45 protein-coding genes, 2 tRNA genes and 1 pseudogene are annotated in these 51,594 nt (G+C 64.9%); 15 read left to right on the top strand and 33 right to left on the bottom strand.

The genetic code is table 11. From position 1 onward, the window contains the following. The 9 genes and pseudogenes from D769_RS21985 to D769_RS21945 all read right to left on the bottom strand — a co-directional run. Positions 1 to 412: pseudogene (locus D769_RS21985) on the bottom strand (spermidine synthase); the annotation flags it as partial. A gap of 177 nt (positions 413 to 589) precedes the next feature. After that, complete coding sequence (locus D769_RS21980; protein WP_008649586.1) at positions 590 to 1,666, bottom strand: HAD family hydrolase; 1,077 nt, start codon at positions 1,664 to 1,666, stop codon at positions 590 to 592. 63 nt (positions 1,667 to 1,729) lie between these two features. Next, positions 1,730 to 2,956 (bottom strand): formylglycine-generating enzyme family protein, encoded by a 1,227-nt coding sequence (locus D769_RS21975; protein ID WP_052018142.1) that lies wholly within the window; start codon positions 2,954 to 2,956, stop codon positions 1,730 to 1,732. A gap of 128 nt (positions 2,957 to 3,084) precedes the next feature. After that, a complete protein-coding gene (locus tag D769_RS21970; RefSeq protein WP_008649583.1) occupies positions 3,085 to 4,176 on the bottom strand; it encodes a BatD family protein in 1,092 nt (363 codons plus the stop codon). Continuing rightward, the gene (locus tag D769_RS21965; protein WP_008649582.1) at positions 4,173 to 5,768 is read right to left on the bottom strand and encodes a VWA domain-containing protein; all 1,596 of its coding nucleotides are present in this window, start codon (positions 5,766 to 5,768) and stop codon (positions 4,173 to 4,175) included. Before D769_RS21965 ends, D769_RS21970 begins: the two co-directional genes overlap by 4 nt. Next, positions 5,765 to 6,769 carry a VWA domain-containing protein gene (locus tag D769_RS21960; RefSeq protein WP_008649581.1) on the bottom strand — a complete coding sequence of 335 codons (1,005 nt, stop codon included), beginning with the start codon at positions 6,767 to 6,769 and terminating at the stop codon, positions 5,765 to 5,767. Before D769_RS21960 ends, D769_RS21965 begins: the two co-directional genes overlap by 4 nt. Then, the gene (locus D769_RS21955; protein WP_008649580.1) at positions 6,756 to 7,253 is read right to left on the bottom strand and encodes a DUF4381 domain-containing protein; all 498 of its coding nucleotides are present in this window, start codon (positions 7,251 to 7,253) and stop codon (positions 6,756 to 6,758) included. Before D769_RS21955 ends, D769_RS21960 begins: the two co-directional genes overlap by 14 nt. 176 nt (positions 7,254 to 7,429) lie before the next feature. Then, positions 7,430 to 9,070, bottom strand: a complete 1,641-nt coding sequence (locus D769_RS21950; protein WP_008649579.1) for a phage integrase family protein — start codon at positions 9,068 to 9,070, stop codon at positions 7,430 to 7,432. A gap of 119 nt (positions 9,071 to 9,189) precedes the next feature. Beyond that, positions 9,190 to 10,146: a transporter gene (locus tag D769_RS21945; RefSeq protein ID WP_008649578.1), complete on the bottom strand. Its 957-nt coding sequence runs from the start codon at positions 10,144 to 10,146 to the stop codon at positions 9,190 to 9,192. A gap of 298 nt (positions 10,147 to 10,444) precedes the next feature. Here D769_RS21945 and serA point away from each other — a divergent pair, with 298 nt between their 5' ends. After that, positions 10,445 to 11,650, top strand: coding sequence for a phosphoglycerate dehydrogenase (gene serA, locus D769_RS21940; RefSeq protein ID WP_040011191.1), 1,206 nt, complete (start codon positions 10,445 to 10,447; stop codon positions 11,648 to 11,650). Between the two features lie 24 nt (positions 11,651 to 11,674). On the opposite strand, the gene soxR is transcribed toward serA, so the two are convergent. Continuing rightward, positions 11,675 to 12,184: a redox-sensitive transcriptional activator SoxR gene (gene soxR, locus D769_RS21935; protein WP_011518994.1), complete on the bottom strand. Its 510-nt coding sequence runs from the start codon at positions 12,182 to 12,184 to the stop codon at positions 11,675 to 11,677. Between the two features lie 122 nt (positions 12,185 to 12,306). Here soxR and D769_RS21930 point away from each other — a divergent pair, with 122 nt between their 5' ends. Together D769_RS21930 and D769_RS21925 are read left to right on the top strand one after the other, a co-directional pair. After that, positions 12,307 to 12,735 (top strand): RidA family protein, encoded by a 429-nt coding sequence (locus D769_RS21930; RefSeq protein WP_008649559.1) that lies wholly within the window; start codon positions 12,307 to 12,309, stop codon positions 12,733 to 12,735. Positions 12,736 to 12,837: 102 nt separating this feature from the next. Further along, positions 12,838 to 13,302, top strand: a complete 465-nt coding sequence (locus tag D769_RS21925) for a hypothetical protein (protein WP_008649557.1) — start codon at positions 12,838 to 12,840, stop codon at positions 13,300 to 13,302. Here D769_RS21925 and D769_RS21920 read toward each other — a convergent pair. The 3 genes from D769_RS21920 to D769_RS21910 all read right to left on the bottom strand — a co-directional run bounded on the left by D769_RS21920 (position 13,291) and on the right by D769_RS21910 (position 16,520). Further along, positions 13,291 to 13,848 carry a hypothetical protein gene (locus D769_RS21920; RefSeq protein ID WP_008649555.1) on the bottom strand — a complete coding sequence of 186 codons (558 nt, stop codon included), beginning with the start codon at positions 13,846 to 13,848 and terminating at the stop codon, positions 13,291 to 13,293. The two genes, D769_RS21925 and D769_RS21920, sit on opposite strands and share 12 nt — an antisense overlap. A gap of 191 nt (positions 13,849 to 14,039) precedes the next feature. Beyond that, a complete protein-coding gene (locus tag D769_RS21915) occupies positions 14,040 to 15,407 on the bottom strand; it encodes an MFS transporter (RefSeq protein ID WP_040011190.1) in 1,368 nt (455 codons plus the stop codon). 198 nt (positions 15,408 to 15,605) lie between these two features. Continuing rightward, positions 15,606 to 16,520, bottom strand: a complete 915-nt coding sequence (locus D769_RS21910; protein WP_008649551.1) for a LysR family transcriptional regulator — start codon at positions 16,518 to 16,520, stop codon at positions 15,606 to 15,608. A gap of 103 nt (positions 16,521 to 16,623) precedes the next feature. Here D769_RS21910 and D769_RS21905 point away from each other — a divergent pair, with 103 nt between their 5' ends. After that, a complete protein-coding gene (locus D769_RS21905; protein ID WP_008649549.1) occupies positions 16,624 to 17,388 on the top strand; it encodes an SDR family oxidoreductase in 765 nt (254 codons plus the stop codon). A 34-nt stretch (positions 17,389 to 17,422) separates the two neighbouring features. On the opposite strand, the gene D769_RS21900 is transcribed toward D769_RS21905, so the two are convergent. The 3 genes from D769_RS21900 to D769_RS21890 form a co-directional block, all read right to left on the bottom strand. Then, a complete protein-coding gene (locus tag D769_RS21900) occupies positions 17,423 to 17,836 on the bottom strand; it encodes a hypothetical protein (RefSeq protein ID WP_011519001.1) in 414 nt (137 codons plus the stop codon). 105 nt (positions 17,837 to 17,941) lie between these two features. Then, positions 17,942 to 18,523: a helix-turn-helix domain-containing protein gene (locus tag D769_RS21895; RefSeq protein WP_035883583.1), complete on the bottom strand. Its 582-nt coding sequence runs from the start codon at positions 18,521 to 18,523 to the stop codon at positions 17,942 to 17,944. A gap of 189 nt (positions 18,524 to 18,712) precedes the next feature. Beyond that, on the bottom strand, positions 18,713 to 19,870 hold the full coding sequence (locus D769_RS21890) for a porin (protein ID WP_008649543.1): 1,158 nt from the start codon (positions 19,868 to 19,870) through the stop codon (positions 18,713 to 18,715). A 291-nt stretch (positions 19,871 to 20,161) separates the two neighbouring features. On the opposite strand from D769_RS21890, the gene D769_RS21885 reads away from it, so the two are divergent. Next, positions 20,162 to 20,905 carry a TetR/AcrR family transcriptional regulator gene (locus D769_RS21885; protein ID WP_008649542.1) on the top strand — a complete coding sequence of 248 codons (744 nt, stop codon included), beginning with the start codon at positions 20,162 to 20,164 and terminating at the stop codon, positions 20,903 to 20,905. 40 nt (positions 20,906 to 20,945) lie between these two features. On the opposite strand, the gene uvrA is transcribed toward D769_RS21885, so the two are convergent. Both uvrA and msrA read right to left on the bottom strand, forming a co-directional pair. Continuing rightward, positions 20,946 to 26,807, bottom strand: coding sequence for an excinuclease ABC subunit UvrA (gene uvrA, locus D769_RS21880; RefSeq protein WP_008649540.1), 5,862 nt, complete (start codon positions 26,805 to 26,807; stop codon positions 20,946 to 20,948). 179 nt (positions 26,808 to 26,986) lie between these two features. Next, positions 26,987 to 27,493, bottom strand: coding sequence for a peptide-methionine (S)-S-oxide reductase MsrA (msrA, locus tag D769_RS21875; RefSeq protein WP_008649539.1), 507 nt, complete (start codon positions 27,491 to 27,493; stop codon positions 26,987 to 26,989). Positions 27,494 to 27,559: 66 nt separating this feature from the next. On the opposite strand from msrA, the gene D769_RS21870 reads away from it, so the two are divergent. Further along, complete coding sequence (locus D769_RS21870; RefSeq protein WP_008649537.1) at positions 27,560 to 28,165, top strand: uracil-DNA glycosylase family protein; 606 nt, start codon at positions 27,560 to 27,562, stop codon at positions 28,163 to 28,165. Between the two features lie 16 nt (positions 28,166 to 28,181). On the opposite strand, the gene D769_RS21865 is transcribed toward D769_RS21870, so the two are convergent. Next, positions 28,182 to 28,652: an Lrp/AsnC family transcriptional regulator gene (locus D769_RS21865; RefSeq protein WP_008649536.1), complete on the bottom strand. Its 471-nt coding sequence runs from the start codon at positions 28,650 to 28,652 to the stop codon at positions 28,182 to 28,184. A 126-nt stretch (positions 28,653 to 28,778) separates the two neighbouring features. Between D769_RS21865 and D769_RS21860 the strand changes: the two genes are divergently transcribed. Next, entirely contained in the window at positions 28,779 to 29,717 is a 939-nt protein-coding gene (locus D769_RS21860) for a DMT family transporter (RefSeq protein WP_051705449.1), read from the top strand. 13 nt (positions 29,718 to 29,730) lie between these two features. Here the strand turns inward: D769_RS21860 and D769_RS21855 are convergent, their stop codons facing one another. Then, complete coding sequence (locus D769_RS21855) at positions 29,731 to 30,201, bottom strand: Lrp/AsnC family transcriptional regulator (protein WP_008649534.1); 471 nt, start codon at positions 30,199 to 30,201, stop codon at positions 29,731 to 29,733. A gap of 168 nt (positions 30,202 to 30,369) precedes the next feature. Between D769_RS21855 and D769_RS21850 the strand changes: the two genes are divergently transcribed. Further along, positions 30,370 to 30,678, top strand: coding sequence for a hypothetical protein (locus D769_RS21850; protein WP_008649533.1), 309 nt, complete (start codon positions 30,370 to 30,372; stop codon positions 30,676 to 30,678). Positions 30,679 to 31,008: 330 nt separating this feature from the next. After that, positions 31,009 to 33,108 carry a TonB-dependent receptor gene (locus D769_RS21845; protein ID WP_035883549.1) on the top strand — a complete coding sequence of 700 codons (2,100 nt, stop codon included), beginning with the start codon at positions 31,009 to 31,011 and terminating at the stop codon, positions 33,106 to 33,108. Between the two features lie 85 nt (positions 33,109 to 33,193). On the opposite strand, the gene D769_RS21840 is transcribed toward D769_RS21845, so the two are convergent. The 5 genes from D769_RS21840 to D769_RS21820 all read right to left on the bottom strand — a co-directional run bounded on the left by D769_RS21840 (position 33,194) and on the right by D769_RS21820 (position 38,480). Continuing rightward, the gene (locus tag D769_RS21840; RefSeq protein ID WP_008649531.1) at positions 33,194 to 34,606 is read right to left on the bottom strand and encodes a DUF1254 domain-containing protein; all 1,413 of its coding nucleotides are present in this window, start codon (positions 34,604 to 34,606) and stop codon (positions 33,194 to 33,196) included. 652 nt (positions 34,607 to 35,258) lie between these two features. Then, positions 35,259 to 35,335, bottom strand: a tRNA-Arg gene (locus D769_RS21835). 118 nt (positions 35,336 to 35,453) lie between these two features. Then, on the bottom strand, positions 35,454 to 36,344 hold the full coding sequence (locus D769_RS21830; RefSeq protein WP_035883546.1) for a hypothetical protein: 891 nt from the start codon (positions 36,342 to 36,344) through the stop codon (positions 35,454 to 35,456). 380 nt (positions 36,345 to 36,724) lie between these two features. Then, positions 36,725 to 36,811 (bottom strand) — tRNA-Leu (locus tag D769_RS21825). 76 nt (positions 36,812 to 36,887) lie between these two features. Further along, the gene (locus tag D769_RS21820; RefSeq protein ID WP_008649526.1) at positions 36,888 to 38,480 is read right to left on the bottom strand and encodes a diguanylate cyclase; all 1,593 of its coding nucleotides are present in this window, start codon (positions 38,478 to 38,480) and stop codon (positions 36,888 to 36,890) included. Between the two features lie 130 nt (positions 38,481 to 38,610). On the opposite strand from D769_RS21820, the gene D769_RS21815 reads away from it, so the two are divergent. Beyond that, a complete protein-coding gene (locus D769_RS21815) occupies positions 38,611 to 39,078 on the top strand; it encodes a hypothetical protein (RefSeq protein WP_008649524.1) in 468 nt (155 codons plus the stop codon). 32 nt (positions 39,079 to 39,110) lie between these two features. Further along, the gene (locus D769_RS21810) at positions 39,111 to 39,452 is read left to right on the top strand and encodes a hypothetical protein (protein ID WP_008649522.1); all 342 of its coding nucleotides are present in this window, start codon (positions 39,111 to 39,113) and stop codon (positions 39,450 to 39,452) included. 99 nt (positions 39,453 to 39,551) lie between these two features. On the opposite strand, the gene D769_RS21805 is transcribed toward D769_RS21810, so the two are convergent. After that, positions 39,552 to 40,064, bottom strand: a complete 513-nt coding sequence (locus tag D769_RS21805; protein WP_008649521.1) for a hypothetical protein — start codon at positions 40,062 to 40,064, stop codon at positions 39,552 to 39,554. 125 nt (positions 40,065 to 40,189) lie between these two features. Then, entirely contained in the window at positions 40,190 to 41,359 is a 1,170-nt protein-coding gene (locus D769_RS21800; protein ID WP_241227893.1) for an MFS transporter, read from the bottom strand. 271 nt (positions 41,360 to 41,630) lie between these two features. On the opposite strand from D769_RS21800, the gene D769_RS21795 reads away from it, so the two are divergent. Beyond that, on the top strand, positions 41,631 to 42,632 hold the full coding sequence (locus D769_RS21795; protein WP_008649517.1) for a LysR substrate-binding domain-containing protein: 1,002 nt from the start codon (positions 41,631 to 41,633) through the stop codon (positions 42,630 to 42,632). A gap of 50 nt (positions 42,633 to 42,682) precedes the next feature. Then, a complete protein-coding gene (locus D769_RS21790; RefSeq protein WP_008649516.1) occupies positions 42,683 to 43,069 on the top strand; it encodes a hypothetical protein in 387 nt (128 codons plus the stop codon). Between the two features lie 20 nt (positions 43,070 to 43,089). Here D769_RS21790 and D769_RS21785 read toward each other — a convergent pair whose 3' ends face one another. From D769_RS21785 to D769_RS21760, 6 genes are all read right to left on the bottom strand, one after another. Continuing rightward, the gene (locus tag D769_RS21785; RefSeq protein ID WP_008649515.1) at positions 43,090 to 44,706 is read right to left on the bottom strand and encodes a phospholipase D family protein; all 1,617 of its coding nucleotides are present in this window, start codon (positions 44,704 to 44,706) and stop codon (positions 43,090 to 43,092) included. A 21-nt stretch (positions 44,707 to 44,727) separates the two neighbouring features. Next, a complete protein-coding gene (locus D769_RS21780) occupies positions 44,728 to 45,555 on the bottom strand; it encodes a mechanosensitive ion channel family protein (protein ID WP_040011188.1) in 828 nt (275 codons plus the stop codon). An 86-nt stretch (positions 45,556 to 45,641) separates the two neighbouring features. After that, on the bottom strand, positions 45,642 to 45,821 hold the full coding sequence (locus tag D769_RS21775; RefSeq protein WP_040011187.1) for a hypothetical protein: 180 nt from the start codon (positions 45,819 to 45,821) through the stop codon (positions 45,642 to 45,644). Between the two features lie 37 nt (positions 45,822 to 45,858). Further along, positions 45,859 to 47,316 (bottom strand): efflux transporter outer membrane subunit, encoded by a 1,458-nt coding sequence (locus D769_RS21770; protein WP_008649513.1) that lies wholly within the window; start codon positions 47,314 to 47,316, stop codon positions 45,859 to 45,861. A gap of 2 nt (positions 47,317 to 47,318) precedes the next feature. Further along, positions 47,319 to 48,893, bottom strand: a complete 1,575-nt coding sequence (locus D769_RS21765) for an MDR family MFS transporter (protein ID WP_008649512.1) — start codon at positions 48,891 to 48,893, stop codon at positions 47,319 to 47,321. After that, on the bottom strand, positions 48,886 to 50,031 hold the full coding sequence (locus D769_RS21760; RefSeq protein WP_008649511.1) for an HlyD family secretion protein: 1,146 nt from the start codon (positions 50,029 to 50,031) through the stop codon (positions 48,886 to 48,888). The genes D769_RS21765 and D769_RS21760 overlap by 8 nt, the downstream gene beginning before the upstream one ends. Positions 50,032 to 50,138: 107 nt before the next feature. Here D769_RS21760 and D769_RS21755 point away from each other — a divergent pair, with 107 nt between their 5' ends. Further along, positions 50,139 to 50,840, top strand: a complete 702-nt coding sequence (locus tag D769_RS21755) for a CerR family C-terminal domain-containing protein (RefSeq protein WP_008649510.1) — start codon at positions 50,139 to 50,141, stop codon at positions 50,838 to 50,840. Between the two features lie 423 nt (positions 50,841 to 51,263). Further along, positions 51,264 to 51,594, top strand: a 331-nt coding sequence (locus tag D769_RS21750) for a hypothetical protein (protein ID WP_008649508.1), incomplete at its 3' end; no start/stop codon positions are given.

Below are 51,594 nucleotides of genomic sequence, written 5' to 3'. Positions count from 1 at the left end.
CGGGCAGGCCGACCAGTAGCACCGGAAGCGCCCACGCCACGGCCCCCGCGCGCAACTGCAGCCATGCGAACGGCGCCGCCGCATGAGCCAGCGCCAGCGTCGCGCCAATACCCAGCAGGGCGATGGCGACTTCGAGCCAGAGGTATAGCCGCCAGGCCGAGGTACTGCGATCGGCGTGACGGCCAACCAGCCAGCCGCCAAGCGCCAGGCCTGCGAAGAACGCGCTGACACCGGTGGTCACCGCCTGTACCTCGACGCCGACCACCAGCGAAAGTTGCTTGATCCACAGCACCTGATAAACCAGGCCTGCAGCGCCGGACAGGATCAGCAGCAACGCGGGCCATCGCCACGCGGTCGACCGCGGCAGGACAGCAGGCTCGGATGCTTGGGCTGGCCGCCGTTTCGCACGCATCCCCTGCCCCAGCTTACGGTCGGCTGCCGTCACGTTTCTTGCCGCGCTTGTTGCCTGTGAAGTCTGCCAATCGAGGGCTCCGCTATTGTTGGTGTTGGTGTTGTGGTTTGTACTGTTCCGTCCGCACTGGCAAGGCAACCCCAAGGGTCAACCGAGGGGGCAGCCTGAAGCGGCATTTCACGGCTTCGCGGCGGGATAGATCTGGGCCCAGTCCTTCTGCATGCTGATGACGGTCCAGCCACGCGTCGTCGCTTCGTCAAGCGCCTTGTCGAGCTTGCCGATCTTCGACTGGCGATCGTAGGCGAACTCGCGCTGGGCGTCGTCGTGGTGGACCAGCATGGCCAGGCGCGCGCCGGTGCCGGCCATCGTGTATTGCAGCATCTGCAGGTCGCCGTCGGAGTTGCCCACCGCCAGGATCGGCTGGCGGCCAATCTGGCGATAGATGCCGACCGGCTTGCCCGGGCCATCGTCGATGAAGTCGAGTTTCGGACCACGCATCAGCACCGGCTTGCCGTCGCGGACGTCATAGGTGATGGTCTGGGTCGAGCCAACCACCTGTTCGGGCGGAATCCCGTACACGCGCTCGGTCCAGGGACGCATGAACTCGATCGTGCCGCCGGACACGATATAGGTCTTGAAGCCGTTGGCCCGCAGGTACGACAGCAGTTCCAACTGCGGCTGGTAGACGAGGTCCGTGTAGCGTCGGTTGAACTTGGGATGCCGCGCCGTATCGATCCATGCGCGAATCGTGCGGTCATACTCGTCGACGGTCATGCCGCTGTTCGCCGCCGTGATCAGGGGCAACAACCGCTTTTCCTCGCGCATAAGCCCGGCCATGTCATTGGCCATCAGCGCCTTGAACGCCGGATTGTTCTTCCATTCCGGATGTGAAGGCGCTGCCGCCTTGACCTGATCGAGCAGGAAGAAGAACTGGAAATACAGCGGCTGTTCGCTCCACAGCGTGCCGTCGTTGTCGAACACGGCGATCCGTTCAGCCGGGGGCACGTAGGTCGGCGAGCCCTGCTGCGTCACGTCGGCCACGAACTTGATGATCGTCTTGCGCGTGGCGCCATCGCGCCAGGACGGCAGCGCCGCCTCGGCATTGACGGCGGTCTGCGCCGAGTCCTGCGTGCCGCCAGCCTGCGGCGCGCTGGATGCGCATCCGCCCAGCGTGGTGGCGGTGGCGCCAATGACAAGGGCCGCGACCGCGGTATTGATCCAGCGTCGCAACCACGGTGCGCGGGCATGTTCCATCGGGTTCTCTCCGGTTCGGTGCGTCTCTTGTCTGTCTGCTTTGCGGCTTGCCGCTTCGATGCGCTATTTCTGCACGCTCTGCGGCCCGCCTGCGGCCATTGCCACGGATGGCTGCTTGCGAACTTCCGCCCAACGGGCGTCATCCATCACGAGCCGGAAGCCGAGGTGCGACATGCTGGTGTACGGGTCGGTACCGCGCCGCGCGCTCGGGCGGTAACTGAGGCAGAAGTCCTCGTTGCAGAGGAACGAGCCACCGCGCGTGACCCGCTTGGGCGCCGACACCGGCACGCCCGGTTCGGTCGGGTCCCATGAATCGGTCGGACCGGTCGGGTTCTGCAGCACTGCAGCCACCGTGGCTTCGCGGCGGAACTGGTCCGCGCGATACCAGTCGGCCACCCACTGCCAGGCGTTGCCGGTCATGTCATAGAGCCCGTAGCCATTGGCCGGAAACGTGCCGATGGCGCTGGTGCCAGCCGCGCCGCCCGCCTTGGCGCTGACCACCGGGAACGGCTGCACCTGCTGGCCCTGCCAGACATTGGCCATCTGCCGGCCATCCGGCGCGAACTTGTCGCCCCAGGCATAGGTGGCCTGCTCCAGGCCGCCACGGGCGGCAAACTCCCACTCGGCCTCGGTGGGCAGACGCTTGCCGGCCCACTTGGCATACGCCTGCGCGTCTTCATACGAGACCTGCACGACGGGATGGTTGTCCTTGCCTTCAATGGAGCTGCCCGGGCCGGTCGGGTGACGCCAGTCCGCGCCCGGTACGAAGCGCCACCAGCGCCAGTATTCGCGCAGCGGCACCGGGCTGTTGGTGCCGACGAAGACCATCCCGCCCGCGACCATCGCGCTGTCAGGCGGGCGTGGCGTGCCGGCCGGAAGCTGAACCCTCAGCGTCTCCCAGTCTGGCTTGCGCTCCGCCGTGGTCAGGTAGCCCGTGGCCTCGACGAACTTGCGGAATTCGGCATTGGTGACGTGGTGCTGATCCATCCAAAAGGCTTTGACCTGCACCTTGTGCGCCGGGCGCTCGTTGGCCTGGGACATCTTGTGGTCGCTACCCATCAGGAATTCGCCGCCCGGGATATGCACCATGCCGGCCGGGCCGTTGACGCCATCGCCCGCGCGAATCGACGCGGGGTCCGCGCCCTGCCCATTGTGCCGGCTATACCAGACCGTGGCGGCAGCGCCTGCCCCGGCCATCCCTACGACCAGCGCGCCCAGCCACATCCGCCGCCGCCACGATGACGGCGCCGCGCTTGCGGCCACCGCCCTTGCCTGCTGTTTACGTGCCATCAGTGTCCCTTGCCCGGTGCAGTCCGGAACACGGGCAGTATGCGCATCCTGGCTCGGCGAAGGAATGCAATATTTTATTGACTGATCTGAATGATTTTTTACGAGATTCTTAATGGCGCCCAGACCACTCATGGGTTAAGCGGTGGCAGCGGGCCACGCAGCTCGCGCCAGGCGGCCTTCCAGGCCTTCAATTGTGCGTGCCACCAGACCGGCAACCGCCTGCGCAGCCCGAACGCCGCCAGGGCAATCACTGCCAGTCCCACCAATCCGGCGAAGACCCTGCCGTCGAGCCAGGCCGGCCACCAGTCCTCCGCACCGAACGCGTCGCCGGTCGGCGCAAGGCCCAGGCCCGGCCCAGCTCGGCCCACCTCCACGGTAATGGCCGGGGCCACCGACTCGGAAGGCTTGCCACTGGCGGGGTCATACCATTTCACGGTCACCGCCGGCAGCGTGTGACTGCCGCTGGACTCGAACACATAGGTCACGCGCTCCACGCGCCGCCCGCCCGGGGTCTCGCCGGCACCGGCCGCGCCATCGGATAGCTGCGGATCCGCCTTGAACAGCTTCACCCCACCTGGCGCCTCGAACACGGGCGGCTGGATCATCATGGCCGGCGCATTGGGCGCGACGATCGTAATCGTCCGTACTACGGCATCCCCTGCGCGCAAGTGGGCATCCTTGCCCGTGACCGGGCGATCGAACTGTTGCGTGATCTGGAGCGGCCCGGCCGGAAGCGTGCCGACAATTGCCTGCACGCCGGATGCCGCGCCCGGCGCACCGCTGCCGCCCTGCCCGCCGGCATGAATCACCGTGGGCGGCAACGTGACGCTGCCGGAGAGCGGCTTGCCGTCACCACCCGCGTACGTAAACGTGATCTCCGGCTGCGGCAGCGTGAAATCGCCGGCGCTTTGCGGGGTCAGCACATAGGTCTTGGTGATCGCCGCATAGCTGACGCCGCCCACCGTCTCGGTCGAGTTGACGGCGCGATCGTCCGGCATCGTGATCACGGCGCCAGCCACCTGCAGTGGCGGGAACACCGGCGCCGACATGAAGAAGTTCGGTGCCAGGATCGTCACCGAGATCTGGACGGACTGTCCAACCACGGCGGGACGCTGGGCACCGTTGCCGCCAACGTCGACGCGAACGATCGGCGCCGGCTCGGCCGCATGGGCCAGTGCAGCCATGCAGAACGTGATCAGGGCAAGCAGCCGCGCGATCATGGCTTCCCCTGCTGGCGCTGCAGCGCAAACTTGCGCGCCAGCAATTCCGTCGGAGACGTCTGGATCGCGCGCATCCACATCTCCGCGTTCTGCTGCGCGAGGCCCTGCTGCATCTTGTCACCACCGGGAGGGGGCGGTGGCGCCGAGGCGTCGTACTGGATCTGATCCGGCTTGACGTCTGGCGCCTCCTCATCGTGCTTCTCGTTCTGCTTCTGGCGCTCGATCAACTCCTGCATCAGCGCCAGGTTGCGCTGCGCTGGCGCCCAGCCGGGCCGCTGCTGCAGTACCAGCCGGTACTGCGGGATGGCGTCCTGATACTTGCCCTGCTTCGCCAGCGCGTTACCCAGATTGAAATGCCCGTCCGGACTGCTGATGTGCTCGAACTCGCGCGCGGCCTCGGCAAATTTGCCTGCGCGGTACCACGACACGCCGCGCCACATCGGATCGTCGAATTGCGTCGCGGCCTCCGCGAACTTGCCCTGTTCGAATGCCCTCCGCCCCTGCTGGTCGTGCGTGAGCCAGAGATCGGCCATGCGCCATGCTCGCGGGGCGGCGGTGGATTGCGCCCGCAGATCGGCCTGCGGCGCAGCCAGCACCATGGCCGCGCCGATGCCGACGATCCAGCGGATCGTCCAGCCCTTGCGGAACCAGAGCAGCGCCAGCAGCGCGATCGGAATCGTCAGGGGCCAGCCCACGTCGTGCCAGCGCACCGTGTCGGGCGACGCGGCCTGTTCCACGTGCTGCCGCACATGGCGCTGCACCCACGCCACGTCGGCATCGCCATCGGGGGTCAGCGTCGCAACGTCGATGTCCGCTGCGCGCAGCGCGTGAAGCGTGGCTGAGTCCAGCCCCGGCGCGGTGCCATCACGACCGCGCAGCGGGCCACCATCCACCGTCCCGATGGCAAGCACCACCACCTGCGTCGGCGCAGAGCGGGCGTAGGCGTGAAGCGGCTCGACCGCAGCAGGCTCCACGCCATCGGTCAGCAACAGGATCGTTCCGGGAACGGTCTCCTTCTTCAGCGCTGCGTCGATGGTCCGCACGGCCAGCACGGTGTCCTTGCCGGGCACCGGCATGATACGGGTCTGCAGCGCATCGGCGAACGTCTGCAGCAGCGTTGGGTCATCGGTCAGCGGCAGTACCAGATGGGTCGAGCCTGCATACGCATAGATTGCCGTGCGCCCGCCGTCGCGCCGGGCCAGCAATGCCTTGATCTTGAGTTTGGCCCGCTCGAGCCGGGTCGGGGTCACGTCGATGGCGTCCATCGTCGGCGACAGGTCGACGGCAATGACCAGCGGTGCCTTGTCCGACGGAAACGGCGGCCGTTCGCGCTCCCAGGTCGGCCCCGCCAGCGCGATGGCGCCCAACGCCAGCAGCAAGGCCGACAGATGTACCGGGCGCAGCGCGCGCTTGCGGGTCTCTCCAACCACCAACGCATTGAGCAGGTGGGGCGCGATGACACCCCGCCAGCGTCGACGAATATCGCCACGGCGTCGCACAGCCCAAGGCAGCCAGATCGCCGCCAGCAGCACCAGCAGCCACCAGGGGCGCAGAAAATGAAACTCGGCCAGGGCCTCGACGTACGCGCTCATGCGGTCGATTCCAACGCAGCCGCCCGCGCCAGCCAGCGCGCGTAGAGCGCCATCGCCAACTGGTAGAACAGCATCAGCAACACGGCGGCGCCAAGCGGCCACATGAACAACTCGCGGCGCGGCTGCCATGTCAGTGTCTTCTCCCTGTGCGGCGTGACGCGGTCCAGCGTGGCGTAGATAGAGGCCAGGCTGGTTTGGTCAGCGCCAAAGAAGTACCGGCCTCCGGTGGTGCTGGCAATGTGCTTCAGCGCGTCCAGATCGACCTTCTGCTCGCCGGTCGTGGCCGGGTCCCCGATGCCGACGGTATGGACCACCACGCCGCGCGTCTTCGCGATGTCGGCCGCCTGAGCCGGCGGCATCCGGCTGGCGGTGTCATTGCCGTCGGTCAGCAGAATCATCACCTTCTCCTGCGCGTGACTCTGGTCGAACATCTTGATACCGAGGCCGATGGCGTCACCGAGCGACGTGCTAGCCCCGGCCATGCCGGGCACCATGTCGGTCAGCAGTTCACGCACCAGTGCGTGGTCGAGCGTGAAAGGGGCCAGCGGATACGGGGCATCGCCAAAAACGATCAGCCCGATGCGATCACCGGTCCTGCGCGCCACGAAATCGGCCACCACCTGCCGCACGGCATCGACGCGCGGCTCCAGGGCGCCCGACGGGGTCTTGAAGTCGCGCGTGTCCATCGACTGGGACAGGTCGAGCGCCAGCAGCAGATCGCGCACGGGCTGGGTCCGTTGCAGCGGCGGCTCCAGGTACTGCGGACGGGCCAGCGCGACGACTACCAGGCCCCATGCAATCGGCCCCAACAGCAACTGGACAAGATTGCGCCGCGGCACGTGCGCCCCGAGCGCAGGCTTCAGGCCAGCGGCACTGGCCACCTCCCCGAAAAACGGCAGGCGCACCGACGCGCTTTCCTCGCGATATGGCGGCAGCCACCACCAGAGCAGCAACGGCAGCGGCAGGAGCGCGAACAGCCAGGGATACTCAAACGTGATCATCGTGCGCATCGTGCCGATAGCCGGCGATCCAGATCCGGCATGCGCCAAGGGTTGCCCGAAGCTGCGCCTCGGGCCACTGGGCCAGGGTAGCCGCGCCGCGATACTCGGCATCGTCGATCAGCGCCGCGAGAGCCGGTACCGCATCGCCCGCGCTACCTGCATGGGTGTGCAGAAAATCGCGCCACGCCGGGCCAGACAAAGCCGCCACGGTATGCCGGGGCCACTGGGCCAGTGCCAGCCGCTTGAGCAGTTCGGCCAGCGACAAGAGCAGCTTGGCCCGTTCGGCGCTATCCGCCGCCTGCTGCAAGGCAGTCAATTCCCTGAGCGCCGCCCGGCGGAAACGATTGGCGTACCAGCGTCGCACGGCCGTCCAGGCCAGCCAGAGCACCCCGGCAAACAGCACGACGCCAACCACGAGCCAGCCTACCGTCTGCGGCATCCACGACGGCGGCGTTGGCGTGACGATATCGATCAGTTCGTTCACGGCCCCACCCGTGTCATGCGAATGCTCCCTCTCGTGCGGATCGCCCGGAATTCGGGCAGGTTACGCTGAGTCGGGGGCTGACCGAAGTAAGATTTTTCGAGCGCCGGGCTAAAGGAAATCGACGAAGGCCGGGTAGCCGGCCATCACGTGACCATCATGTGGCCATCAGGTGGCCATCACGCGGCCAGCACGTACATTGACGTCGTGTCCAGGCTCGCATGACCAAGCTGCTGCTGCACGACCTCGAGCGCAACGCCTCGCGCCACTGCGTGCGCACCCGCCGTGTGCCGCATCCAGTGCGCGCTGGCCTGGGCCAGTTGCGCCGCGTCATCCTCGGCCCCCGCCAAGGTGGCGGCCTGGGCGAAGTACCGCTTCCAGATCGCGCCGATCTGCGCGACCGACAGCGCGCCACCCTCGTCACCAGTCTTGACGCGGCCGATCAGCGGCGTGGCGGCCGGCAGGCTTTCGACTCCGCGCCCCAGCCCACGCGCTGCCAGATGCCCACGCAGGGCATCGATCACTGCCTCGGGAAGTGGAATCTGGCGCGGCTTGGGGCCCGGCACCGCAAGCGTCCAGTGTCCGTTCCACGTCAGATGCCCGACCGTAGCCGCCGCCTGCTCCGAGATACGCAGCCCCGAGGCATGTGCCAGGTGCAGCATAAAGGTCAACCGCGCGGCACGCGGGTCGTCGGCGGGCAGACTCGACACATGACGCAGCAGGAAGCGCCACTGCGGCTCAGTGAAGCTGCGGGCAACCTGGATGCGAGGGGTGTCCCCGTCAGTCGGGAGGGACAACACCTCGAACGGATTCGCGCGCGCATGGCCTTGCTCGATCAGCCATCCATACAGCGTGCTGAGGATCTTGCGTGCATGACGGATGCTGGCAGGGGAAAGCGGTCCTTCGAAAGGCCGCCAGTCATGGCGGTCGCGCGGCGTGCCGCGCCGGCCCACCCACTGGGCGGAAGGTTGCGGATCGGCGAGGAACGCGATGTAGGCGGCGCCATCCTCGGCCGTCACCGTCGCCAGGGACTTGCCTCGTGCGTGCAGGGTCCATAGCAGGAACCGCTCGGCCTGCGTCCGGTAGGCGCGCCAGGTGTGCCCGCCTTCCGGCTGATAGCCGCCCAGCCAGCCCTGAATCGCCCTGACTTCGGCGCGTGCGCCCGGCGCACGCAGCGACTCGAGCGGCCCCGGCGCCAATACGGCAGCCATCGCGCCAATATGGGCGCCCTGCTCCTGCAACCAGATCTCCACCTGCCGCGCGGTCCGCGCGCCGATGCCGGGTACGCGCCGGTACCAGCCCTGTCCGCCCGCGCCCACTGCAGCCTGCAATGCGCCCAGCGTCTGCCAGCCGGCGTCCGCCAGCCTTGCGGCGATGGCCGAAGCAAACCAGCCACTCACCGCATCGGCTGCAGTGGGGCGCGTCAGCAGCATCGGCTGGAGCGCGTCGAGCGCCCGCAGCAGCCTGCGCTGGCGGGTCTGCCTGGCTGTGACGGATTCCCCGGCCGGCGCATGAATCAGGGCCAGCCACGCCGACTCGGTCAGCATCCGCTCCTCGCCGCTGCCACCAGATCGGGGACGGGTAGCCAGACGCTTGATGCCCCGCGCCAGCGCTTCCTCGATCCAGAGAAGCTGGGAACGGACCAGGCGCAGATCGAGACCGTTGTCCAGATAGCGGTCAGCCAGACGCCCGAGGTCCAGCCCCTGCAGGTACCCACGGTAGAACGCGAAATCATTGGGGCCAAGCGCGCGGCCGGGGGTGACCGGCGGGCACTGACGCCGGCGGGCCGGCGGGGCGATACGGGGTACGGCTTGAGGCAAGGCGGTAAGGCGTAAACGACAAAGGGCGCGATGATACCGCGAGTCGCGGTGCCATCACGCACCCAGTACCTTGCCAGGCCGCCCCCTTTATCCAAAGGAACCTGCGAACACGCCGCGCCTCAGAACACCAGCGTCGCGCTCCCCATCACCGTCGCCGTGCTGTCCAGACGGTTCTTGCTGGCGACGGTCGGCACCCAGCGCAGGGAGAGGGACAGCGGCGCCTTGCCACCGAGCTTGGTGTCATAGGTCACGATCGGGCCCATGGCGAAGTCACGGCCACGGAATCCGCTCAGGCGATCCGCAATCGGCCCGCTGTCGTTGCCCAGCTGCTGCACGGTGCCCATCACGATGCCAGCGCCCCATTTGCCGAATTTCTTCACGCCCATCACGTCGAGCGTGAACAGCGGCGCATTCTGATAGTCAGTAGCGGTGTTCCGCGTATAGAACTGGAAAGCCCCTACCGCGTTGAATTCGAGCCCGTATTCCGGCATCAGATGCGTAAATGCAATCTGCGGTACGAAGGTCCAGTTGTTCAGGCTCGGGTTGGCCAACGCATTCTTGTCGTACTGGCCCGTGGGCGCCCACACGTTGAAGCTCAGCGCCATATGGCTGGTCTTCGAGAAGTGATAGCCCGCGATGATCGGGCTGAAGTACATGTCGTACAGATTGGAGGCCCGATCCGATGTCCCACGCGAGAAATTGCCTATACCGGCAGTGGTATGGACCGACATCCAGACGTAGGGCAGCGTAAAGCTCGATGCAAAGTTCCACGCCCCTCCGCCGGTATCCCAGACCTTCATCAGCGTGGCCAGCGTGAAGGCGACCTTCGCGTCGAGACCGATCGAGGTCTTGCCGGCGATCGGCACTTCCCGGCCGCCACTGACCGATCCGTCCATGTAAAGCTGTTGCAAATTTGCAATCCAGACCGGCTCGGACGGGATGACGGCCACATTGGGCGACACACTCGTGCCGGTCACCGGGCGACCCAGTGCGCCTTCCGTGGCGTGACCGGCCAGCGGAGCCAGTAGCCCTCCCGCGGCCAAAGCGGTCAGGACGGCTGATTGCGCGCGCTTCATTCTTGTTTCCCCTTGACGATGACAATGCACCCCTCCCGGCGCAGAAGCTGCATCGTCTCAGATTCCTCCCGGGTCCGAATTCAGCTTTCTAGTTTCACGAGTTGAATGTTTTCGCTGTTCCGACTCCTCCGGGGTTCCGGAGTCCAGACGGAATCCCGCTGATGCCCTTGCCCACGTCAACAGCACGGGTAAGCGTCGGTGGTAAGGTGTGTCCATGCGCGTCCCGCACATCGCAAATCGCAAATCGCATATGGACGCCCCGTGCCTTCCCAACTCTCCTGCATTCAGCCCGACCATCATGGCCAGCGCCCTGCTTCTCGAGAACATCCACGCCAGCGCCCAGCAACTGCTGAGCCGCCACCAGATCGACCTCGCCACCCAGGGCAAGGCCCTGGCCGGCGACGCGCTGCTTGCCGCCACGCGCGATTACGAACTGCTGGGCATCCGCTCGGCTACCACGCTGACAGCCGAAGCGTTCGCCAAGGCGCAGCGGCTGCTCACGGTCGGCTGCTTCTGCATCGGCACGTCCCAGGTGGACCTGGGCGCGGCTGCCCATGCCGGCATCCCGGTTTTCAATGCGCCGTTCTCGAACACACGTTCTGTGGCGGAGCTGGTCATCGGGCAGGCCATCATGCTGATGCGGCGCATCCCGGAAAAGAGCCGCGCCGCCCACAACGGCCAATGGCAGAAAACCGCCAAGGGTGCCTTCGAGATCCGGGGCAAGACCATGGCGGTGATCGGCTATGGGAACATCGGCGCGCAGGTTGGCATCCTGGCTGAGGCGATGGGCATGCGCGTGGTGTTCTACGACATCCGCCCCCGCCTGTCGATCGGAGGCGCCATGCCGGTGCACTCGCTCGAAGATGCCCTGTCGCAGGCCGACGTCGTGACGCTGCACGTTCCCGCCACGCCGCAAACGCGCAACCTGATGGATGCCAAGGCACTGGCTGCCATGCGGCCTGGCAGCATCCTGATCAATGCGTCGCGCGGCACCGTGGTGGATATCCCGGCGCTGGCGCAATTGCTGGACAACGGGCAACTGGCTGGCGCAGCCATCGACGTGTTTCCGGAAGAGCCGCGCAGTAACGCCGATCCGTTCGTCTCGCCGCTTCAGGGCAAGCCGAATGTCATCCTGACGCCCCATGTCGGCGGCAGCACCGAAGAGGCGCAGGAGAATATTGGCGTGGAAGTGGCAACCAAGCTGGTCAATTTTCTCGAAACCGGCGCAACCCTGGGCGCAGTGAACCTGCCCCAGATTCAGCCGGCGCCGCAACAGGCTCCGGCCCGCGTGCTCAACATCCACTACAACCGGCCGGGCACGCTGTCGCACTTCAACCAGGCGCTGGCCGAGATCGGCGCGAATATCGTTGCCCAGCAACTGCAGACCGAGGGCGATATCGGCTACGCGATTACCGACATCAGCCTGGTGCCACCTGCCGGCTGGGCGGAGGCGCTGATGAAGGATGACGCCTTCATTCGCACCCGGGTGATCGTGGCGCCCTGACCGGCGGCTCTACCGCCGCCCCGGTCATCGCGCCTTGCCCGATTTCCGGTGCTCACAGGGCCCGGCCCCGAAATGCGGGCCGGGCCCTTCTTCTGCCAGCGCATCCTGCGGATTGCGCAACGGACATTCCTTCAGGGACAGACACCCGCATCCGATACAGCCGTCGAGCTGATCGCGGAGTTGCGTCAGCGTGCGGATGCGCGCGTCCAGATCCGCGCGCCATACGGCTGAAAGCCGTCGCCAGTCCGCAACCGTCGGCGCCTTGTCATCCGGCAGGCGGCTGAACGCTTCGGCAATCACGGACAGCGGCAAGCCCATGCGCTGGGCCACCCGTATGACCGCAAGGCGCCGCAGTATCCCGCGCGGATACCGGCGCTGGTTGCCGGCACTTCGTGTGCTGCAGATCAATCCCTTCGATTCATAAAAATGCAGCGCGGACACCGCGACGCCGCTACGCGCGGCAACCTCGCCAACGGTGAGCGGATCACCGGATCGCAACGGGTGGTCTTCCTGATCTTCGAGGGCGCGTTTCATGGTGGTGGAAAGCTGGTCACGGACGATGCGCCATCGTAGCGTGAAAATTCGCCTACAAACAGCTTGACCTCAAGTGCACTTTAGGTTTGATACTGGCGCGACTTTCCACGGAGGACTTTGCCATGCTGCTTGAATCGCCCCGCGCTCCCTATCTCCAGTTCATGAATCCCCCCGATCTTTACGACCCCAAGCTCAACGGCTATTCGCATGTGGCCGTGGCGACGCGTCCGGCAAGGATCATTTTCGCGGCCGGGCAAGGCGGGGAAGACATGATCGGCGGCTTGCGTGCCGGCTTCCAGGAGCAGGTGAAACAGGCGCTTGCCAACCTGCGCGTCGCGCTGCAGGCCGGCGGCGCCGACATTCCTGATATCGCAAAGATCACCGTGCTCATCGTCGACCATTCGATGGACCGTCTGGCGATCTTCAGCCGCGCGTGGCAAGCCATGCTCGGTGACTGGCCAGCCCCCGCCTGCACGCTGATCCCGGTGCCGCGACTGGCGCTGGATGGCATGTTGTTCGAGATCGAGGCCATCGCTGTATTGCCCGAGTAAAAGGACTGCCACAAAGAAGACTGCCGGACGCAAGATTCGTACCGCGAGCGAACCGGGCGTGCGTCACCTACAGTAGGTGGAGATGCAACGGAGACGTACGTCATGGAAGCACTGACCACTGCACTGGCGCGGCTCAGCCTCCATGCCAGGCGGTGCGCGGAATCGTTGGCAGCCGTGGCCGCCGTGGCTACGGAACCTCAATGGCGTGCCGAGCTGGCCTATCGCGCCAACCTGCAGCATTGCGCAGCCGCGGAACTGGCGGCGCGTGCCGGCATCCCTGGCGAGGATGCCAATGACGCTCCGGCCGGTCTTCGGGAGATTCCGCCTTTCCTTGCCGGTAAACAGGGTCTGATCGATTTCGCAGCGCAGCAGGCGGCGCGCGCCGCCGCCGCATATGGCGACTTGCTACGCGAACCACTCGATGACGTCGAGTTGCGCCTGTTACTGGCGCACTACTACCGTGGCGCAACGGAACTGCAGCGCCTGCTCGAACAACGCGCGATGGATCTCGATCACTCGCATAGCGATGAGCGCGCGGCCCACGCAACGCCTCCGCTACATCGCTAACGCGCCGGGTGGCGGCAAGGCCGCTGGTTGCAGCGCCGCCTGGGTCTTCGCGGTCAGCTCCTGCTGCGGCAGATAGGGGCGGATGACCAGCGCCACGTAGTCCTGATCGTCCGGCGAGACCACCAGATACACCAGCCCCGAGATCACCAGCGCCACCTCACCAATCTGCTCGGCGATGCGCGCGGCCACGAAGTACTGCAGCAATGTCTGGTCGATGGTCGAGTCGATGGCCTGGGCCGCCGTGGAAATCGTCTGCAGGCATTGCTCGCCGGTCTGGCACACCACGATCACTTCGTCGATCGCATAGCCAGTCGGCGCCCCCCGCACCATCACCGAAATTCCCTCGCTGGTCTTGGCCCGATGCCAGCCCGGCTTGGCGTGGAAATCCGGCAGCACCATCTTTGCCCCGGAATCATGGGCAACGGCGTTGAATTGCTGGGCAAAATCGTGGGGACTGATGGCAAGCAACTGCCGTTCGACAGGCGTGGAGGACACGGCCACGGACGCGGCCACGCTCGCGCTGACCAGAATGGCGGCTAGATTCATCGCTACCTCCCTCGCACGCGCGCCAACAGGAGGCACGGCGCCGCCAGCCGGTCACGATGCACGCCGTGTCTGTGCAACAGGCGTTCCAGCCTCTGGCGGGCGGTTGGACGTCCCAGGCGGGACATTGTCCCGATACGTGGTCCCCTTCAGGACCACTATAGGCGGCAGAGACGTCCGGCGATATGCCTCGACTACTTTCTGGCGGTTTGCATCGCGGCGCTATCGGCACTCTGCGGCGTCACCAGCCGCAGCCCACTGGCAACCGCTGCCGCACCCGCGAATCCTGCGCCGAGTGCCAGCGCAAGCGTCGGGCCGTGGCTGTCGGCAATGCTGTAAGACAACGCCACCAGCGCAGCGCCCGTGGCCTGACCAAGCAGCCGTGCCGTGGCCACCACTCCGCTGGCGCCGCCGGCACGCTCGCGCGGCGCGCTGGCCATCAGCGCCTTGAGGTTGGGTGACTGGAAGAATCCAAAACCAGCGCCACAGATCGCCATGCGGATACCGATATTGAGGACGCTGGCGTCAGCCGGCATCAGCGCCAGCGACGCCATGCCCACGGCCATGATCGCCAGGCCAATACCGCCGAGCAGCCCCGGCGGATAGCGATCCGAAAGGCGGCCCGCGATCGGCGCCATCAGCGCCACCACGGCGGACCACGGCGTGAGCAGGAACCCGGTTTCCACCGGACTGCGACCCAGGACATGCTCGAAATAGAACGGCAACGACACAAAGGCCAGCCCTTGCGCCGCGAACGAGCAGATTGCCGTCAGCGTCGAGAGCGCGAACATCGGCCGCTTGAACAGGTCCACCGGCAACATCGGGGCCGGGTGGCCGCGCTCGCGGCGCAGCAGCAATACGAACGCAATGACGAACACGATGGCAGCAGTCACCACGTATTCGGCCGGCGCGCGCTGGACGCCCTCGCCCAATGCAAAGATCAGCGAGGCAAACGTGATGACGTTAAGAATGGCCGCCACGGGGTCGAAACCATGGTCGCTACGCTTGGTCTTCGGTAGCGACGGAATGGCGATCGCCAGCGCAAGCAGCCCGATCGGCAGGTTCACCGCGAACAGCCACGGCCATGATCCGAACGACAGGATGACCGATGCCACGGTCGGCCCAACCGCGAAGGACACCCCCACCACCAGCGCATTGAGCCCAACACCGCGGCCAAGGCGGTGAATCGGAAAGATGGCGCTGATCAGGGCAGTGTTCACGCTCATGATCGCGGAGGCGCCAATGCCCTGAAGCGCGCGCGCGGCGGCCAGCGATGGCAGCGACCACGCCATCGCGCAGATCACCGACGAGACGATAAACACCACCACGCCGGCGAGATAGATCCGCCGATGGCCAAGAATGCCGCCCAGCGCCGCGAACGGCAGCAGCGTCGCCACCATGGCCAACTGGTAAGCGTTGATGATCCACACGGAAGCTGCCGGCGTGCTGTTCAGGTCGGCCGCGATATTGGGCAGCGCTGTGTTGGCGATTGCCGTGTCGAGCGTGGCCAGCGAGACCGCGATCATGATGGCGGCCATGCCGCGCTTCTCACGCGCAGTCATCGGGGTGTCGAGGGGCGCGGCGGCGGAGGCTGGCTGGCTGGCGTTGTTCTGCACGGTGTCGAACGGGAGCGAGTGTCGGAAACGGCGATTTCGTTGCAACGTCAACTATCGCCAAGTCGCAACAATACGGGAAAACGCCAAGGTCTGCTGGACTCGCTTCAACGCCCGGTTGACTGATGTCTGGCAAGTATCGCGCGTTCAGTCGACTTCTACGCCGTTCGTTCCACGATGTTTTGCGAACTCCGCCGAAACCCAGTCGAGAAACACTCTCACTCGCTGCGACAACTGACGACTCCGGGGGTACAGCAGCGATACCGACATCGCTGGTGGGGGAGTTTCCGGCAACACGCTGACCAACGTGCCGCGGAGCAAATCCTCCTCGATGTGGTAGCGCGGCACCTGGATCAATCCGAGGCCGAGCCGACATGCCGCCACCAGGCTTTCCGCGCCGCTCACCGACACGGGCGCCGGCAACATGACCTCGCTGGGTACCCCACCGGTCATGAATTCGAGCGGCAGCAGACCACCGGTTAGCGTGGAGCGGAACCCGACCATGCTGTGGTCGCCAAGCGACTCGATCGACACTGGATTGCCATGTCGCGCAAAGTACGGGGGAGCGGCGAGCGTGAGTTGCGCCAGTCGGGCCACGCGTCTGGCCACCATCTCGCTGTCCTGCGGTTCACCAACCCGGAGCACGCAGTCGATGCCCTCCCGAACCAGATCGACCAGACGATCGCCCTCACTGATTTGCAGCGTGATGCCCGGGTGCCGTGCCAGGAATGCCGGCAAGGCCGGAAACAGGAAGCGGCGCGCGAGTTGCCCTTGCACGTCGACCCGCAGCACGCCCTTAGGTGAGGTGCCCGCGAATGCCGCCTCGGCCTCCTCGAAATCCGCCAGCAGCCGCAGACAGCGCTGGAAATAGGCTTCGCCGTCGAGCGTCGGGCTCACGTGGCGTGTGGTCCGCTGCAGTAATCGCACGCCAAGCCGCGATTCCAGTTGCTTGACCGCGTCGGTCACCGACGAGCGTGGCAAGTCCAGGTCCTTGGCCGCAGCGGTGAAACTGCGCCGCTCCACGATTCGTGCGAACACGCGCATGGCGTCGATACGGTCCATATTGTTCGGATTTTCGAATACTGATACCGGATTTTGCCTGTTTATCTAGCATGGCGTAAGGTCTATCGTTCCCTCACCGATTCAGTTCATCCGAGGAAATGCCATGACTACAGACCACTCGCAACCGTCGCAAGGGGATTCGCAAAAGGTCGCCATTGTTACCGGCGCATCACGTGGCATCGGCGCCGCCATTTCGGCGCGGCTGGCCCGCGACGGCTTCGCGGTCGTTATCAACTATGCGAACGGCGCGGACACTGCCGAGGATCTGCGTCGCAAGATCGAAGCAAGTGGTGGCCGGGCCATGACCTTCCAGGCAGATGTCAGCGATGCCAGCGCGGTCGCCCGCATGTTCGATGCAGCCGAGGCCAAGTTTGACCGCGTCGACGTCGTCGTCAACAACGCGGGCGTGATGGTGCTCGACACGATTGCAGCGTCTGACGACGCAGCATTCGAGCGCGTGATGAACATCAATCTGAAAGGGGCTTTCCACACCATGCGCGAGGCTGCCCGCCGCCTGCGCCATGGCGGCCGGATCATCAATCTCTCGACCAGCGTCATTGGCTTGCGCATGGAGCGCTACGGCATCTACGCGGCCTCGAAGGCGGCCGTGGAAGCGATGACCGCCGTATTGAGCAAGGAGATGCGCGGCCGCGCCATTACCGTCAATGTGGTGGCACCGGGGCCAACCGCTACCGACCTGTTCCTCAACGGCAAATCACCTGAAACGATCGAACGGCTCGCGCAGCTCAATCCGCTCGAACGACTGGGCACGCCTGAAGATATAGCGGCAGCGGTGGCATTCTTGGCCAGCCCCGATGGGGCCTGGATCAACGGCCAGGTGTTGCGCGCGAATGGGGGAATGGTCTAACGGCCGCGCAGGTGCGCAGGTGCGTGGTGCCCATTCAATAGTACGGGCCGTAGCGCATCTGCACGTCATCGACGTGGTTGGTCCGCAAGTTGAAGAGGCACGTATAGCGGAACGACATGCTCTCCTCGGTGCCATCGGGCTCGAACGTGCCCTCGCCGCTCACGCCCGCTTGCGAGGCGGATTGTTGATAGATCCGCTCGCGGTCCGGCATCATCATCACGCTGCCGGGCTGCGGATATCGATTCTTGACGGCGTTTGCGACCATCTTCTCGCAGGCGTTGCCGGCGGCTTCCATCTGCGCCCGGCTGACGCCGCCGTAGTTTCCGGCAGGAGGTGCCACGCTAGTGGGAGGCGTGCGTTGTGGCGGGGTGGGAGGAGGCATTGGTGTGCTGGTGCAGGCTGCGAGCAACGCGGCCAGGGCCAGGCACGGATAGGAAAGACGTGGCATCAGGTCGTATCCGGAGTCGGCGGAAAAAACCGTCGGAAGACGGGTGCTATGCCTTGGACTCTATGTCAGAAATGCTCTCGGAGCAACCTGGAAGGCGCTGGCGCGTCACGCAACCTTGCCGGCTTCCCGCGTCAGAGGGGCTGCCGGGGCCGCCGGAGCCGCCGTTGTCATGTGAGATGTCGCGGAAGAAAGCCGCGCGCGCGTGGACTCATCGGCCGCCGGCCCTGCCCTGAGCACATGGCGCCTGCCCATCTGCAGCGGCTCGCCGTTCTCGGTATCCACCAGCATCGGTTCCACCACCTTGCCGGTTTCACGATCGACGATCTGGACACTGGGCCCTTCCGGCGCGAAGTTGCGATTGCCCCAGGCCAGCAGCGCCAGCAATACCGGGCGGAAATCCCTCCCGCAATCGGTCAGCACGTACTCGTAGCGCGGCGGGCGCTCCGAATACTGGCGCTTTTCCAGCAGGCCTTCCTCGACCAGCCCGTTGAGCCGGCGCGTCAGCATGTTTGGCGCGATATCGAGGTTTCGCTGGAACTCGTCGAAGCGCTTCGTGCCATAGAACGCATCGCGCAGAATCAGAATGCTCCACCATTCACCCACACGCTCAAGGCTGCGGGCGATCGGGCATTGCATATTGCGGAAAGTCTTGCGTTGCATATCGTCCGGACCGTTTGGCGAAAACATGATGATGATACCTACGTTCGGCAACGTCGGACGATCTGGAGTGGTGGCGACCACCCCTCGCCCCCTTGAAAGCGGCAATGGTGGCGACAGAAGCAACGCGGCAAGCAAAAACGGCGCCGCAACATCCATTGCGGCGCCAGAATACCTGCGCGGAGTGGAGCGCCGCGCAGGCCCTCGCTTTCAGTGGGATCAGAAGATGTGGCGCAGACCCAGCGAAACGCCCAACTGACCGCTGGCATCAGGCGTCTTGTAGTAGACCTGCGAGGTCGACGGCAGATAGCCCACCGACTGACCATTCGGCAAGTACGAGATGTTGTCCCAGTTCAGCGACGCATTGCGTGCGTACATCACCGCGAAGAAGACATCCGTGCGCTTGGAAAGGTTGTAGTCGGCCAGCGCCAGGTACTGCTGAGGATTCTTCGGGTTGACGTGCTGCCCAGCGATCGTCGCGTCCTTGATGTCGTCGTAGTAGTACGCCGCGGTCAGGCGCAGCGCGGCCGTGGCATCCCAGGACACGCCGGCCCAGTACATGTTGTCGCGATGCGGCAACAGCGTCGGCGTGCCGGTCGACGGTGCCACCGAGTTGCCCCAGCGATAGCCGGCGACCATCTTCACCAGTCCGAGACGGTAGCTGCCCGCGACCATCGCGCGCATGTCGCGGCCGTAGTCGTTCGAACCCGACACGCCGGTTGCCTGGGCGGTATTCAGCGTCTTGACTTCGTCATAGGCCGCCGCGACACCGAACGGCCCAGACTGGTAGGACGCGCCGATACCGTACGCCGAACCGGCCGCGAACGTACCGGTGCGCTCGCCGAACGACCAGTGCGTCATCAGCGAAACCGGGCCAAACGTGCCCTGGTACTGGACCATGTTGTTTTCGCGGAAGTTCGCCCCGGCAATGCCGACCACGGGCTCGAACTCGGGCGCGTACGCTGCTGGCGTGAAGCTACCCATGATCAGGAACGCTGAGGTGTACTGGCGGCCGAACGTCAGCTTCCCCCACTGGTTTTGCAGGCCCAGGTAAGCCTGGCGGCCGAACAGCAGGCCGCCGTTACCCATCTGTCCATTGTCGGTATTGAACTGGTTCTCCAGCACGAACAAGCTCTGGAGCCCGCCACCAAGATCCTCGATACCGCGCAAGCCGAAACGCGACTGCGCGATGCCCGACGAGTTCATGAACACGTCCGACCCGCTACCCGGCGCCAGCACGCCGTTGTTGGTGTTCTGTACGTGATTGACGTACTGGATGCTCGTCGTCACAACGCCATAGAGCGTCACGGACGATTGTGCCTGCGCCCCTTGCGCAAGCAGGCCGCCGGCAATGGCGGCGAACAGCGTCTTCTTCATGTTTTGAAATCCCCGTCCTCTGGTGTGGTGGCCCATGACTCCGGTTCCTCCGACCCGGTGCCCTGAGGCGCAATCTTGCGATTACGTCATGTCATTTAATCTCTCGTATTAAATTGACAAGGACGAAGGCTAAGGCCATCCGAAGGTTCAGATAGCTAGGACTTTCCCCAACTGGACGGGTATTTGGACGGATTCGAAGCCTCGACAGATGTCGGACATCAGATTTTTCCGTATCCTTGCCGGGCTTTCATTCATCCACCGAGAAGCTCAGGGAACGGCAGGACATTTCTGATGAAGCTCAAGCAAGCGCGCACCATCATCGTCGACGAGCACAAGCCGCCTGCGCAAGGCAAGGCTGCCAGGCGTGGCAGCCCCGGCGTGGAAGCGACCGACGACAATGGCGACGACCTGACCGACACCGCAAGAAGGATCCTCGAAATCGCCGAACGGCTTTTTGCCGAACAGGGCGTGGAGCAGGTGGCACTACGGCAGATCGTGGTGGAAAGCGGCCAGAAGAACCGCTCCGCCCTGCACTACCACTTCGGGTCACGCGAAGCCCTGGTGAGCCATCTGCTCAACCGCCGCCTGCATGAGATCAACCGGATCCGGAACGGCTATCTCGACGCGCTGGAGCAACGCGGGACGCCCGTCGACATTCACGGCGTGGTGGATGCCACGATTCGCCCATTGGTCGACGTGGTGCTCCAGACGGACTGGGGCACCAACTACCTGCAGGTGCTGGCACAGACCACGTTCAGCCCGGGTCTGCTGAGCAAGGGCCTCGTGGATCGGACCGCGATGAGCGCGCTGTACCGCGTGCGGGAGCATATCTACCAGCTGTTTCCGAACGTGCCTCGCGACGTGATGAAACTACGCATGGTCTGGTTCATCGACACCGTGGTCTACGCGCTGGCCCATTGGGTGCGCGAGCGCGGGAAACGCTCGCGCTCGGAACCGCCGATGGAGGAACTGATTGATTTCTGCGCGGCGGCGATCCAGGGGCCGACGCCCCGCAGTTCCGCCCGAAAGCACTAGCCGGCCCGCAGGGCCAGCCAGCCTCGCCCTCCCGCCGACTTCAGCCCGTCGCCCTTTCGCTATCCTGCGCAGCGCGCGCCAGCACCGGCACCAGCGCCGCGCCGGTGTGGCTCGCCCGAATGCGGGACAATGCCTCGGGATCCGCCGCACCAACGATCGTGCCGCCATGCGCGCCACCTTCCGGCCCGAGGTCGATAATCCAGTCGGCCTCGGCGATCACGTCAAGGTCGTGCTCGATCACCACCACGCTGTGCCCGCCATCGGTCAGGCGATGCAGCACCTTGATCAGGCGCGCCACGTCGGCCATATGCAGGCCCACCGTCGGTTCGTCGAGCACATACAGCGTGTGCGGCGCTTTCTGGCCGCGGCGTGTGATGTCGTCACGGACCTTCGACAGTTCGGTGACCAGCTTGATGCGCTGCGCCTCACCGCCCGATAACGTGGGCGACGGCTGGCCCAGCGTGAGGTAGCCCAGGCCGACATCCTTCATCAGTTGCAGCGGATGCGCGATCTGCGTGATGGCCGAGAAGAACTCCACCGCCTCGTCGATCTCCATCGTCAGCACTTCGCCGATGTTCTTGCCGCGCCAGGTCACCGCCAGCGTTTCCGGGTTGAAGCGCTGCCCATGGCAGACATCGCATGGCACCTTCACGTCCGGCAGGAAACTCATGCCGATCGTCCGAACGCCCTGGCCCTCGCACGCCGGGCAGCGGCCCTCGCCGGTATTGAACGAGAACCGCGACGCGCTATAACCGCGCGCCTTGGCTTCGAGCGTTTCCGCGAACATCTTGCGGATGGCGTCCCACACGCCGATATAGGTCGCCGGACAGGAGCGCGGCGTCTTGCCGATCGGGGTCTGATCGACTTCGAGCACACGGTCGATCGACTCCCAGCCACTGATCGACTCGCAGCCATGCCACGCGTGCTCCACGCTGAGCGACTTGGTCGCCGTCGGCTTCCCAGCCTTTTCGGCCACAGCCCGAGCGCGGCGCGTGGCCGGCGAGGACATCACCGATCGCCCGACCGCGTCGAGCAGGTTCGTCATCAGCACATCGCGCGCCAGCGTCGACTTGCCGGATCCGGACACCCCGGTAATCGTCACCAACCGCGTCAGCGGAATCCGCGCGGTGACATCACGCAGGTTGTGCAGGTTGGCACCGTGGACGGTCAGCCATTGCGGCGGATCCGCGGGCTTGCCCGCGCGTGCGGGTGTGACCGGACGGCGCGCCTGCAGCGGATGGATCATCGGATGGGCCAGGAACTGCCCGGTGGTCGAATCCTTGGCCGCCGCCAGCGCTTCCACGCCACCCTGCGCCACAAGGCTGCCACCGCGCTTGCCTGCGCCCGGGCCGATGTCGATGATGTGATCGGCGCGACGGATCGTGTCCTCATCGTGCTCCACCACCACCAGCGTATTGCCCTTGTCGCCGAGCTTGCGCAAGGCATCGAGCAAAATCTGGTTGTCGCGCGGATGCAGGCCGATCGTCGGCTCATCGAGCACATAGCAAACACCCTGCAGATTGCTGCCGAGCTGCGCGGCCAGGCGGATACGCTGGGCCTCGCCGCCAGACAGGCTCGGCGCGGCACGGTCCAGGCTCAGGTAACCGAGCCCCACCTCTTCCAGGAACTGCAAGCGGCTGGCGATCTCCGTCACCACGTCGCGCGCGATCTCGGCATCGCGCCCCTTCAGGCGCAAACCGTCTACCCAGCGGCGGGTATCGGACACCGTCCATTGCGCTACATCGGTAATCGCATTGGCATCGAACGTTACCGCACGCGCCACGGGATTGAGACGCGTCCCGCTGCAATCGGGACACGCCGCGTCACCCACGCCCTCCGGCTCTTGCTCTTCCGACGGCAGGCTCTGCTCACGGCCACGGTCATCGCCACCGAGCACGGTATCGTCAAACGCGGCGCGCTGCTCGCGTGTCAGCGCCAGACCCGTGCCCACGCACGTGTTGCACCAGCCATGCTTGCTGTTGTACGAGAACATGCGGGGATCCAGCTCCGGATAGCTCGTGCCGCAGACCGGACATGCACGCTTGGTCGAGAACACCTTCGTTTCGCCCACGTGCCCGGTGTTCTTGCCTCCCTGCATCGCGTCGTGCAGTCCATCGAGCGGGGCCAGCAAATGCATGACCCCCTTGCCGAGTTCGAGTGTCTGCTCCAGCAGCGCGCGCAGTTCCGCCTCATTGTCCGGCGACACGACGATATCGCCCACCGGCAATTCAATCGTGTGTTCGCGGAAACGGTCCAGGCGTGGCCACGGATCGACCGGCAGGAACTCGCCGTCAACGCGCAGATGCGTGTTGCCACGCGCCTTGGCCCACTTGGCCAGATCGGTATAGACACCCTTGCGGTTGACTACCAGCGGCGCCAGCAAACCCACGTGCTGGCCGCGATGATCGCGCATCAGCTGGGCGACGATCGATGCCGGACTCTGTGAAGTCACGGGCGCGCCGTCGTGCACGCAATGCTGGATGCCGAGCTTGACGTAGAGCAGCCGCAGAAAGTGCCAGACCTCCGACGTGGTGGCCACGGTGCTCTTGCGCCCGCCACGCGACAGGCGCTGCTCGATCGCCACCGTGGGTGGAATGCCGTAGACCGCATCCACTTCGGGCCGCCCGGCCGGCTGCACGATCGAACGCGCATAGGCGTTGAGGGACTCCAGATAGCGGCGTTGTCCTTCGTGGAACAGGATGTCGAACGCGAGCGTCGACTTGCCCGAACCCGATACCCCGGTGATGACATTGAATTTGCCGTGTGGGATATCGACGTTGAGCGACTTGAGGTTGTGCTCGTGGGCATTCACGATACGCACGACGTTTTCGCCCTCGATGGCGCGGCGCGCCCGCGCGGCCTGCACTGCCGCCTGCAGCGGCAGGCCATGTTCCGCAGTCTCGGCGCGCTCCGCCGCCAGCGTGCCGGCCTCGCCCAATGCCCCGTCATAGTGGATCAGCGCGCGGCCGGTATGCGATTCGGCACACGTCCGGACGTCATCCGGAGTCCCCACGCAGACCACCTCGCCGCCGGCGTCGCCACCTTCCGGACCCAGATCGACGATCCAGTCCGAAGCACGGATCACGTCCAGGTTGTGCTCGATGACGATCAGCGAATGGCCGCCATCGAGCAGCTTGCCGAAAGCCCGCATCAGCTTGGCGATATCGTCGAAGTGCAGCCCGGTGGTTGGCTCGTCGAACATGAACAGGCGCTTCGGCAGCAGCACCGCCTTGCGGTTCTTGACCGGCTGGGCCTGCGCCGCCTCCGCCAGAAAGCCGGCCAGCTTGAGACGCTGCGCCTCGCCGCCAGACAGTGTCGGCACGGGCTGCCCCAGCTTGACGTACTCCAGGCCAACGTCCGCAATCGGCGCCAGCACGCGCAACACGGCAGGATCGCTCTCGAACAGGGCCGTCGCCTCGCTGACCGTCAGTTCCAGCACGTCGGCCACGCTCAGGGCGCGTGGCGCCTGGCCGCGCGCGGCACGCTCGATCTTGACTTCCAGCACCTCCGGGCGATAGCGCGTGCCATCGCAATCGGGGCAACGCAGGTAAACATCCGAGAGAAACTGCATCTCGACGTGCTCGAACCCCGAACCACCACAGGTCGGGCAACGGCCATCGCCAGAGTTGAAACTGAAGGTGCCAGCCGTATAGCCGCGCTGCAGTGCCAGCGGCGCCTTGGCAAACAACTTCCGGATCTCGTCGAACGCGCCAACGTAACTGGCCGGGTTCGAGCGAGCAGTCTTGCCGATCGGAGACTGGTCGACGAAGACCACGTCATCGACCTGGTCCGCCCCAACCAGTTCGCGAAACACGCCCGGCGACTCGGTAGCCTTGCCGAAATGGCGTGCCATGGCCGGATACAGGACGTCCTGCAGCAGCGTGGATTTGCCCGAGCCCGACACACCGGTCACGCAGACTAGGCGATTGAGCGGGATCTCGACCGTGACGTCCTTGAGGTTATGCTCGCGCACCCCTTCCAGCCGCAGACGCGGCGTGGCGGCGTCGATCGGGCGCAATTGCCAGTCCGACGTGTCCGTCACGCGGCGGCGTCCACCGAGGTAGTCCCCGGTGAGGGTCCGCTCCTTGCGGATGGCCTCTGGCGTTCCGTCGAAGATGATCATGCCGCCACGTTCGCCCGGCCCCGGCCCCATGTCGATCAGGCGATCCGCGGCCAGCATCACGGACGGGTCATGCTCCACCACCACCAGCGTATTGCCGGCGTCCCGCAGGCGATGCATGGCTTCCACGATGCGGTTCAGATCACGTGGATGCAAGCCGATACTGGGCTCGTCGAGCACAAACAGCGTATTGACGAGCGAGGTGCCAAGCGCCGTGGTCAGGTTGATCCGCTGCACTTCCCCGCCCGAAAGCGTGCGGCTCTGGCGGTCCAGCGTCAGATAACCCAGACCCACATCGCACAGGTATTTGAGCCGTGTGCGGACCTCCGCCAGCAGCAGCTTGAGCGCATCGTCGAGCAGCGCCGACGGCAGCGTCAGGTCGTCAAAGAAACGCCGGATGCGCGCGATCGGCATCAGCATCAGGTCGTGCACGGTCAGGCCGGGTAGCGCTTCCAGTTGGGAGCGGCTCCAGTCCACGCCGCGCGGCAGGAAACGCTCGGCCGGCGGCAGCACGGCGTTAGCGTTCCCGGTGCTCCCCAGGCGCCACTGCAGCGCCTCGGTTTTCAGGCGGGCACCGCCACAGGTCTCGCACGGCGTGTAGCTGCGGTACTTCGACAGCAGCACGCGGATATGCATCTTGTAGGCCTTCGACTCGAGGTAGTTGAAGAACCGCATCACGCCGTACCACTGCTTGTTCCACTGCCCGTTCCAGTCGGGGGACCCGTGGATCACCCAGTGCTGTTCGGCTTCGCTGAGCTGGTTCCACGGCAGATCTCGCGGGATGCCGGCCTTGGCCGCGTAGCGCATCAGATCGTCCTGGCACTCCTTCCACGCGGGGGTCTGCATCGGCTTGATCGCCCCATCGCGCAGCGACTTGCGGACGTCAGGAATCACCAGCCCCAGATCGACACCGATCACGCGCCCAAATCCACGGCAGGCATCGCACGCGCCATAGGCGGAATTGAACGAGAACAGCGCTGGCTGGGGGTCCGCATAGCGGATATCGCTTTCCGGACAATGCAGCCCGGTCGAGAACTTCCAGACCGGCCCTTCACCCTCGTCCGTCACCACATGCACGCTGACGCGGCCGCTGCCACGCTTGAGCGAGGCCTCGATGGCCTCTAGCGCCCGCGCCTTCTCCACGTTGCCAATGCGGAAACGGTCCGCCACCACGTCGAGCACCTTGCGATTTCCGGTCGCCGACTCGACCACGCGCTGGCCGTGCACCCGGGTGTATCCGCTGACCGAGAGCCATTGGGCGACTTCTTCCTCGGTGGCCGATTCCGGCAGCTCGACCGGGAACGTCAGCACCAGCCGGGCATCGGCAAACGGCTGCCCCGTGCTCGTCCGGGCCACCAGTTCCGCATAAATCGTCTCTGGCGAGTCATGCCGGACCGGCAACGCGGTCTGCCGGTCGAACAGTTCCGCCGCGCGCGCGAACAGCAGCTTCAGGTGATCGTTGAGCTCGGTCATCGTGCCGACCGTGGACCGCGAGCTTCGCACCGGATTCGTCTGGTCGATCGCGATGGCCGGCGGGACACCATCCACCTTGTCGACCTGGGGCCGATCCATGCGATCCAGGAACTGGCGCGCATAGGCACTGAACGTCTCGACGTAGCGACGCTGGCCTTCGGCGTAGAGCGTGTCGAACACCAAGCTCGACTTTCCCGAACCGGACGGCCCAGTCACCACGGTCATCTGACCCGTGTGCAAGTCGAGATCAACGTCCTTGAGATTGTGCTGACGGGCGCCGCGAATGCGAATGGTGCCGGAATCTGACAATTTATCCTCTCTAATCAGATAGTTGGAGGCGATAACTGAAGGGATACCTTACCTTCGTTGTGCCTCACTGACCGCGTGGTCGGCATAACTATACTGTATAAACGTACAGTCATCCTGACAGGATACAGACAAGATTGTCGAGAACCTCGGCGGGTCGCAGGCAGACCTCCGGCCCTACCTCAGCCTCGCTTCGGCAGCTTCCAGCCCGGCCGGATGAAGTGGCAGGTATAGCCGTTCGGGTACCGCTCCAGGTAGTCCTGATGTTCCGGCTCGGCATCCCAGAACGGTCCGGCCGGTGCGATTTCGGTCACGACCTTGCCAGGCCATAGTCCGGACGCATTCACGTCGGCCACGGTATCTTCCGCTGTCTGCTTCTGTTCGTCATTCAGGTAATAGATCGCCGAGCGATAGCTCGTCCCCACATCGTTGCCCTGGCGATTCTTCGTGGTGGGGTCGTGGATCTGGAAGAAGAACTCCAGGATCTGGCGATAGCTGATCTGGCTCGGATCGAAGGCGATCTCGATGCCTTCGGCGTGTGTGCCGTGATTGCGATAGGTTGCATTCGGCACGTCGCCGCCGGTGTAGCCCACCCGGGTTGACAGCACGCCGGGGTACCGCCGCAGCAGATCCTGCATCCCCCAGAAGCAGCCGCCGGCGAGGATTGCGGTTTCGATTTGCGTCGTCATACTCTGGTCCTTTGCATCGCGTGGCGTAGAGGCCAGTAATATACGCACACCGCGTCGATTCCGCTCATGGTCACAAAGTCCCCACAGCGCGCGCAGGCTATCGTCACGAGCCTGCGGCGTGACATCGCATCCTGCACCCGATGCGCCGCGGATCTGCCTGCCGGCCCTCGGCCCGTCGTGCAGTTCAGCGCCACGTCTCGCATCCTGATCATCGGTCAGGCACCGGGCTCGCGGGTACATGCCAGCGGCATTCCGTTCGATGACCCCAGCGGCGACCGCCTGCGCGAATGGACGGGTCTGAGCCACGACGCGTTCTATGATGCATCGCGCGTGGCGATCATGCCGATGGGCTTCTGCTACCCCGGCAAGGGTCCGAGCGGGGACCTCCCGCCACGCCGCGAGTGCGCACCGCTCTGGCACGACGCCATCCTGCAGCTCCTGCCGGAAGATCGTCTGACCCTGCTCGTTGGCAGCTACGCCCAGGCTTATTACCTGCAAGGCGAAGTCGGCGCCACGATGACGGAGATCGTGCGCGACTTCCGCCGCTTCGGCCCCAATCTGTTTCCGCTGCCTCACCCTTCGTGGCGCGTTGTCGGCTGGATGCGCAAGCAGCCCTGGTTCGAAGCCGAATTGCTGCCAGCGCTGCAGGCGGCCGTGCGCGCCAGGCTATGAATTAGCGGGATTCGACCTAGCCGAGCGGCAGCGCCGTGCTATACAGCACCTGCTTCAGCGCGAAGCTCGAACGAATGCTCGCCACACCGGGGATGCGGGTGATCTGGTCGATGATCAACCGCTCAAGCGCTTCCACGTCGGGCACCACTACACGCAGCAGGTAGTCAGCGTCTCCGGACATCAGGTAGCACTCCATCACCTGTGGCAACGCGGCGATTCGCCGCTCGAACGTATCGAGCGTTTCCCGTCGCTGCTTGTCGAGCGACACGGAGATGAACACCACTACTTTCAGGCCCAGCCGACGCGCGTCCAGCAGCGTGACGCGCCGCGAGATCACGCCGATCTTCTCCAGACGCTTCACACGCGCCAGGCATGGAGACGGCGAGAGACTGACCCGGCTGGCCAGCTCCACATTGGTCAGGCTGCCATCACGCTGCAGTTCGCCGAGAATCCGGATGTCAGTGGCATCGAGTTCGATGTCCAGCATGTCATGCTTCCATGGTTTTACATTGCAGCATTCTATGCCGTATTGAACGACTGCAGCAGTGCGATCCGGTTACTGATGCCGGGCGATGAATCGTAGACTTTTCGCAAACGATCTCTCTCGCTTCGCATGTCCGCTACCGCCCCGTCCAGCGCCACTTCCCGGGCCCCGGCCACCGCCGGATTCCGCTCTTTTCTGCCATTGATTGGTGCCGTCGTCATCTGGGGCGGTAATTGGCCAGTCATGAAGATGGGACTGGCCCACATCAGCCCGCTCTGGTTCGCTGCCTGCCGATTCGGCTCGGCCGCGCTGATCAGCTTCCTCGTGCTCGGCGCCCTGCGCAGGCTCCGCCTGCCCTCGCGGCAGGAATGGCCGTTGGTGATCGGCGTCGGCCTGCTGCAGATGGGCGCATTCACGGCGCTGGCGTTGTGGGCGCTGCAGTACGTGCCGCCGGGCCGCGCATCGGTAATTGCGTATGCGACCGCCATCTGGGTGATCCCGCTGTCCTCGCTGGTGCTCGGCGAGCGGCCATCGCGCCTGCAATGGCTGGCGACCGCATTCAGTTACGCCGGCATCGCCGTGATCGTCGCTCCGGCGCTCGGCGGCTGGGAACTGCACACGGTGATGGGCCTGACGATGCTGCTCGGGGCATCACTGGCGTGGTCGGTCAGCATCATTCAGTTGCGCGCAAATCGTGCAATCCGGCTCGGCGCGGACATGATCCCCTGGGAATGCGCCGTGGCAACCGTCCCGCTGATTGCCCTTGCCTGGTTGCGAGATGGCGCGCCCGACCTGGGCGCGATGGTCGACATCTGGCCCGTGATCGCCTATACGGGGCCGCTCGCCACCGCGCTGACCTTTATCGTCGTGCTGAACGTGACGCAGTCATTGCCGCCGGCCGCCACCTCGATTGCCATGCTTGGCGTTCCGGTGATCGGGCTGGTGCTGTCGACCGTGGCATGGCACGAACAGATCTCGCTCGATCTGTCGATCGGCCTCGCGCTGATCGGAATGGGCGTGGTGACTACCGCGCTCGCGCCCCGGCTCGGCAGGCTGGCTGCCCGCTAGAGCCCAGTCAGGATCAGGGTTCGACTGACGGCTCGCGCTTCAGCGTGCGCAGCACGAAGGTCGAGTGGCTGTGCCGCAGGCCGGGAAGCTTGTAGAGCTTGTGGCGCAGGAATTCCTCATAGCCTTCCGTGCCTGCCACCGCCACCTTGATCAGGTAGTCGTACTCGCCCGTCAGCAGATGGGCCTCCAGCACTTCGGGCAACTGCGCCAGCGCCTCGCCGAATCGATTGAACATCTCGTCGTCGTGGCGATCGAGTGTGACTTCGATCAGCACCGTATCGGGCAAGCCCAGCGCCTTCTGGTTCAGCAGCGCGGCATAGCCACTGATCACGCCAGCGTCTTCCAGGGCCTTGACCCGGTTCCAGCAAGGCGTGGCGGACAGGCCGACACGTTCGGCCAGCTTCGCATTGGAGATGCGGCCGTCGCGACGCAATTCGCGCAGGATGCGACGATCGATCTCATCGAGTTTGAGCGGGTTGTTCACGGAAAATCGTACGCAGAAGATGAAATAACCTCCAATCTACATGATTGGAGATATTCATTCTGAAAATTGGCAGCCTGTGCAGAAAAATCAGAAGCCAATTTTGCGGACGCGCTGGTAAATTTACCGAACCGCTTACGCATCACTTACGCCTTGCTTCCGGACCCTGCCATGCCCCTGCCCACCCTCCAGCTCGCCCTCCGCCTCGATCGCGCCGACGTCTTCGGCAGCCTGGAATGGGTGCTTGCCAGCGCCCGTCGCACGGGGCTCTCACTGCGTCAGCTTCAGGTCGACAGCGAACGCGGCCACATGGCCAACCTGTGCTGCGAAGCGCCGGCGGCTGATCTGCTGCATCTGTTCGTGCGCCGAGTCGGCTATGGCGTTGAAGTCGAGGTTGTCGACGCCGAGTTCTCCGACGACGTCGACATGCTTCTGGCGGAAGATGGCGTTGAGGTCGAAGCCGAGGCCGCCCACGCCTGAGCCGCCAGGCCGGCGTCCCCGGCAGCTCCTGCGCCGCGACGTCTGGACCGCGTACTTCGAGTGGACCGTCAATGCCTTCGGGCTGTTGGCCGCCGGTGACTTGGAAGCGTGTATCCGCAAGCGCGCGCAGCGCGGCAACAGCGCACGCTCGCGGTGCAGCATGCGACCCCAACTGCGCGGGACAACTTTCGATATAAGGCAAGAAGGTCCGTTGCGTCGCTGTGTCGCATGGCGCACGGATACCCCTCTCCGTATCCTTGCGGTCGAGCCAAAAATTAAGCATCCCTGGCCCACGTTGAATCCTCGGCATGGGCCTATCGACCGCAAGCAATGCAACGACAAAAAAAATGGCGCCGCGCAGCGGCGCTTCCTGCCGCCGCACTGTCAGGTGTGGCCTTTGCCCAAGCCGTTCCGGCAAGCGTTCCTGCCGAGATTCCCACCCTTCCTCCTGTTACCGCCACGGCCGCCGCGGCGGGTTCGTTGACCGCTCCGGGCATCGCGCAGCAGCGCCAGTCATTGTTCCAGTCGGCCGGATCCGTGGGCTTTGTCGATGCCAACGCCTATAGCAACACGTACGCCAGCGATCTACGCGATGTGCTAAAGGATGCACCCGGCGTTTACGTGCAGGAACGGTACGGACAGGAGCTGCGGCTGTCGATCCGCGGCTCGGGGATTGCGCGCGGCTACCATACGCGCGGGCTGGAAATCCTGCAGGACGGCGTGCCGACCAACTTTGCCGATGGCAGCGGCGATTTCTATCAGATTGATCCGCTCGGCCTTTCGGCCGCCGAAGTCTATAAGGGCGGCAACGGGCTGGCGTATGGCAGCACCACCCTGGGCGGCGCCATCAACTTCACCACACCCACCGCGCTGACCGTCGACGCGCCGAACATGGTCCGACTGGATGGGGGCAGTTTCGGCACCGTGCGCGGCAGTGGCCAGGTGTCACGGCAGATCGGCAACTGGGACTTTCTGGTCAACGCCACGGTCAGCCATTCCGACGGCTATCGCAATCACGAACGCGGCCAGTACGAGCAGCTCAACGCCAATCTCGGCTACCGGTTCAGCCCGGCGGTGGAGACGCGCTTCTACTTTGGCGCCTATGTCGTCGATCAATTGCTGCCCGGCACACTCTCTCTGAACGATGCGCTGAACAATCCGCGCATGGCATCGCCGAGCGCGCTGGCGGGCGACCAGGCGCGCAACACGCGCACCGAGCGCCTGGCCAATGTCACCACCATCAAGCTCGACAGCGGCCAGATCGATTTCACTACCTGGGCGATCCACAAGAGCCTGTATCACCCGATCTTCCAGGTGATCGACCAGGACTACTGGACCTATGGCTTCGCGCCCCGCTACACGGGCGAATTCGCGCTTGGCGGCATGCGTAACCAGTTGATCGCCGGGATGCGATTCTTCGGCGGCAACAACGACGCGCGCCAGTACGTCAACGTCAATGGCAATCGTGGCGCGCAGACGCTGAATTCGGCGCAGGATGCCTACAACTACGAGCTCTATCTCGAAGACCGCCTCTATGTGCTGCCCACCGTGGCGCTGATGGCTGGCGCCAAGGCGTACCGCAACCGCCGCGAGTACAAGGACTACGGTGGCTTGCCCACCAACCCAACGCCGAAGTCGGACGCCACGACCTACAGCGGCGTGAATCCGAAGTTTGGCGTGCTGTGGGAACCGAAGAAGAACGTCCAGGCGTTCATCGATATCACCCGTAGCGCCGATGTGCCCGATTTCACGGACCTGAACCAGACGATCGGCATGACACAGCAGTTCGTGCCACTGGCCGCCCAGCATGGCTGGACGCTGGAACTCGGCACGCGCGGCCAGCAGGACCGTTTCGGATGGGACCTGACGCTGTACCGTTCTCTGGTGCGCGACCAACTGCTTCAGTACACGGTCAGCCCCGATATCCCCGCGTCAACGTTCAACGCGAACAAGACGACCCTGCAAGGCGTGGAGCTTGGCGCGAATGTAGACGTGCTACGCAACGTGTTCGGCAGCGGCGACAAGGTCAATGTGTCCCAGCTCTGGAACTACAGTGACTTCCGCTTCGACAACGATCCTGTCTATGGCAACAACCGGATCGCCGGGGTGCCGCAGCACGTGCTGCGCACGACGCTGTCCTATAGCCGAAACTCGCGCCTGCGCGTGGCGGGCACGATCGACTGGGTGCCGACCGGTGCATGGGTGGATTACGCCAACACGCTCAAGGTACCAAGCTACGTGCTATTCGGTATTGAGGCGAGCTACGAGTTCGAGCGTGGCGTGACGCTGTTCCTCGATGCCCGCAACCTGACGGACAAACGCTATATCAGCGATTTCAGCACCGTCACGGATGCGCGGACGGCCAATACCTCGGTGTTCTATCCGGGCAGCGGCCGTGCGTTCTACGCGGGGATCAAGTACAAGTTCTGAGTGCGGGCATTGTGCCTATTGCGCTCGGATGCACTGCACTCGGATGAGGGCTTCGCCACGCCCTTGCCGGGCGTGGCGCGGGAAATCAGTTCACGCGCTGGACGGCGGGCGGCATCCACTTGCCATCGAGCACCACCTGGTCCGGCCAGTAGGCTCGCAGCATCAGGTTGAAGGCGTCGGGCGGCGCCGGCAGCCAGTTGGATACCTTGCGCTCGTCGGGCCGTTCGTACTGAATATAGATGTCCAGAGAGCCATCGCGGTTGTAGCGGAGGCGATCACGGCTGCCAATCGCGTAGCGCTGCATCGAATTGCTGACGAATGCCTGCTTGTCGTTGTACATCGTCAGCGACCAGAACGCCTTCACCGGCGGCAACTGTGACTTGTCGAAGTGCAGGACGTAGCGGCTGCCACCATCGAACGGGCGGCCCATCGCATCGGCGCGCGCGGTCGGGTAGATCGCATCCTCGGGCAGATTCGCGCCCAGACCGAACATCGCCACCACAGCGCGGCGGCCATAATCCGTGCCATACACCCCGATATCACGCTGGACGCGCCAGCCCATATTGCCGGCAGCGCTCTTGCGCCCATTGGCCTTGATCATCGTCAGCGCGGCGGACGCACCCTCCTGCACGGCGCGCGCCGTCGAAGGCTCGAGCACGGTGGTCTTGAACGGCTGACCGGCCTTGATGCCCATGCGTTGCATCTTCTCCACCATCGCGGCGTCATCGGCTGCGGGCGGGTTGGCAGGCAGCAGCGCGGCCAGACGGGTAAAGAATGCCTGGGCGTCCATCGCCGCCACCTGCTCGGCCGGCGGCGTCTCCGTATCGATCATCGCTGCGCGCGGCACGGGCTGCACTGCGGTACGGCTGCCCTTGCGCCACGCCGACAGCGGCACCAGGCGGAACTGATCCTGCAGCCGGTGCACGTTCGCATAGTCCTGCTTGCCATTGGTCTGAATCCGACCAATCAGCCAGGCCATATCGGTGGGCGATTTGATCTCCTTCACACCCTTGGGCAACTGCCCCTGCCAGTTCGGGCCGACGATCGCGAAGACACCACGCTTCGTGCCAGTCGTACGCTTGCCCGGCGACGCGAAGACATTGGTCCAGGCGTCGAGCATCGGCATCAGGTAATAGCGGCCGCCGGTATCGGGCACGGACAGCACCATCGGCTCCTTCGACAGGTCCAGCCACGCCGACGAATACAAGGTGTCGGCATTCGGGCTGACAACATCGGTAAAGGCCGCATCCGGGAAGGCGCGCTTGTGACCGAATGTATTGACCGGCACCTTGGCCGTCGCCACCTCACGCGTAACGTCCATTAGAACGAGCGGATAGGCGTAGGTGAACACCTCGGCCGAGAGGGTTTTCATCGCTTGATCGGATGGCGGCTGTTCGACGGCCGAATCAGCTGCCGGACGCTCCGACGTGGACGAGCAAGCGGAAAGGAAAACGGCAAGCGCAACTGCGCCCGCCAATCTGCGGATGGATGAATTCATGACCCCGTTTCCCATGGGAATGGCGGCCTTCCGGGCATCAGCAGGGGCGCGAGTTGCTCCGGAGGCGCATCTGATAGGGACGAATAATGTGCTTCCGGGTTGGCGGCTGTCAATGGCCCCGGCGAGTGGTTGCGCGGGGAAACGTACATTGGGGTTGGCTTCGGCAGGGACTGTGCAAGGCCGCAGGATGCTGTGGGTACTTGCCGGTTCGTGCCCTGTGGACCGAATGCACCCACAGATATTCAGGCGAAAGCGATGTCTACATGAGGCGCACAAACCCAAGTGCCGATCCAAGCGTTCTCAAATTGAACGACGCGGCCTTTAGGGCACATGTTCTCAGGCGAGCGAAATGCCATTTGGCATCGAAGGGCTGGCGACTAATCTCAGGGCTTATAAGCCCTGACAGAACGACTTGAGGGCAACTGCGCTATCCAGCGTCGCCGCGCTCTCGCAGTTGTTCGAATCAGGATGCCCGCCAGCCAAACATCGTTTCACCGCCTCTGCTTTGCGCCATGGATTGCCGCAGCGGCCACCGCATACGAGTCGGTCATCGTCTTCAGTTGCGTCAACCGAGCACAATCGAGTCGGACATACCTTCGCGCGCAACCCAAAATGAAAAAGGGCTTCCATTTCTGGAAGCCCTTTTAATAGGTGGCGCGGCTGGCAGGATTCGAACCCACGACCCCTTGGTTCGTAGCCAAGTACTCTATCCAACTGAGCTACAGCCGCACGCGAGGCCCGAATTGTATCGCAATTCGCATCGCGCGCAAGTACTTCGTGAAAATTATTTCTCGAAGACCAGATACTCCCTCGTCAGACACTGCCTCGACACTGCCACCGCCATCCCTTACCAGCGGTACCTGGCACCCAGTGTCCCGCCCGCGTTGCGTCCTGCGCGCGCCTTGACCCAGAGCTTCAGGCCGGTGGTCGAATTGCTGTGCGCGCCGACGTTGAAGGACAGCAGACCACGCAACAGATCGGTGTCGATGCGCGTGCCGTTGATGTTGATGGTGCGTGCGCGATTGTCTTGCCACCAGTCCGCTTCGACGAAGGGGTAGACACCATTCAGGCGCGTGGGCGCGGAGCTATACAGCCGCACGGCCAGCCCGGTGGCATTGGCCTCGCCCGGTGGCGCGTCCCAGTTGCCGGGTACCGGCGCCATGCCAGGACGGTATGCCATCTCGACACGGGACTGCAGGGTCGGACCGGATCCGTTACGCGACAGCGGCGTATCCATCGCCAGTGCCATGGTGCGCGTGCTGCCATCGACGAACCCGGTTGCCGTTGTCATGTCATCGAGATGCAGCATCGCCGGGCGCGCTCCGGCCCGGTACGTTTCGACCTGCCGATCGATCGGTCCCGCACTGCCCACGACCTCATGCTCGCCGCCGGGCACCGCCATCTGCTCCGAAGCCAGCACGTCGACAGGCGCAGGCTGATCAGGATCGTCGTCCGCGGCCACCATACGAGGTGGCTCAAGCGATGGGGATTCCGGTGTGGTGGCTTTCGCAGGCGACGTGCCCGCGTCGCGTTTGTCCTGGACAATCGATGGCGGCGTATCCGCGCCCGGCGGCCCGCTCGCAAGTTCCTCGGCGCAGGCCGCGGCGCTCGCAAGCAGCACGATCAGGAAGCCCAGATGGAGACAGGAATGGTGCCCTGGGTGCGTGCCGACACAGCGCTCCCAGCCGGGACAATGCCCGGCGCCCTCCCCTCTCCCGCACGTGAACAGTACGGACATGGCAACCACCTTGCCGGGCGTTATTGAATCGTGCCCGATCAAACTGGAGCATAGGTCAAAGCCAGCCTGTCAGTTAGACCGTAATGCGGGTTGCCGGACGGGGGCGGCACGGTGTGGCGCGCCGTGAGAATTTCTCCTGACAGTGTCAGCCATTCTTCCTGGAGCCGGCCCTCTTAGGCCTCGGGCGGAGAAACGAAAAAAGCCCCGCTTACGCGGGGCTTTTCTGAATTTGGTGCCCAGAAGAGGACTCGGTCACCCATGCGCGACCCCGGGTTGCGCTTGCAAGCGCAACCTTTTCTCGTCCTCGCGAAAGGCCCTCAAGGGCCTTTCTTTCCGGGCGGAAACGAAAAAAGCCCCGCTTGCGCGGGGCTTTTCGAATCTGGTGCCCAGAAGAGGACTCGAACCTCCACAGTGTTGCCACCGCTAGGACCTGAACCTAGTGCGTCTACCAATTCCGCCATCTGGGCGATGCGAGCCGCGAATTCTACAGAAGCCTGTGGAATTTGCAAGCCCCTGTGTGAATTCTCGCGAATTCATTCCGGGTCAGTTGCCGCGCAGTTCCAGATAGAGCCCGCCATCGACCACGTAGCGATTCCGGCCCGCCCGCTTGGCGCGGTACATGGCGCTGTCGGCGCGATGTAGCAGCGGCTCGAGGCGCGGTGCGTCGGGCACGGCGCAGACCGCGCCGACGCTGATCGTCACGAACGGCTGCACCGGCGTGCCGTGGTGGGGAATGCCCAGCTCGCGCACCGCTGCCACCATCCGGCGCGCGATGGTTCGCGTCTCCTCGGACGTGGAATCCGGCAGCACCACGGCAAACTCCTCGCCACCCAGGCGGGCGCAAAACTGCGTGCCGTCGAGCACGCAGGTCAAGGCCGTCGCGACCTGCCGCAGGCACTCATCGCCACGCGGATGGCCATAGAGATCGTTGAACTGCTTGAACAGGTCGACATCCAGAATCAGCAGGCCGATTTCCGTGCCGCGTTCGTAGGCGCGTGTCACCGCGGCATGCGACTCGCGCTGGAAGTAGCGGCGATTCGGAATGCCGGTCAGGGCATCGACGTCGAGGTCCGCCTGGGCGCGCGACAACTCCTGCGCGGTCTGCCCAAGCTGCATGGCCAGCGCCTGCTCGCGCGACTGATAGCGGCTGATGTCGCGCATGAACACGAGCCTGCCGATTGGCTTGCCATCCATCCGGCAAACGGGCTCCACCGTCAGTTCGTACTGCGCGCCCTGGGGAATCCCGGGATTCGTGCCGACGTCTTCGGCCGTGGTCGGCAAAGACAGCAAGTCCTGCCACGTGGCAGGCGCCACCTCGCCTTGCGCCAGTTCCGGCAACATGCGCGCCGCCGCGGGGTTGAACTCGACGATGGTGCCGTCCAGGCCGAGGATCACGCAGCCTTCGCGGATAGTGTCGAAAACACGCAGCCGCGCGTAGTGCCCGACATCGTCCAGATGCGATCGCAGCGCACAGAACCAGACCAGCACCGTCATGACCGAGAACGTGGCCGGTGTGAGATCACCGCCGAGCGGGCCGGTCAGGCGTTCCAGATAGGCGAGATGAAAGACCAGCGGCAGCGCCAGGCCGCACGCCAGGATGTTCCGTCCGCGCACCGACAACGCCGCGTTCGGCACCTTGGCCGTGATGAGGAAGTACAGGCTCAGTCCGAGCAGCGCATAGGTCCACGCCGCCATGATCGTGTAGCCGATGCCGTGGTGGAACACAGCGCCGGGTGATACACCGGGGGGCATCAGTTCGATCGAGGTCCAGACCAGATGGTGGCGCTCATTGGTAAACACGAGCACGACCGACAGGACGGCCGCCATCACGGGCACCCATAGCTTCGACCAGGGCACCACGAAATGCGGCCGGCTGACATGGATCATCGCCACGAGCCAGCCAATTGGCACGGCCACGATCCCGAGGTACTGGAGCTTGGCCCAGAAGATCCGCCCAGCCATGTCCGATTCGCTGATCTCGAGCAGCCGTCCGCCGCTCCAGACCACCACGCCCCCGGCCAGCAGCAGGAACGCCCTGACCGTAGGGTCGTCACGGCGCGGCCAGGCGGCAATGGCCATGCCCACGCTGCACACCACGGCGATGGTCAGACAAAGGACGAGAGGATACGATGGCATGGAAGGTCGGCCGAACCAGATCGGGGCCCCGACTGGCTGTGCGGGGCGAACCATTATAGGCTTGCGCAGTCCGACACTGGCGCGGCGCCCGGTGGCGCCGCCAATGCACAACACATCCGGAAAACCGAACGTGCCAATCATTCTCCTGGGGCTGGCGTTACTGGCTGCCTTTGTCTACGGCGTCGTGCAGCTCTACCTGAAAGTAGCCGCCGCTTACGGCGCGATCGCCGGCACCGCCGCAGTGGTTGCGCTGCTTGCCGCCCTGACCGCGCTGGCCGTGCGCTGGCTGCAACGCTATCGGGCCATCCACGGCAAGCGTGTCAACGGCGAGCGAGTGCTCGCGCTGACCGGAGACTGGGGTAGCCTGAGGCTGGACGCCGAGCGCAAGAACGGTGTCCTGGAGATGAATGGCCGGCGTGTCGTGCTGATCTTCGCCGATATCGGCGAGGCCCGCGCCGTTGCCGCCGATGGCAAGTGGCACATTGCGCTGACGCTGCACCACCACACGCCCGCAGACTGGAAGATCCCCGTCGCGGACGGCAGCACCGCCAACCGCTGGAGCAAGATCTTCACGCTGGCGGCAGCGCAGAAACTCTAGAAATCGCTGTTATCTTCACAAGGAGCCTCCGCATGACTCGATCGAACCGCCAATTGAAGCGACTGACCACCGCCAGTGCTGTCGCGCTCGTCGCCATGGTGGCCGGTTGCGCGTCGCAACCGCCGGCAGAGCCGATTCCGAACCCGGGCCCCCAGGGTGGCCGTGGCACGCCGGAGGGTTGCCAGGCCGACAAGCTGGGCGACGAGGCGCTGATCGGCAAGACCGAAGCCGAGGCCGCCGCCCTGCTCAAGGGCTGTGCCTGGCGCTTCGGCAGCCGCGACGGCCAGAGCCTGCCGGCCACGATGGACTACAACCCGCAGCGCCGGTCCATCGACGTGGTGGGCGGCAAGGTCACCGCCGTTCGTCGGGGCTAACTTCGGGGAGACTTCGCGGATGCCTTCGCGGCTAACTGCGCGGATGCCCTGGTGACTAATCTCGCCGCCAGGGCAGTACCGCATCGGGTAACGCGGCCGCTACTTCGAGCGGCTGCGGTCCGCGCCGTACGTATCCATGATGATCATCGTGCGATCCAGCACCCCGTTATCGTCGAAGTAGGCGCTGAAATGCGCCGGCACGTAGCCGGGCAGGTACATGCGGTACGACCACGCCTCGCGCTTCATCAACGGGTAGTACTGAATTGGCTCGCGCGGCATGCCCCAACGTTCCAGAACGTCCCGCTTGGTCCAGGCGTTGGGCTGCGCCTTGTAGATTTCGGCCTCGGTCAGCATCTGCCGGAACGCGATCAGCTTGCCCGACCCATCGAAATCGGCCGCGTAGACGTCATACCCGTAGGGCTGTTTCGAGTAGATCCAGCGCAGCGTACCGTCGGCAAGCTGATGCGTCTCGGTGGGCTTGCCAAATGTGTCGCTCACGGCCGACTGCGGACTCCCGATCATCTTCTGCCCGGTCTCCACGGGTTGCAGCGACGCACATGCGCTCAAGACCAGGGCGGCGATCCCCATCCAGACGGGTAAACGAAGTTGCATGGTTGGCTCCGGTATCGGTGAGACTCTCGTGCCCAGCATACTCCACTTGGACTGCTTGAGCGCGTATCTCGCCTGCTACGTAAACACCGAAGCGCCAGGGTTTATTCCGCAAGACACATAGCCCATCATGCCCGTGCCGGGCGCATGGGCGCGCGCGCGATCGCCCGATCGTCAATCGGCCAGTGCAGCGCGGCGGCAATCACCCCCAGTGCCATCGCCCCCATCCAAACCAGGTCATAGGACTGCGTCAGCTCGAACACCACCCCACCCAGCCACACGCCCAGGAACGAGCCGAGCTGGTGGCCGAAGAAGACGAAGCCGAACAGCGTGGTGATGTAGCGCACGCCGAATACCTGGGAGACGATGCCGCTGGTCAGCGGCACGGTGCCGAGCCACAGGAAGCCCATCACCGCTGCGAACGCATACAGACTCATCGGGCTCAGGGGTAGCAGCACGAACAGGGCCATTGCCGACGTACGCGCCAGGTAGATGCCGGCTAGCAGGTACTTCCGCGTATGCCGCCCGCCCAGCCAGCCGAACGCATAGGTGCCGAAGATATTGGCCAGCGCGATGATGGCCAGCGCGGCCATGCCGTCAGCGGGCTGCATCCCCTTGTCGCGCAGGTAGGCGGGCAGATGGTTGGCGATAAAGGCCAATTGGAAGCCACATGCCAGGAAGCCGAGGTTGAGCAGCCAGAAGCCCGAGTGGCTGAAAGCTTCGCGGATGGCGGCCAGCATCGGCATCGGTGGCTGGCCCCCAGTCGCGGCGTCGGATGCCGGGGTGCGATCGCGGAACGGCAACACGAACGGGATCAACACCGCCGCGCATACCGCCAGCACCATCAGCGCATTCGTCCAGCCGGCGAACGACAACAGCGCCTGCGCGGATGGAACCATCAGGAACTGGCCGATGCCACCGATTGCCCCGGCGATGCCCAGCGCGCGGCTGCGGTCCTCTGGCGGCACCATGCGGCTCAGCGCGCCATAGACCACGCCGAAGGTCGTGCCAGACTGCGCCACGCCGATGCAAACCCCGGCAACCAGCACGAATGCCGGCGCGCTCGTGATCACCGCCATCCCGTAGAGGCCCAGCGCGTACAGCACCAGACCGGCCAGCATCACCTTCCAGGAGCCGAACCGGTCGGCCACCATGCCGGTGAATGGTTGCGCGATGCCCCAGGTCAGGTTTTGCACGGCCATGGCGAAGCCGATCGACTCGCGCGTCCAGCCGCGGTCGCCGGTGATTGGCAGCAGGAATAGCCCTTGCACGTGCCGCGCGCCCAGCGCAAGGCCCATGACCAGCCCGCCGGACAGCAACAGGAAGACGGTATCGCGCCACCATGGCGCCGGGGCCGCGGGCTGCGATGCGGCGCGAGTATGGGAGCGGGAAGCGTTGGTCATGCTGTCGGTCTGATGGGAGCCTTGAATGTCCTCCATTTCATGCGCTCCGGTGCGGCGGTTCAATCGACATTTCGGGCGTTTTGCCATGCGCCGCACGCATGGCAAAAGATGGCGAGCCATGCTGTAATGGGGCCATTCGCCCCTGCCACCGCCATACGCTCCCGTCATGTCCGAACCGCTCGCCCGGCTGTTCTCCCTCGACCTGCTCAAGGGCTTCGTCGCCGTGGGCCGGCGCATGAGCATCACGCAAGCCGCCGAGGACCTCTGCCTGACCCAGTCGGCCGTCAGCCGCCAGGTCCGGGCGCTCGAAGAGCAGCTTCAGGTCCGGCTGTTTATCCGGCGGCACCGGGGTGTCGCGTTCACGCCGGAAGGCGAGCGGCTGTTCCGCAGCGCCGACGGCGCCTTGCTGCAACTGCAAAACGTGGCGGCGGAGCTGCGCAAGCGCGATGGCCGGCAACCCGTGACGGTAACAGCCAGCATTGGTGTGGCGGGCCTCTGGCTGTTGCCGCGGCTGGGCTCGCTGCAGCGCCAGTACCCGGGTCTGGACGTGCGACTGTCCGCCAACAACCAGATCAGCGATCTGCGTGCCGATGGCATCGATCTGGCGATCCGCTATTGCCCGGCATCGGCCGCGCCGCCCCTTGCTGTCCATCTGTTCGACGAGACCATCGCCCCGGTGGCGAACCCCTCGGTGGGCGCCCACCTCGTGACGACGCCCGAGGCGCTGGCGGAACTGCCGTTGATCGAGTTCGATGATCCACGCCCATGGCTGCACTGGCGCAACTGGCTCGGTGCGCAAGGCTACCGCCAGGCCAGCCGCCGCGGCATCCTGCGCTTCAACCAGTACGATCAGGTGATCCATGCAGCGCTGGCCGGGCAAGGCGTGGCGCTTGGCCGCCTCGAACTGATCCAGTCGTGGATCGACGGCGGCCAACTGGTGGTTGCCGCGACCGGTGGTGCAGCCATGCCCAGCCCCAACGCCTTCTGGCTGATTCACGCCAGAGAGCAACCGCGCGAGGACGTCCGGCGTGTGGCGGAATGGATCCGGAGTGAAGCCGCCGGCATAGCCGCGACTGGTGGCGCCAGCCACTCACCCCCCGCACCCCCAATCCCTACTTTGGTGGGGCAAGCAAACCCGCCGTCAAGAAACGGGCGTCTGATCCGATAAGATGGTCGACGGTCGCCGAATGGCGTCCAGCGTGTTGATGTGGAGCCACCATGGACCCCCTTTCGTTCGAGTTCGTGACTGTCGAGGAAGCCAAGAAGGTACTCGATGGGAATATGCCGCCTGCTGCGCGGACCGACTGGACCGAGATGCGCCAGCCCTCGGATGCCACCGAACAGACGCTGACACCCGAAGCACTCAGATGGCTCGCCCAGTTGCCGCGTGAAATCCGGCCGCTCGAACTGTTCCACACCTATCCGCGCATTGCCAATCAGTTGGCCAGGCTAGCCGCCCCGGCCGCTGTATCAGCATTCCTCGCCGACCTGCTGATCGACAAGCGTGGCGACCGGCAGGGCTTTCCAGGCGGTATCGCGCCGGAGCTTTCGAAGCTTCAGGAGCATCTGCTGCAACTGCTCCAGTCCCCCGACGCCACCGCCTGACACACCACGGATCCCCTCGGCTACAGCTCATCCTCCAGCGGCAGGAGTCCCAGAAAGTCGATGCCGATGTGCTGCCACACGCTCATGCCGGGCTCCTTGTCGTTGGTGACTTCCTTGCCCTGCTCCATCGTTGTCCACGTCAGGCCTTCCTGACCCGCTGCATCGGTACGCACCCCAATGCGCCACGCGATCTCGGGCAGCCGCTTGTCCACGTCGGACACGAACCAGGCAGCCAGCGTGGGGCTGTCGAGCACGACCCCCATCTCGGTATTGAGCCGGCTCGATCGCGGGTCCAGGTTCGGGGAGCCCACGAACAGGAACCGCCGGTCGACGACATAGGCCTTGGCGTGAAGGGTTGCGCGGCTCGATGTGAAGGTGCGAGCGTGTCTGCCACGATCTTGCGTCAGGCCGGTACTGGCGGTGGGCTTGAGTTCGTACAGTTCGATTCCGGCGTGGAGCAGCGCCAGACGGCGTGGCGCGTAGCCCGCATGGACCGCGGAAACATCCGTGGCCGCGAACGAGTTGGTCAGCACCCTCACCTTGACGCCGCGTTTGACGATGGCAGCCAGCCATTTCTCGGTGTCGTCGTCTGGCACGAAGTACGGCGAGATCAACACCAGTTCGGTCTGCGCCGCCTCCATCAGCGCCCGTAGGCGGGGAATGGCGTGAGTCGACGGGTCGTCGGGATCGCTCTCGATCTTGTCAGGCGAGTCGGCAATCACGCGCGCGCTGCCGACGTGACCCGGCAGATGACCCACTTCGATGCCGCGCGCCAGCCCCGAGTCCAGCAGCTCCTGCACAAAGGGACTGGCACGAGCGATGTCTCCCTTTGCCTCGACTTCCTTGCGAAAGCGTCGCAGTTCCTCCGGTGCTTCCTTGCCCTCGGGCACCAGCGCGGCCACCGGATACGCGCTCTCGCTGTTCCAGTACTGGTCGAACACCTTGCTGGCGGCCTGCACGACGGGCCCGGCCACCATCACATCCAGGTCGCTGAAATCGACGTCGGGTCGGGCCGAGAAGTACGCATCGCCGATATTGCGGCCACCGACCACGCCAACGAGGTTGTCCGCCACCATCAGCTTGTTGTGCATGCGCCGGTCAAGGCGGCCGAAATCGACCATCATCTCGGCCCAGCGCGCGGAGCGGTTGGCAAACGGGTTGAATAGCCGGGTCTCGATGTTCGGATGGGCATCAAGCGCCGCCCAGAGCTTGTCCTGATTGGTGGAATGCAGGTCGTCGATCAGCAGGCGCACCCGCACGCCACGGTCGGCGGCATCGATCAACTCTCCGAGCAGGGCACTGCCCGTGGTATCCGCATCAAAGGAGTAGTACTGGAGATCGAGCGTCTTGCGCGCCGCGCGCGCCAACGCCATGCGGACCGCCAGCGCATCAGGCCCCGAACCCAGCGGATAGAAGATCGATTGACCCGGATTCCGCGCCAGTCGTGGCGCCAGGGAAGTGGCCAGCAGCGTGTCGCTGGTATCGGTCGACGCGTAGCTCGGCGTGCGGTCAGGATGCGCAGGCAGACTGGCGCAACCTGCCAGCACCAGGATGCAAGCCGACAGATAGGCCGACAGGCAGGCCGTCAGAAACCGGGGGCCAACGCTCGTACTCCGTTGTTGCAACGCCTGCGCCATGGCGGCCCCCAGGTGGTTGGTTCACTGCTGCGCGACGCTCTTCCGCGCCGGCTCGCGATAGTAGCCACGCACGATCTGCTGCGCTACGGGCAGCCTGGCGCTAACCGGGGCCGGAAACCGCACGATCGCGTCGAAGCGGTCCACGTCCACCGGCTCGAACAGCACGCGCGGCTCGAACTGCGACAGGTCGACGAACCGCATGTCGCCATAGCGCCGCAGCGTCCGGCCAGCTTCTTCCATGAAGTCCTCGCAAGCCTGCCGCGCCACCTTGATCAGGCGCGCCTCGACATCCTCGGGGTCCACACCAACCTCCAGCGGAATGCGCACGGTATCGAGCGTATAGGCACCGGCCTGGGAATGGTTGCGCACCGCCGTGGTCAGCAACATGCTGTTGGGCACCTGCACGGTGAAGCCTGTGTAATGGCGCGCCTGCGCCACCTCCACCAGCGTGGTCGACATCACATCCATGTCGATGACCTCGCCGCCGAACGGCCCGATCTCCACCAGGTCGCCCAACTGGAACGGTCGCGTGACCATGCGCATGAACGCGCCCAGGAAACACATCACCAGTTCCTTGCCGACCAGCAGCAGTGCCGCGGCAAACGCGGCCAGCGAGATCGCCACGCTTTTCAGTTCCGACACCCAGATGCCCAGCAGCAGCAGGAAGGTCACCGCCGCGACGAAGTTCCGCGATGCCACGGTCCAGGCGCGATAGCTGCCGCGATTGTCGGCCTGCAGGCGGGCCGAGAAAAAGCGGTTGATCAGCTTGACCACCATCGTGCCCACGAGGACCACGAACAGGCTGGTGACCACGTTGATCACGATGCTGTCGTTGGCGTTGAAATGCATGGTCATTCGTCCCGGGTTCGCGCCGCCCCAAGTCGCCTGTCACGCACAAAGCGGTGGCAGGGCGCGCCTGTCCTGGGGAATTCTAGTCACACGGCACCGCCCTGCACCAGCGTATTCCATCCGGTTTCGTGCGCCGGGCCCGTCCCGCTACCCCGAGGCGCGATGCAGAACATCAAAACTGAATCGTCGAGCGGGGGCAGAATCGCCCGCGCCTGCCGCCACTGCGCGGTGCCATTCACAAGGATCGAGATGATGTTGAAGTCCACCCGCCGCTGGTAAACGCGCCGCAGTAAGCGGGCCGGGTCAGGAGGCTGGCGCTGCGGAAGATTGCCAGCCGAGGCCCAGCGACTTCTGCAGCGAGACGAAATCCTTGAGGAGATCCGCATCGCCCGAGATGCGGCTCTGTTGGGCCACCACTCGCGTGCGTTCGACGTCGAGCCATTCGAGCATGCTGGCCGTGCCGGCGCGGTAGCGCTGCTGCTGCAGCGTCGAGGCGCGCTCCGCCGATGCTTCCACGCGGCGCAGCACAACCACGTGCTCACGCTGATGGCCGTAGCGCGACAACGCGACATCGGCATCGCGCAGTGCCTTCAGCACCACGCTCTCGTAGCTGGCCTCCGCTTCGTCACGCCCGCCCTCGGCGCCCTCGACCCCTGCGGCCACACGGCCGAAATCAAGGATGTTCCATTGCAGGCGCGGCAGCGTCATCCACGTGCCATTTTCCTTGCGCGCGAGGTGGCTGGGGTCCGTCGCCGCGAAGCCCAGCGAGCCGAGCAGCGACAGCTTCGGAAACCAGTCCGCCTTGCGCACGCCGATCTGCGCCGTGCTCGATGCCAGACGCCTTTCGGCGGCGCGGATATCGGGACGTGATTTCAGCAGCGCGGCCGGATCGCCAACCGCGACGGTTTCCGGCACGCCGGGCAACGGCTTCGGCGCCGATAGCTCCGCGTCGAGCGTCCCCGGCGAGCGACCGGTCAGCATCGCAAGCTGGTCCAGCGATTCGGCGATGCTGGCTTGCACCGGCGACATCTGCGCGCGCGTGTTGTCGAGTTGCGTCATCAGCCTCTCCACCTCAAGCTGCGATGCCACACCGCGCGCGCGACGCTGCTGCGTCAGGTCGAGCATCTCCGCCTCAAGCTGCTCGGACGACGCCAGGTGCGCAAGGCTTTCCTGCTGCTCGCGCAGCGTGATGTAGGCCTGTGCCACTTCGGCGGCCAACTGCACGTGGGCATCGGCCAGTTGCGCATCGGCGGCATCGGCTTCGGCCGACGCGGCTTCGATCGAGCGACGCGTACCGCCGAACAGGTCGATCTCCCAGCTTGCGTCGAAGGCTGCGATATAGAGCGACAACGGCCCGCGCCCGGCATTCGACGAGCCCTGGCCCGACAGCGCGGACAGGTTCGGCGAGCGCGTGCGCAACGTGGCCGCATCGACGGCAACCGTCGGGAACAGGTTGGCCTTGTTCCCGGCCAGTCCGGCACGTGCCTGTCGCACGCGCGCGCGCGCCACGCGGATATCGGGACTTTGCTTCAACGCCGATTCGATCAGTCCATCGAGTTGCGTGTCGCCCAGCGCGTGCCACCAGTCAGCGACACGCGGCGTCTGGCTGTCGGTGCCCTCCCCGGCGCGGGGAAATTTGCCGGTGTCGATCGCGTTACCAGCCACCTGCGGCGCGCCGCGATAGTCGGGGCCAACGGTGCAGCCCGCGGCGAACATCGCCGCCGCAAGCGTCAGCAAGGTGGCACGAAAGGAAACAGACATGATCAGTGACCGGTGGAAATAGGTGCGCCCGGACGGGGCGGTTTCAGCAGCAGGGCCAGCGGCACACAAAACAGCAGTGCCACGCCGAGCGCGAAGAAGGTTTCGGAGAACGTCATCACGGCCGCCTGGCGGGCAATCTGGCCACTCAGCTGGGCAATCGCCTGCAACTGGGCATGGGCATAGTCGCCGCCCTGGGCCATGAAACTCGCGATACTCGATGTCATGTGCTCCTGACCGATCGCGCTATTAGCGGTCACCGATTCGCGGATCACCGAGTCGTGATAGGCATTGCGCCGGTCGATCAGCGTGCCGAGCAGCGCGAGGCCAATCGAGCCGCCAAGATTGCGCGCCATGTTGTACAGGCCCGCGGCATCGCCCGCTTCGTGCGTGGCCACGGCGGCCATCGAAGCCTGATTCAGCGGCATCATCGCCAGGATCTGGCCGAAGCCCCGCAGGATCTGCGACGCGTAGAAGTCATGACCAACGCTGTCGACGGTCAGGCCGATATCGAGCATGCAACTGGCGAAGAAGCACACCAGCCCCGAGATGACCAGCCAGCGGCTGTCGAACTTGCCGAGCATACGCGGCAGCACGGGCATCAGCAGAAACGCGGGCAGGCCCGACAGCAGCATGATGCCGCCCGCCTGCTCGGCGTTGTAGCCGGCGATCGTCGCCAGAAACTGCGGCAGCAGGTAGGACACGCCGTACACCCCGGCGCCCACCGTGGTCACGATCAGGATCACGCTTGCGTAGTTCTTGTTCAGCAGCAGGCGCAGACGCACGATCGGCTGCTTCGCCGTGAACTGCCCGATGAGCATCAGCGCCAGGCCGCCTGCCGTCAGCAGCGACAAATAGACAATCAGGTGCGACTCGAACCATTGCTCGCGCTGGCCTTCCTCGAGCACCACGGTCAGGGAGCTGAGACCCACCGCAAGGCCAACGATGCCGAGCCAGTCGGCCTTGAAGAATGCGTTGAAATCCGCGCGCTCGGATTTCAGGCCGAAGTACAACAGCGGCACCAGCACCGCCGTGATCGGCAGATTGAGGAAGAAGCACCAGCGCCAGTTGACGTTCTCGGCCAGCCATCCGCCCACCACCGGGCCGAGCAGGGGCCCGAGCAACACGATCAGGCCGAACATCGACATCCCGATCGGCATCTGGTGCCGGGGCAGCCGCGTCCGCACGATGGTCTGCGCGGTCGGAATCATCGCACCGCCGGCAATCCCCTGGCCGATACGGCCGACCACCATTTGGGTCAGGCTATGCGACATGCCGCACATCATCGAGAACGCCGTGAACAGCAGCGCGTTCCACATCAGGAAGCGGCGCAGCCCGAACACTCGCGTCAGCCATGCCGTGAGCGGAATGATCACGATCTCGGCCATCAGGTAGCCGGTAGAGATCCAGGTACCCTCGGTACCGGCCGCCCCGATCTGGCCCTGGATCTGCGGCAACGCCGAGTTCGTGATGGAGATATCGAGCGTGGCCAGAAGCGCCCCGAGGGAGCCGGCTGCCACGGCAATCCAGTCCGCCGCGGAAGCGTTCGGCTCCCGCGCGATTGCGGCCGCTTCAGCCATGGGTGGCCTTGATGTCGGCCTGGCTCCTGGCGGGATGGAGCTCGCGCGTGTCGATGTCGACGACTACCGACAGGCCCGGCACCAGGATCGCGCGCGCTTCCGTCGGCACGTCCACATGAATCCGCACCGGCACGCGCTGGACGATCTTGGTGAAGTTGCCCGTGGCGTTCTGCGCGGGCAGCAGGGCAAACTGCGAGCCGGTACCGGGCGACAGGCTATCGACCACACCATGCAGCTCCTCACCGGGTAGCGCGTCGACGTGGAGCGTCACCGGCTGGCCGGGGCGCATGCGGCCCACCTGCGTTTCCTTGAAATTGGCGGTCAGATAGAGGTCCTGCACCGGCACCACGGTCAGCAGACGCATGCCGGGCTGGGCGAACTGGCCGACGCGCACACCCTTGTCGGCAACACGCCCGGCCGTGGTGGATCGCACCACGGTGTCATCGAGATTGAGCTTTGCCTGACGCGCGCTGGCCTGCGCCACGTCGAGCTGCGCATGCGCCTGCTCGATCCGCGCCTTCAGCGTCACCGTCTGGCTTTGTTCCACTCGCAAAGCGGCCTCGTTGGCCGCCAGCGTGGTGGATGCGCGGGTCTGCGCATTGCTCAGCTCGGCAGTGCGCTCTTCCGTTTCGGCGCCCGATTTCACCAGCGGCGCATAGCGTTCCACCTGTGATGCCGCATAGCGCGAATTGGCTCGCGCGCCATCCACTTCCGCGGCAGCCTGCGCGATCCTCGCCTGCTGCTGCGCGAGATCGGCTTCCGCGCGCGTCACGTCGGCCTGCCGCGAAGCCACGGTCGCCTGCGCCTCGTCATAGGCCGCCTGGTACTGGCGATTGTCGAGCCGCACCAGTTCCTGGCCCGCCTGGATCTGCTGGTTGTCGCGCACGTAGACTTCGGCCACGTAGCCGTTGACCTTGGGTGCCACCGTCACGCTGTCGGCCTGGATATAGGCGTCATCGGTGCTTTCGATGAAACGGGCATAGAGCCACCAGCGCACGCCGTACGCCAGGACAAGCACGAGAAGCAGCAAACCCGCGCCAAGCAGGATCTGCTTGCGGCGCGAAGTGCGGTCGGAAACGGCGGATTCTGGCGCGACGCCGGCTGGCGACGCCGTTGCGGCGGAATGGGTGGCGGACATGGGGACGCGGGGACTTCGAAGCCGGAATGGCCGAGCAATTATTCCACTTGGTAAAAATCTGTCAACTGGTATATTTCTGTCTGAATTCAGCGACAAGGACTTCCGACATGGCGCGACACAGGCCTGCGGCCGAAGGCGGTTACCAGCGTGGCGAAGAGACTCGTGCCCGTATCATCGATGCGGCGCTGCGGCTGTTCGGCACACATGGCTTTGACGGCGCTTCCACCCGCGACATCGCGCGCGAAGCCGGTGTGAACGCTCCGGCACTCCAGTACTACTTCGATAACAAGGAAGGGGTCTACCTGGCATGCATCGACTACTTCGTCGAGCGAGTGTGGTCGCTGCTGGAGGAAGTTGTGGGCCGGGCGGAAGCCGTGGTGGCCCGGGAAGATGCCAGTGATGCAGAGCTGATCGACGCCTACCTGGCGCTGCAGGCGCGCTTCATGGCCTTTCTATATGAGGGCCCCGATACAGAGCACTGGCGTCAGTTCATGGCCCGTGAACGCGCGGGACTCGGCCCCCCGGCGGCATTCGACCGCTTCGATGCCGGCATCAACCACCGGCTGTTCGCGCTGACCACGCATATCGTTGGCCGCCTGACCGGGCAGCCGGCCACGGCGGAATCCACACGTATCCGCACCATCGCCATCGACAGCCAGGTGGCATCGTTCAAGGTGATGCGGCGTCATATTCTCAAGGCGTTGAACTGGCAGGGCTATGGGGAAGCCGAGACGCAACGCGTGCAGGATGTGATGCACGACCAGACACGGACCCTGCTCGAGGGCTTGGTCGCCCAACGCGACAGGTGAGTTGGCATAACTAGAGTAAATACTCTAATCATGCCGCGCTGGGCGATAGTTTGGCGCAATTTTCTGTTTTAAATTAGGCGCTTAGACATCATCACCGGCTTCGGTTACCCCGTAGTCACTCACCATCTTTAGCAGAAATATGATTGTGCTTCGAAGAAAGCCCTTGCTTATCTATCTAGTAGTAGATAATATTTGGCTCATGGACGACGCAATGCAGCAAAGCAGTCCGCAGCACCAAGCCGATCCACGCAATACCAAGTCGTTTGTCAGTACCGGGAGGCGGTCTTTTTTTTAGCCCTGGTTACCTATCTATCAGTAGATAGCAACAGCGCCCGAACCAAGACCCCTGAGATTCGCAGCACAGAATACCGGCCCCGCGACCCACACACCAAGATCGCCCGGCCCTTCGCAAGGAGAGCAATCATGAACGCCAAGACCATCCTGACCGCCGCAGCACTCGCCGCCGCTTTCGTCACTGGTGCCGCACAAGCCGCCCCCGCCGCCCAGAAGGCCGGCGAAGTCTACGGCTACAGCTATCGCGTGAACGACCAGCGCAGCGCCTTCACCGACGGCGCACGCGTCGGCAAGACCGACCCGTACACCGATGGTGCAAAGGTCGGCAAGGCTGACCCGTTCACCGACGGCGCCAAGGTAGGCAAGTTCGATCCGTACACCGACGGCGCCCGCATCGTCGCCGGTCTGGACCGCACCGGTGTCTCGAGCGAACCCGCCCGCAAGGTTGACCCGTACCTCG

Origin of the sequence: Cupriavidus sp. HMR-1, from assembly GCF_000319775.1 — a bacterium.
Taxonomy (GTDB): Bacteria; Pseudomonadota; Gammaproteobacteria; order Burkholderiales; family Burkholderiaceae; genus Cupriavidus; species Cupriavidus metallidurans.
Note: the sequence above shows the minus strand (reverse complement) of the source record. Positions and strands in the feature narration are given on the sequence as shown.

Excerpts from the sequence above, each read along its gene's own strand:
- D769_RS21980 (WP_008649586.1), bottom strand. The coding sequence starts at position 1,666 with ATGGAACATGCCCGCGCACCGTGGTTGCGACGCTGGATCAATACCGCG.
- D769_RS21975 (WP_052018142.1), bottom strand. The coding sequence starts at position 2,956 with ATGGCACGTAAACAGCAGGCAAGGGCGGTGGCCGCAAGCGCGGCGCCG.
- D769_RS21970 (WP_008649583.1), bottom strand. The coding sequence starts at position 4,176 with ATGATCGCGCGGCTGCTTGCCCTGATCACGTTCTGCATGGCTGCACTG.
- D769_RS21965 (WP_008649582.1), bottom strand. The coding sequence starts at position 5,768 with ATGAGCGCGTACGTCGAGGCCCTGGCCGAGTTTCATTTTCTGCGCCCC.
- D769_RS21960 (WP_008649581.1), bottom strand. The coding sequence starts at position 6,769 with ATGATCACGTTTGAGTATCCCTGGCTGTTCGCGCTCCTGCCGCTGCCG.
- D769_RS21945 (WP_008649578.1), bottom strand. The coding sequence starts at position 10,146 with ATGAAGCGCGCGCAATCAGCCGTCCTGACCGCTTTGGCCGCGGGAGGG.
- serA (WP_040011191.1), top strand. The coding sequence starts at position 10,445 with ATGGCCAGCGCCCTGCTTCTCGAGAACATCCACGCCAGCGCCCAGCAA.
- soxR (WP_011518994.1), bottom strand. The coding sequence starts at position 12,184 with ATGAAACGCGCCCTCGAAGATCAGGAAGACCACCCGTTGCGATCCGGT.
- D769_RS21930 (WP_008649559.1), top strand. The coding sequence starts at position 12,307 with ATGCTGCTTGAATCGCCCCGCGCTCCCTATCTCCAGTTCATGAATCCC.
- D769_RS21925 (WP_008649557.1), top strand. The coding sequence starts at position 12,838 with ATGGAAGCACTGACCACTGCACTGGCGCGGCTCAGCCTCCATGCCAGG.
- D769_RS21920 (WP_008649555.1), bottom strand. The coding sequence starts at position 13,848 with ATGAATCTAGCCGCCATTCTGGTCAGCGCGAGCGTGGCCGCGTCCGTG.
- D769_RS21915 (WP_040011190.1), bottom strand. The coding sequence starts at position 15,407 with ATGACTGCGCGTGAGAAGCGCGGCATGGCCGCCATCATGATCGCGGTC.
- D769_RS21910 (WP_008649551.1), bottom strand. The coding sequence starts at position 16,520 with ATGGACCGTATCGACGCCATGCGCGTGTTCGCACGAATCGTGGAGCGG.
- D769_RS21905 (WP_008649549.1), top strand. The coding sequence starts at position 16,624 with ATGACTACAGACCACTCGCAACCGTCGCAAGGGGATTCGCAAAAGGTC.
- D769_RS21900 (WP_011519001.1), bottom strand. The coding sequence starts at position 17,836 with ATGCCACGTCTTTCCTATCCGTGCCTGGCCCTGGCCGCGTTGCTCGCA.
- D769_RS21895 (WP_035883583.1), bottom strand. The coding sequence starts at position 18,523 with ATGTTTTCGCCAAACGGTCCGGACGATATGCAACGCAAGACTTTCCGC.
- D769_RS21890 (WP_008649543.1), bottom strand. The coding sequence starts at position 19,870 with ATGAAGAAGACGCTGTTCGCCGCCATTGCCGGCGGCCTGCTTGCGCAA.
- D769_RS21885 (WP_008649542.1), top strand. The coding sequence starts at position 20,162 with ATGAAGCTCAAGCAAGCGCGCACCATCATCGTCGACGAGCACAAGCCG.
- msrA (WP_008649539.1), bottom strand. The coding sequence starts at position 27,493 with ATGACGACGCAAATCGAAACCGCAATCCTCGCCGGCGGCTGCTTCTGG.
- D769_RS21870 (WP_008649537.1), top strand. The coding sequence starts at position 27,560 with ATGGTCACAAAGTCCCCACAGCGCGCGCAGGCTATCGTCACGAGCCTG.
- D769_RS21865 (WP_008649536.1), bottom strand. The coding sequence starts at position 28,652 with ATGCTGGACATCGAACTCGATGCCACTGACATCCGGATTCTCGGCGAA.
- D769_RS21860 (WP_051705449.1), top strand. The coding sequence starts at position 28,779 with ATGTCCGCTACCGCCCCGTCCAGCGCCACTTCCCGGGCCCCGGCCACC.
- D769_RS21850 (WP_008649533.1), top strand. The coding sequence starts at position 30,370 with ATGCCCCTGCCCACCCTCCAGCTCGCCCTCCGCCTCGATCGCGCCGAC.
- D769_RS21845 (WP_035883549.1), top strand. The coding sequence starts at position 31,009 with ATGCAACGACAAAAAAAATGGCGCCGCGCAGCGGCGCTTCCTGCCGCC.
- D769_RS21840 (WP_008649531.1), bottom strand. The coding sequence starts at position 34,606 with ATGAATTCATCCATCCGCAGATTGGCGGGCGCAGTTGCGCTTGCCGTT.
- D769_RS21830 (WP_035883546.1), bottom strand. The coding sequence starts at position 36,344 with ATGTCCGTACTGTTCACGTGCGGGAGAGGGGAGGGCGCCGGGCATTGT.
- D769_RS21820 (WP_008649526.1), bottom strand. The coding sequence starts at position 38,480 with ATGCCATCGTATCCTCTCGTCCTTTGTCTGACCATCGCCGTGGTGTGC.
- D769_RS21810 (WP_008649522.1), top strand. The coding sequence starts at position 39,111 with ATGACTCGATCGAACCGCCAATTGAAGCGACTGACCACCGCCAGTGCT.
- D769_RS21805 (WP_008649521.1), bottom strand. The coding sequence starts at position 40,064 with ATGCAACTTCGTTTACCCGTCTGGATGGGGATCGCCGCCCTGGTCTTG.
- D769_RS21800 (WP_241227893.1), bottom strand. The coding sequence starts at position 41,359 with ATGGGCCTTGCGCTGGGCGCGCGGCACGTGCAAGGGCTATTCCTGCTG.
- D769_RS21795 (WP_008649517.1), top strand. The coding sequence starts at position 41,631 with ATGTCCGAACCGCTCGCCCGGCTGTTCTCCCTCGACCTGCTCAAGGGC.
- D769_RS21790 (WP_008649516.1), top strand. The coding sequence starts at position 42,683 with ATGGACCCCCTTTCGTTCGAGTTCGTGACTGTCGAGGAAGCCAAGAAG.
- D769_RS21785 (WP_008649515.1), bottom strand. The coding sequence starts at position 44,706 with ATGGCGCAGGCGTTGCAACAACGGAGTACGAGCGTTGGCCCCCGGTTT.
- D769_RS21780 (WP_040011188.1), bottom strand. The coding sequence starts at position 45,555 with ATGCATTTCAACGCCAACGACAGCATCGTGATCAACGTGGTCACCAGC.
- D769_RS21770 (WP_008649513.1), bottom strand. The coding sequence starts at position 47,316 with ATGTCTGTTTCCTTTCGTGCCACCTTGCTGACGCTTGCGGCGGCGATG.
- D769_RS21765 (WP_008649512.1), bottom strand. The coding sequence starts at position 48,893 with ATGGCTGAAGCGGCCGCAATCGCGCGGGAGCCGAACGCTTCCGCGGCG.
- D769_RS21760 (WP_008649511.1), bottom strand. The coding sequence starts at position 50,031 with ATGTCCGCCACCCATTCCGCCGCAACGGCGTCGCCAGCCGGCGTCGCG.
- D769_RS21755 (WP_008649510.1), top strand. The coding sequence starts at position 50,139 with ATGGCGCGACACAGGCCTGCGGCCGAAGGCGGTTACCAGCGTGGCGAA.